Origin of the sequence: Acinetobacter halotolerans (assembly GCF_004208515.1) — a bacterium.
In the GTDB taxonomy this organism is placed as follows: Bacteria; Pseudomonadota; Gammaproteobacteria; order Pseudomonadales; family Moraxellaceae; genus Acinetobacter; species Acinetobacter halotolerans.
The window spans coordinates 1-57,671 of sequence record NZ_SGIM01000010.1 but is presented as its reverse complement, the minus strand read 5'-3'; the positions used below and the strand labels follow the sequence as shown (position 1 = coordinate 57,671).

At 41.5% G+C, this 57,671-nt stretch carries 61 protein-coding genes and 1 pseudogene (1 of these 62 running past the window's edge); 17 read left to right on the top strand and 45 right to left on the bottom strand.

Annotation, left to right across the window (positions count from 1 at the left end; all coding sequences use genetic code 11):
• On the top strand, positions 1 to 1,820 hold the 3' portion of the coding sequence (gene secD, locus EXE30_RS12075) for a protein translocase subunit SecD (RefSeq protein ID WP_130162593.1). The gene continues 82 nt to the left of window position 1, outside the view; 1,820 of the gene's 1,902 nt are visible here — the last part of the coding sequence; the start codon falls outside the window, past its left edge; it ends in the stop codon at positions 1,818 to 1,820.
• A 10-nt stretch (positions 1,821 to 1,830) separates the two neighbouring features.
• Positions 1,831 to 2,799: a protein translocase subunit SecF gene (secF, locus tag EXE30_RS12070; RefSeq protein WP_130162592.1), complete on the top strand. Its 969-nt coding sequence runs from the start codon at positions 1,831 to 1,833 to the stop codon at positions 2,797 to 2,799.
• A gap of 110 nt (positions 2,800 to 2,909) precedes the next feature.
• Here secF and EXE30_RS12065 read toward each other — a convergent pair whose 3' ends face one another.
• The 36 genes from EXE30_RS12065 to EXE30_RS11890 form a co-directional block, all read right to left on the bottom strand.
• A complete protein-coding gene (locus EXE30_RS12065; protein WP_130162591.1) occupies positions 2,910 to 3,563 on the bottom strand; it encodes a 4'-phosphopantetheinyl transferase family protein in 654 nt (217 codons plus the stop codon).
• A gap of 48 nt (positions 3,564 to 3,611) precedes the next feature.
• Positions 3,612 to 4,046 carry an excinuclease gene (locus EXE30_RS12060; RefSeq protein ID WP_130162590.1) on the bottom strand — a complete coding sequence of 145 codons (435 nt, stop codon included), beginning with the start codon at positions 4,044 to 4,046 and terminating at the stop codon, positions 3,612 to 3,614.
• A 17-nt stretch (positions 4,047 to 4,063) separates the two neighbouring features.
• Positions 4,064 to 5,287: a beta-ketoacyl-ACP synthase gene (locus tag EXE30_RS12055; protein ID WP_130162589.1), complete on the bottom strand. Its 1,224-nt coding sequence runs from the start codon at positions 5,285 to 5,287 to the stop codon at positions 4,064 to 4,066.
• Entirely contained in the window at positions 5,287 to 6,012 is a 726-nt protein-coding gene (locus EXE30_RS12050; protein WP_130162588.1) for a 3-ketoacyl-ACP reductase FabG2, read from the bottom strand. Before EXE30_RS12050 ends, EXE30_RS12055 begins: the two co-directional genes overlap by 1 nt.
• Before the next feature lie 14 nt (positions 6,013 to 6,026).
• Positions 6,027 to 6,458: an ApeP family dehydratase gene (locus EXE30_RS12045; protein WP_130162587.1), complete on the bottom strand. Its 432-nt coding sequence runs from the start codon at positions 6,456 to 6,458 to the stop codon at positions 6,027 to 6,029.
• Entirely contained in the window at positions 6,459 to 7,664 is a 1,206-nt protein-coding gene (locus tag EXE30_RS12040; RefSeq protein ID WP_407641642.1) for a beta-ketoacyl-[acyl-carrier-protein] synthase family protein, read from the bottom strand. It abuts the gene before it with no gap.
• Between the two features lie 17 nt (positions 7,665 to 7,681).
• On the bottom strand, positions 7,682 to 8,236 hold the full coding sequence (locus EXE30_RS12035) for a DUF3261 domain-containing protein (RefSeq protein ID WP_130162673.1): 555 nt from the start codon (positions 8,234 to 8,236) through the stop codon (positions 7,682 to 7,684).
• Positions 8,237 to 8,252: 16 nt separating this feature from the next.
• The gene (locus tag EXE30_RS12030; RefSeq protein ID WP_130162585.1) at positions 8,253 to 9,572 is read right to left on the bottom strand and encodes an NAD(P)/FAD-dependent oxidoreductase; all 1,320 of its coding nucleotides are present in this window, start codon (positions 9,570 to 9,572) and stop codon (positions 8,253 to 8,255) included.
• On the bottom strand, positions 9,569 to 11,902 hold the full coding sequence (locus EXE30_RS12025; protein ID WP_130162584.1) for an MMPL family transporter: 2,334 nt from the start codon (positions 11,900 to 11,902) through the stop codon (positions 9,569 to 9,571). The genes EXE30_RS12030 and EXE30_RS12025 overlap by 4 nt, the downstream gene beginning before the upstream one ends.
• A complete protein-coding gene (locus EXE30_RS12020; protein ID WP_130162672.1) occupies positions 11,877 to 12,518 on the bottom strand; it encodes a LolA family protein in 642 nt (213 codons plus the stop codon). The genes EXE30_RS12025 and EXE30_RS12020 overlap by 26 nt, the downstream gene beginning before the upstream one ends.
• Before the next feature lie 77 nt (positions 12,519 to 12,595).
• Positions 12,596 to 13,021, bottom strand: coding sequence for an acyl-CoA thioesterase (locus tag EXE30_RS12015; RefSeq protein WP_121930667.1), 426 nt, complete (start codon positions 13,019 to 13,021; stop codon positions 12,596 to 12,598).
• Between the two features lie 9 nt (positions 13,022 to 13,030).
• Positions 13,031 to 14,578 carry an HAL/PAL/TAL family ammonia-lyase gene (locus tag EXE30_RS12010; protein WP_130162671.1) on the bottom strand — a complete coding sequence of 516 codons (1,548 nt, stop codon included), beginning with the start codon at positions 14,576 to 14,578 and terminating at the stop codon, positions 13,031 to 13,033.
• 25 nt (positions 14,579 to 14,603) lie between these two features.
• Positions 14,604 to 15,539, bottom strand: coding sequence for an LpxL/LpxP family acyltransferase (locus tag EXE30_RS12005; protein WP_130162583.1), 936 nt, complete (start codon positions 15,537 to 15,539; stop codon positions 14,604 to 14,606).
• On the bottom strand, positions 15,539 to 16,306 hold the full coding sequence (locus EXE30_RS12000) for a glycosyltransferase family 2 protein (protein WP_171457367.1): 768 nt from the start codon (positions 16,304 to 16,306) through the stop codon (positions 15,539 to 15,541). Before EXE30_RS12000 ends, EXE30_RS12005 begins: the two co-directional genes overlap by 1 nt.
• 10 nt (positions 16,307 to 16,316) lie before the next feature.
• Positions 16,317 to 18,017, bottom strand: a complete 1,701-nt coding sequence (locus EXE30_RS11995) for an AMP-binding protein (RefSeq protein WP_130162582.1) — start codon at positions 18,015 to 18,017, stop codon at positions 16,317 to 16,319.
• 13 nt (positions 18,018 to 18,030) lie between these two features.
• Positions 18,031 to 18,585 (bottom strand): COG4648 family protein, encoded by a 555-nt coding sequence (locus tag EXE30_RS11990; protein ID WP_130162581.1) that lies wholly within the window; start codon positions 18,583 to 18,585, stop codon positions 18,031 to 18,033.
• Positions 18,582 to 18,830 carry an acyl carrier protein gene (locus tag EXE30_RS11985; RefSeq protein ID WP_121930671.1) on the bottom strand — a complete coding sequence of 83 codons (249 nt, stop codon included), beginning with the start codon at positions 18,828 to 18,830 and terminating at the stop codon, positions 18,582 to 18,584. Before EXE30_RS11985 ends, EXE30_RS11990 begins: the two co-directional genes overlap by 4 nt.
• 11 nt (positions 18,831 to 18,841) lie before the next feature.
• Entirely contained in the window at positions 18,842 to 19,102 is a 261-nt protein-coding gene (locus tag EXE30_RS11980) for a phosphopantetheine-binding protein (RefSeq protein WP_005195248.1), read from the bottom strand.
• Positions 19,099 to 19,908: a lysophospholipid acyltransferase family protein gene (locus tag EXE30_RS11975; RefSeq protein ID WP_130162580.1), complete on the bottom strand. Its 810-nt coding sequence runs from the start codon at positions 19,906 to 19,908 to the stop codon at positions 19,099 to 19,101. Before EXE30_RS11975 ends, EXE30_RS11980 begins: the two co-directional genes overlap by 4 nt.
• Positions 19,893 to 20,522: a beta-ketoacyl synthase chain length factor gene (locus tag EXE30_RS11970; protein WP_130162579.1), complete on the bottom strand. Its 630-nt coding sequence runs from the start codon at positions 20,520 to 20,522 to the stop codon at positions 19,893 to 19,895. The genes EXE30_RS11975 and EXE30_RS11970 overlap by 16 nt, the downstream gene beginning before the upstream one ends.
• A gap of 263 nt (positions 20,523 to 20,785) precedes the next feature.
• Entirely contained in the window at positions 20,786 to 22,195 is a 1,410-nt protein-coding gene (gene der / locus EXE30_RS11965) for a ribosome biogenesis GTPase Der (RefSeq protein ID WP_004669600.1), read from the bottom strand.
• A 177-nt stretch (positions 22,196 to 22,372) separates the two neighbouring features.
• Entirely contained in the window at positions 22,373 to 23,515 is a 1,143-nt protein-coding gene (gene bamB, locus EXE30_RS11960) for an outer membrane protein assembly factor BamB (protein ID WP_130162578.1), read from the bottom strand.
• Positions 23,515 to 24,213 carry a YfgM family protein gene (locus EXE30_RS11955; protein ID WP_130162577.1) on the bottom strand — a complete coding sequence of 233 codons (699 nt, stop codon included), beginning with the start codon at positions 24,211 to 24,213 and terminating at the stop codon, positions 23,515 to 23,517. The genes bamB and EXE30_RS11955 overlap by 1 nt, the downstream gene beginning before the upstream one ends.
• A 24-nt stretch (positions 24,214 to 24,237) precedes the next feature.
• Positions 24,238 to 25,530: a histidine--tRNA ligase gene (gene hisS, locus EXE30_RS11950; RefSeq protein WP_130162576.1), complete on the bottom strand. Its 1,293-nt coding sequence runs from the start codon at positions 25,528 to 25,530 to the stop codon at positions 24,238 to 24,240.
• Positions 25,527 to 26,642, bottom strand: a complete 1,116-nt coding sequence (gene ispG / locus EXE30_RS11945) for a flavodoxin-dependent (E)-4-hydroxy-3-methylbut-2-enyl-diphosphate synthase (protein WP_130162575.1) — start codon at positions 26,640 to 26,642, stop codon at positions 25,527 to 25,529. Before ispG ends, hisS begins: the two co-directional genes overlap by 4 nt.
• 22 nt (positions 26,643 to 26,664) lie before the next feature.
• A complete protein-coding gene (locus EXE30_RS11940; RefSeq protein WP_130162574.1) occupies positions 26,665 to 27,456 on the bottom strand; it encodes a helix-turn-helix domain-containing protein in 792 nt (263 codons plus the stop codon).
• A complete protein-coding gene (gene pilW, locus EXE30_RS11935) occupies positions 27,447 to 28,247 on the bottom strand; it encodes a type IV pilus biogenesis/stability protein PilW (protein WP_130162573.1) in 801 nt (266 codons plus the stop codon). Before pilW ends, EXE30_RS11940 begins: the two co-directional genes overlap by 10 nt.
• Positions 28,248 to 28,264: 17 nt before the next feature.
• A complete protein-coding gene (rlmN, locus tag EXE30_RS11930) occupies positions 28,265 to 29,500 on the bottom strand; it encodes a 23S rRNA (adenine(2503)-C(2))-methyltransferase RlmN (protein WP_121930679.1) in 1,236 nt (411 codons plus the stop codon).
• A gap of 121 nt (positions 29,501 to 29,621) precedes the next feature.
• Complete coding sequence (ndk, locus tag EXE30_RS11925) at positions 29,622 to 30,053, bottom strand: nucleoside-diphosphate kinase (protein ID WP_130162572.1); 432 nt, start codon at positions 30,051 to 30,053, stop codon at positions 29,622 to 29,624.
• 109 nt (positions 30,054 to 30,162) lie between these two features.
• A complete protein-coding gene (iscX, locus tag EXE30_RS11920; RefSeq protein ID WP_130162571.1) occupies positions 30,163 to 30,363 on the bottom strand; it encodes a Fe-S cluster assembly protein IscX in 201 nt (66 codons plus the stop codon).
• Positions 30,364 to 30,446: 83 nt separating this feature from the next.
• Positions 30,447 to 30,998: a phosphatase PAP2 family protein gene (locus EXE30_RS11915; RefSeq protein ID WP_130162570.1), complete on the bottom strand. Its 552-nt coding sequence runs from the start codon at positions 30,996 to 30,998 to the stop codon at positions 30,447 to 30,449.
• A gap of 21 nt (positions 30,999 to 31,019) precedes the next feature.
• Positions 31,020 to 32,306: a glycosyltransferase family 4 protein gene (locus tag EXE30_RS11910; protein WP_130162669.1), complete on the bottom strand. Its 1,287-nt coding sequence runs from the start codon at positions 32,304 to 32,306 to the stop codon at positions 31,020 to 31,022.
• A 156-nt stretch (positions 32,307 to 32,462) separates the two neighbouring features.
• Positions 32,463 to 33,302: a symmetrical bis(5'-nucleosyl)-tetraphosphatase gene (locus EXE30_RS11905; protein WP_130162569.1), complete on the bottom strand. Its 840-nt coding sequence runs from the start codon at positions 33,300 to 33,302 to the stop codon at positions 32,463 to 32,465.
• The gene (gene rsmA, locus EXE30_RS11900) at positions 33,302 to 34,114 is read right to left on the bottom strand and encodes a 16S rRNA (adenine(1518)-N(6)/adenine(1519)-N(6))-dimethyltransferase RsmA (protein WP_130162568.1); all 813 of its coding nucleotides are present in this window, start codon (positions 34,112 to 34,114) and stop codon (positions 33,302 to 33,304) included. Before rsmA ends, EXE30_RS11905 begins: the two co-directional genes overlap by 1 nt.
• A 62-nt stretch (positions 34,115 to 34,176) precedes the next feature.
• Complete coding sequence (gene pdxA / locus EXE30_RS11895; protein ID WP_130162567.1) at positions 34,177 to 35,160, bottom strand: 4-hydroxythreonine-4-phosphate dehydrogenase PdxA; 984 nt, start codon at positions 35,158 to 35,160, stop codon at positions 34,177 to 34,179.
• 86 nt (positions 35,161 to 35,246) lie between these two features.
• Positions 35,247 to 35,882, bottom strand: a complete 636-nt coding sequence (locus EXE30_RS11890; RefSeq protein ID WP_130162566.1) for a hypothetical protein — start codon at positions 35,880 to 35,882, stop codon at positions 35,247 to 35,249.
• Between the two features lie 265 nt (positions 35,883 to 36,147).
• Here EXE30_RS11890 and rplM point away from each other — a divergent pair, with 265 nt between their 5' ends.
• From rplM to EXE30_RS11830, 12 genes are all read left to right on the top strand, one after another.
• The gene (rplM, locus tag EXE30_RS11885; RefSeq protein ID WP_005056027.1) at positions 36,148 to 36,576 is read left to right on the top strand and encodes a 50S ribosomal protein L13; all 429 of its coding nucleotides are present in this window, start codon (positions 36,148 to 36,150) and stop codon (positions 36,574 to 36,576) included.
• 12 nt (positions 36,577 to 36,588) lie between these two features.
• On the top strand, positions 36,589 to 36,975 hold the full coding sequence (gene rpsI / locus EXE30_RS11880; protein ID WP_004669628.1) for a 30S ribosomal protein S9: 387 nt from the start codon (positions 36,589 to 36,591) through the stop codon (positions 36,973 to 36,975).
• A gap of 133 nt (positions 36,976 to 37,108) precedes the next feature.
• Positions 37,109 to 37,765, top strand: a complete 657-nt coding sequence (locus tag EXE30_RS11875) for a glutathione S-transferase N-terminal domain-containing protein (protein WP_130162565.1) — start codon at positions 37,109 to 37,111, stop codon at positions 37,763 to 37,765.
• A 14-nt stretch (positions 37,766 to 37,779) separates the two neighbouring features.
• Entirely contained in the window at positions 37,780 to 38,205 is a 426-nt protein-coding gene (locus EXE30_RS11870) for a ClpXP protease specificity-enhancing factor (protein WP_130162564.1), read from the top strand.
• A 15-nt stretch (positions 38,206 to 38,220) separates the two neighbouring features.
• A complete protein-coding gene (locus EXE30_RS11865) occupies positions 38,221 to 38,880 on the top strand; it encodes a hypothetical protein (protein WP_130162563.1) in 660 nt (219 codons plus the stop codon).
• Positions 38,881 to 39,252: 372 nt separating this feature from the next.
• Positions 39,253 to 39,612: a roadblock/LC7 domain-containing protein gene (locus EXE30_RS11860; protein WP_005083406.1), complete on the top strand. Its 360-nt coding sequence runs from the start codon at positions 39,253 to 39,255 to the stop codon at positions 39,610 to 39,612.
• Between the two features lie 151 nt (positions 39,613 to 39,763).
• Entirely contained in the window at positions 39,764 to 40,732 is a 969-nt protein-coding gene (locus tag EXE30_RS11855; RefSeq protein WP_130162562.1) for a hypothetical protein, read from the top strand.
• 8 nt (positions 40,733 to 40,740) lie between these two features.
• Positions 40,741 to 41,283: a GTP-binding protein gene (locus EXE30_RS11850; protein WP_130162561.1), complete on the top strand. Its 543-nt coding sequence runs from the start codon at positions 40,741 to 40,743 to the stop codon at positions 41,281 to 41,283.
• 22 nt (positions 41,284 to 41,305) lie between these two features.
• Positions 41,306 to 41,725: a roadblock/LC7 domain-containing protein gene (locus EXE30_RS11845; RefSeq protein ID WP_130162560.1), complete on the top strand. Its 420-nt coding sequence runs from the start codon at positions 41,306 to 41,308 to the stop codon at positions 41,723 to 41,725.
• Positions 41,726 to 42,105: 380 nt separating this feature from the next.
• Positions 42,106 to 43,452: a sphingomyelin phosphodiesterase gene (locus EXE30_RS11840; RefSeq protein ID WP_130162559.1), complete on the top strand. Its 1,347-nt coding sequence runs from the start codon at positions 42,106 to 42,108 to the stop codon at positions 43,450 to 43,452.
• A 15-nt stretch (positions 43,453 to 43,467) separates the two neighbouring features.
• Positions 43,468 to 44,397: a lipase secretion chaperone gene (locus EXE30_RS11835; RefSeq protein ID WP_130162558.1), complete on the top strand. Its 930-nt coding sequence runs from the start codon at positions 43,468 to 43,470 to the stop codon at positions 44,395 to 44,397.
• A gap of 124 nt (positions 44,398 to 44,521) precedes the next feature.
• Complete coding sequence (locus EXE30_RS11830; protein WP_130162557.1) at positions 44,522 to 44,989, top strand: hypothetical protein; 468 nt, start codon at positions 44,522 to 44,524, stop codon at positions 44,987 to 44,989.
• Positions 44,990 to 45,021: 32 nt separating this feature from the next.
• On the opposite strand, the gene EXE30_RS11825 is transcribed toward EXE30_RS11830, so the two are convergent.
• The 6 genes from EXE30_RS11825 to EXE30_RS11800 form a co-directional block, all read right to left on the bottom strand.
• Positions 45,022 to 46,968, bottom strand: coding sequence for an acetyl/propionyl/methylcrotonyl-CoA carboxylase subunit alpha (locus EXE30_RS11825; protein ID WP_130162556.1), 1,947 nt, complete (start codon positions 46,966 to 46,968; stop codon positions 45,022 to 45,024).
• A 67-nt stretch (positions 46,969 to 47,035) separates the two neighbouring features.
• A complete protein-coding gene (locus EXE30_RS11820) occupies positions 47,036 to 47,863 on the bottom strand; it encodes an enoyl-CoA hydratase/isomerase family protein (RefSeq protein WP_130162555.1) in 828 nt (275 codons plus the stop codon).
• Between the two features lie 10 nt (positions 47,864 to 47,873).
• Positions 47,874 to 49,034, bottom strand: coding sequence for an acyl-CoA dehydrogenase family protein (locus tag EXE30_RS11815; RefSeq protein ID WP_005195202.1), 1,161 nt, complete (start codon positions 49,032 to 49,034; stop codon positions 47,874 to 47,876).
• Between the two features lie 80 nt (positions 49,035 to 49,114).
• Complete coding sequence (locus tag EXE30_RS11810; RefSeq protein WP_130162668.1) at positions 49,115 to 50,728, bottom strand: acyl-CoA carboxylase subunit beta; 1,614 nt, start codon at positions 50,726 to 50,728, stop codon at positions 49,115 to 49,117.
• A 3-nt stretch (positions 50,729 to 50,731) separates the two neighbouring features.
• Positions 50,732 to 51,610, bottom strand: coding sequence for an SDR family oxidoreductase (locus EXE30_RS11805; RefSeq protein WP_130162554.1), 879 nt, complete (start codon positions 51,608 to 51,610; stop codon positions 50,732 to 50,734).
• A 20-nt stretch (positions 51,611 to 51,630) separates the two neighbouring features.
• Positions 51,631 to 53,436 (bottom strand): acyclic terpene utilization AtuA family protein, encoded by a 1,806-nt coding sequence (locus tag EXE30_RS11800; RefSeq protein ID WP_130162553.1) that lies wholly within the window; start codon positions 53,434 to 53,436, stop codon positions 51,631 to 51,633.
• 192 nt (positions 53,437 to 53,628) lie between these two features.
• Between EXE30_RS11800 and EXE30_RS11795 the strand changes: the two genes are divergently transcribed.
• The 3 genes and pseudogenes from EXE30_RS11795 to EXE30_RS11785 all read left to right on the top strand — a co-directional run bounded on the left by EXE30_RS11795 (position 53,629) and on the right by EXE30_RS11785 (position 55,214).
• Positions 53,629 to 54,228: a TetR/AcrR family transcriptional regulator gene (locus tag EXE30_RS11795; protein ID WP_130162552.1), complete on the top strand. Its 600-nt coding sequence runs from the start codon at positions 53,629 to 53,631 to the stop codon at positions 54,226 to 54,228.
• 62 nt (positions 54,229 to 54,290) lie between these two features.
• Entirely contained in the window at positions 54,291 to 54,737 is a 447-nt protein-coding gene (locus EXE30_RS11790) for a ribonuclease E inhibitor RraB (RefSeq protein WP_228256122.1), read from the top strand.
• A 76-nt stretch (positions 54,738 to 54,813) separates the two neighbouring features.
• Positions 54,814 to 55,214 (top strand): annotated as a pseudogene (locus tag EXE30_RS11785) (hypothetical protein).
• Positions 55,215 to 55,231: 17 nt separating this feature from the next.
• Here the strand turns inward: EXE30_RS11785 and EXE30_RS11780 are convergent.
• The 3 genes from EXE30_RS11780 to EXE30_RS11770 all read right to left on the bottom strand — a co-directional run bounded on the left by EXE30_RS11780 (position 55,232) and on the right by EXE30_RS11770 (position 57,587).
• Complete coding sequence (locus tag EXE30_RS11780) at positions 55,232 to 56,395, bottom strand: acyl-CoA dehydrogenase family protein (RefSeq protein WP_130162551.1); 1,164 nt, start codon at positions 56,393 to 56,395, stop codon at positions 55,232 to 55,234.
• Between the two features lie 167 nt (positions 56,396 to 56,562).
• Entirely contained in the window at positions 56,563 to 57,126 is a 564-nt protein-coding gene (locus tag EXE30_RS11775) for a DUF4256 domain-containing protein (protein WP_130162550.1), read from the bottom strand.
• A 65-nt stretch (positions 57,127 to 57,191) separates the two neighbouring features.
• On the bottom strand, positions 57,192 to 57,587 hold the full coding sequence (locus EXE30_RS11770; protein ID WP_130162549.1) for a putative signal transducing protein: 396 nt from the start codon (positions 57,585 to 57,587) through the stop codon (positions 57,192 to 57,194).
• Positions 57,588 to 57,671: the final 84 nt, after the last annotated feature.

Genomic DNA, 57,671 nt, shown 5'->3' with positions numbered 1-57,671 from the left:
CTGATGAGCCTGCTGTCCAAATTTCGGGCGCAAAAGCAGGTACTCAGATTGATCAGAGTGTCGTGCAAAAAGCTGAGCAGATTTTAAAAACTGCCAATATTAGCAGTCACGATAATAGTTTCTCTAATAATGCAGCTTTATTACGTTTAGACTCATCAGAAGAACAACTGAAGGCGAAAGCGATTCTGAGCCGTGATTTAGGCGAAGACTACGTGATTGCGCTCAATCTTGCGCCAACAACACCAGAATGGTTGCAAAAGATTGGGGCTAAACCGATGAAACTCGGCTTAGACTTACGTGGTGGTGTACATTTCTTGCTCGAAGTCGACATGGATAAAGCGATTAGTCAGCGTATGGAAACATCTGCGACTGATTTGCGTCGTCAATTTCGTGACAATAAAATTAAATTCAATAACCTCGCTTTAAGTAACAATACCATTACCGTCCAATTTGCAGATAATGCAGACCGCGACGCAGCGGCCGATTTCTTACGCCGTAACGGAAATGAGTTTAATCAGCAAGCAATTGCAGCGACGACAGGTGCAAGCCTGAGACTGAATTATACCGATACACGTCGTCAAGAAATTCAGTCCTACGCCGTCAATCAAAACTTAACAACCTTACGTAACCGTATTAATGAATTGGGTGTTGCTGAGGCATTGGTACAAACCCAAGGCAGTAACCGTATTGTCGTGGAGTTACCGGGAATACAAGACACTGCTGAAGCAAAACGTGTTTTAGGTCGCACAGCGAACTTAGAATTCCGCTTAGTTGCCGATAGCAATGATCAATATATTGATCCGTACACACGTCAATATAATGGACAACCCGTTCCTCCTGGAACAGAAGTCTTTGCTTTTGAATCTTTGGATAGTGGTCGTCAATTACTGCTCAATCGTAGCCGTATTTTGACTGGTGAACGCGTTCAAAATGCAAGCTCAGGCTTTAGCCAAGATTCAGGCGGCGCAGAAGTAAATATTACCTTGGATAGCGCTGGCGGCAAACTGATGGCTGACGGCACACGCAATGCTGTTGGTAAACGCATGGCAGTTTTGTTTATCGAAAATAAACAACGAATCAGCTATGTCACCGATCCTGAAACAGGTGCACAAACTGAGGTGCGCACGCCATATACCGAATCTGTGGTCATCAATGCAGCAACGGTTCAAGCTGTTCTAGGTTCACAATTCCGTATTACGGGCTTAGATTCACCACAAGAAGCGGCTGAACTTGCGCTTATGCTCCGTGCAGGTGCTTTAGCAGCACCGATGTATTTCGTTGAAGAGCGTGTAGTTGGTCCTAGTCTCGGTAAAGAGAATATTGAGAAAGGGGTTCAGTCGACCATTATCGGCTTTATCTTAGTCGCAATTTGGATGGTGGTTTTCTTCCGTCTATTTGGTTTTATCGCAAACTTTGCACTTGTGTTTAACTTGGCAATGATTTTGACTGTAATGTCATGGTTAGGCGCATCCCTTACCCTTCCAGGGATTGCAGGTATCGTCATTACCATTGGTATGGCGGTCGATGCAAACGTTCTAATTTGTGAACGTATCCGAGAAGAAATACGCTGGGGCGCCTCACCAAAACAAGCCATTGTGGCGGGCTATGATCGCGCTTATAACACGATTGTTGATTCCAACTTAACCACTTTCCTTGTTGCATTTATTTTATTTGCAATTGGTACAGGTCCGATCAAAGGCTTTGCTGTCACGTTGATGATCGGTATTATTTGTTCGATGTTTACTGCTATTACAGTCACACGTGCAATCGTACAACTCATTTATGGCAAACGCCGTAATTTGACCAAGTTGAGTATTTAAGGAGATTGATATGTCAGATCTGACTCAACGTGACTCAAAGCAATACGGTCGTCCAGATGATTTAAAAATCATCCCATTTATGAAGATTGCCAAACCAGCGGCAATTATCTCGATCTTACTGACGATTGCCAGTCTTTTCTTTATTGCAACCAAAGGTCTAAATCTCGGTTTGGACTTTACGGGTGGTGTGTCTGCTGAATTGAACTATGAACAAGCCGTTCAACCGTCACAGATTACCCAAGCATTGAGTCAAGCTGGATTTAAAGATGCTGTTGTACAGACCTTAGGTAGTAATACGGACCTGATTGTTCGTATGCCAGTACAGGACGATCTAGAAGTTGAAGATCTCAGCAACAGCATTACCAAAGCAGTTCAGTTACCGAATAATACGGTTAACGTTCATAAAGTAGATGCGGTTGGTGGTGCGGTCGGAAATGAACTCTATGTTCGTTCTACTGGTGCAGTTGCACTTGCACTGATCCTAATGCTGATCTATGTCACCATTCGTTTCGAGTTTAAGCTTGCAATGGGTGCTGTCATGTCGTTATTCCACGATATTGTCATCATTCTTGGTGCATTTGCATTGTTCCAATGGCCATTCGACTTGACCGTTTTGGCAGCATTGTTAGCGATTATTGGTTTCTCACTCAACGATAATATCGTGGTATCGGATCGTATTCGTGAAAACTTCCGTAAGATCCGTCACACCAGTTCGCAAGAGATCATTGATATTGCCTTAACCGAAACCTTGCGTCGAACTCTCCATACCTCTGCAACGTTATTATTGGTTGTGGTTGCGATGTTTATCTTGGGTGGTGAGGGCTTACATTGGTTCTCAGCAGCAATGATTGTCGGTGTGTTTGTTGGTACTTATTCATCTATTTATATTGGTACTGCATACGCATTATGGCGTGGTCTAGATCGTCAAGATTTTATCGTACAAGTGAAGCCTGAATTCGAAGAAGACGAGATTCCTTAAATCTCACCACTCTTCTTGATTCAAAGAAAATGCCAGTGTAATCACTGGCATTTTTTTGGGTATGCGATTTGAATATCTATGAAAAAGCCAACTAAAAGTTGCAAAAAAAATTAATGCTGAATCATTTGGATCTGTGGAAACTGAAAACCTCGACAAGACTGCTCTGCTCGCCATGCAACTGTCACCACGACACGATTTAAGATGAAATTCTGATAGGCGAAAGTGCCAATCAATGGATGCGTACACATTCCACCATGATTAGATGGATGAACTTGCGTATTTAAGCTATTTAAATCTAAACGAATACCTAGGCCTGAGGCTTTTAAAATCGCTTCTTTTGTGGTCCAGACTTTAAACCAATATTCCTGATCTCGAGCTTGCTGTTGCCAAATTTGATATTCTTCAGGATGGAATGCATGTTGCGCCAAAGCATCAAAACGTACTTTTCGATCCAACTCTTCGACATCAATCCCAATATCTTTTACTCGCTCGCTCATGACCAAAGCATAGTATTGTTGACTATGCGAATGGTTAAAATGCAGCGAGTGCGAGTTTAAAAAAGGTTTGCCCTGTTCATGTTTTGAAAAGCTTAAACCTGAAATGTCGCAGGCTAACTTTTTTGCGAGTAGCTGGTTGCGATAAGCTTGAATCTGACCTTTCTTATAATGGTTAAATGAACGCAAATCAGCAAAGTCAGCTTTATCCCGATCAACAAGCTGAGCCAATGCCTGAACATGTATTTCGATTTTACGTGTAGTCGTCATTGGCTTTACTCATAAAACCCCTCAGTGAAAAGAGAGGTTGGCAGGATTTTAGAACTTAACAATATCACCTTTCAAAGCAACACCTGCAACTGCCATACCCTTATGACATTCGTAAGTCGTCGAACTTTGAACTTCATTCTTTTTAAAATAACTGACGATGTTGGTCACAGCATTTGCGCCACGTGCTTTTGCTGCTTTATCCAATTGTAATAGTGCAGAACGAAGCACCCAATCACATGATTTCTCAGCAGACTTGCCAAAACCATTGGTCTTTTGATTGGTCACGATATCTTGCTCTAATACCTTACCCCCTGATTTGTTGCCTTTAAGATAGAACTTTACCGAACCATCTAAAGTACCATCAGCCACTGCACGATCAACTGCCGCTTTAAAATCAAATTGATGCACGCTATCTGCAGCCTGAACGGATGCAGTAAAAGCGGTTGTTAAAACAGTTGCTAAGAATAATTGTTTGATTGACATTATTTTGATGCCCCTTGTTATGTTATACGTTTAAAAATCAGTGAGGTATTAATGCCACCAAAGGCAAAGTTATTACTCATCATGATACTGATATCAGTCGCTCTCACTTGTTGAGTAATATAATCTAAATCACCACAAAGTGGGTCAACCATATCCAAATTTAAGGTTGGAATAAGCTCTCCACGGTTCATCATTTCGATGCCTAGCCATGCTTCAATCGCACCACAAGCACCTAAAGTATGCCCAAAATAACTTTTTAACGAACTAATTGGCTTTCGACCCAAAACGCGTGCTGAGGCCTGACTTTCGGCAATATCGCCTTGATCGGTAGACGTACCATGCGCATTGACATAGTCGATTTGACTGGCATCAAGCTGGGCATCTTTGAGCGCCATCTGCATACATTGCCCCATCCTTTCACTATCAGGCTTGGTTACATGCTGCCCATCGGTATTACTGGCATAGCCAACAATTTCAGCATAAATGGTTGCGCCACGCTGTTTGGCATGTTCATATTCTTCCAGAATTAAACAGCCAGCCCCCTCACCAATCACTAAACCATCGCGCTTGGCATCAAAAGGACGTGGTGATTTTTCGGGTTGATCATTCATGCCACTGGTTGCCAATAATACATCAAAAACCGCTGCGCCTGCTGCACTCAGTTCTTCTGCACCGCCTGCAATCATGACGGTTTGTTTGCCATATTTGATCGCTTCGTACGCCTGTCCAATTGCCATTGAACCCGAAGTACATGCACTTGAAGTGGGCAAGGTTAAACCTTTCAATCCAAAATATACCGTCATATTGACTGCACTGGTATGTGACATCATACGAATATAAGTCGTCGCATTGATCTTACTCATATCCTGATCAATTAGCATATTGCCAAACTCACGAACCGCATCGACACTACCTGCTGAAGAACCGAAGGCCACGCCTGTATCACCACTTTTCAGGATCTCGTGATCGATCAGCCCCGCATCTTGCAATGCATTTTCCGCACTAATCACCGACATTAATGCCACGCGTCCCATACCCCGCGTCACTTTACGATTAAAGTGCTTAGCCATTTGAAATGTCTTTACAGGTCCTGCCAGTTTGGTTCTTAGATCTGGATATTGTTCCCATTCAGGCATATAACAAATACCACTTTTGCCCGCATGAAACTGGGCAAAAATTTCATCTGCTGTTTCGCCCAATGAGGTAATGCCAGCCATTCCCGTTACAACCACACGTTTCATTAGATCAGCCCCCCATTGACTGAAATCACTTGTCGGGTGATATAAGATGCTTCATCTGAACATAAAAATTTCACCACACTGGCAACTTCATCCACCTGCCCCATACGTTGCATCGGAATCATTTTTAAAGCATGATCTTTGACTTCATCTGTGACCATTTCTGTTTCAATAAGACCTGGGGCGACACTGTTGACGGTAATTTTACGCTTAGCCAACTCTAATGCCAGTGCTTTGCTTGCCCCAATTAAACCAGCTTTAGCAGCACTATAGTTGACTTGTCCACGATTTCCCATCATGCCCGAAACTGAAGACAATGTGACGATACGTCCGCCTTGACGTAAATGAATCATCGGCATAATCAAAGGTTTGAGTACATTGTAAAAACCATCCAATGACGTTGAAATGACTTCATCCCAATCCTGATCAGTTAAGGCAGGAAATGCACCGTCATGGGTGAGTCCAGCATTCAGCACCACCCCATAAAATGCGCCATGTTGTTCAACATCTTGTTCAAGTAAACTTTTGACCGTTTCGCGTGCATTGACATCAAAAAGTAAATAATGGCTTTTTTGCCCTAAGTTCTGAATTTGTTCAACCACTTGAGCCGCTTCTGTCTCGCGTGAACGTGCGTGAATCGTCACATCAAAGCCTGCTTGCGCCAATTGCAACGCAATCGCTTTACCAATTCCTCGACTTGAGCCTGTGACTAATATTCTTCTACTCATTGTTTTTCCAAAACCTATAATATTAATGTTGATTGATCTGTCGGCTCATACACACTTAACATGGCACTAATCACATGTTCAGCATCGTAAATTTCGCAGGAAAACTGCCCCAACCCCTCATGTAGATATTGCTGCTCCACCCGAATTTTCAGGGTTTGACCCAGTTCAAAATATGGAATGGGTAACTGTAATTTCCGAGTCCCCAACAAAAAACCAACTTTGGGAGACTGTTGTAATTGTTGCCCCATCCAGCCTGAATAAGCACTCACTGTTTGTGCCATAATTTCAATGCTTACCCAAGTCGGTAAACCCTGTGCTTCACAAAACATCAGTCCAGGGCGAATGGTCAGTTCTGCAATGGCATAACCTTCATTTGCCTCAATCAGATGATCAATAAATACCATCGGTTGTTCATGCGGAATATAGTGAATCGCATCAAGTTTCATTTAACGCCCCTCATCTTGAGCCACACCAAATAACAAACTGATATTACTGCCACCAAAGGCAAATGAATTGCTCATGACATATTCAATGCTTTTCGTCAGTTGAGCCTCTCGTACATAGTTTTGATCTGCTAAATCAGCATCAATTTCAGTCTGTTGATGAACAGGCAACCAACGTTGATCTTTTAATAGCTGAACACAAATAAAAGCTTCAATCGCACCTGCTGCCCCCAAACAATGTCCCGTTTTGTGCTTGCTACTGCTTAATGCAACTGAATGGTTTTGAAATACATGGCGGATGGCTTTGATTTCCATCGCGTCATTTTGTGGCGTGGCTGTACCATGCAAATTGACATAGCCCAGCTGCTGCACTGTGATTGCAGCAACGTCTAAAGCACGTTGCATCGCGGTCGCGGCACCAATGCCCTCAGGATGCGGTGCAGAAATATGCCAAGCATCCATCGACTCTCCTGCACCATATAACATGATCGGCGCAGCCGCTTTAGTCAGTAAAAATAACGCTGCAGCTTCACCAATATTGATACCATCACGTTTCGAACCACAAGGTTGGCAAAGACCAGCCGATAAACTTTCAAGGCTATTAAAACCATTTAAAGTCAGTTGACATAAGGTATCCACACCACCCACCAGAACCGCATCCGCCAAACCCGATTGAATCAAACGTTGCCCTGCGGCAAAGGCTTTGGCACTGGATGAACATGCAGTTGATATGGTGTAAGCCGCGCCTTGCCAACCTAAATACTGTTTTAATGCTTTGGCAATACAGCCCATTTCCTGTGGCTGATGTGGTATGTCAACCGACTGGTCACCTGCAAAATACTGTTTCAATCGTACTTCGCTGTCAGATATGCCAGAGGTTGATGTTCCAATCACAATACTCAACCGCTTTGGATCAATCTGTGCCACATAGTCCTGAATCTCAGTCTCGATTTTTGCCAAAGCCGTCAGCGTAAAACGTAAATTTCTAGAATCAAATGCTTGCAATGACTCAGGTACACGTTCAATCAGTGGATAAGAATAACGTCCGACCCATACAGCACGATCAGCCAATAATCCATCTTCCAAGCTCAACGTATTATTTGGTTCAACCAAACTTTTACGAATGTGTTCGATATCTTGCCCTAAAGCAGAAAGCCCAACACTGAATGGAATGCCAACAGCTTGAAATTTAGGCTGCTCACATGGCATTTGTAATCGTGACTCACTCATGGCTGCACCGCTTGCTCAGGCTGATCTGCATTTAAGGTATTTTCAATTGGACTCAATGTCATGCGGTAAGGTACTTGTAGATTATCCAGTTCAATCAGCTTTTCCTGTTGCTGAATCTGTAATATGGATTTTCCACCAATGAACACACGCTGATGATTCGTTGAATGTTCAATACTGACCGCCTGTTGACCCAATTGGGAAAAATTGGGATAAGTAGCAAATAAAATATCTCGCACCACAAACTCAAAAGGCAATAACCGCATTTGTTGAATACGTTGCTGCACTTTGACCTGTTGACCATCAAATTGTAATGCAAATAAAGGCTGCCCTGTTAAACCTAAGCCAACCAAACTTAACTGCTGCCCTTGTTGCTGTTGGTAGAGTAGGAAACTATAACTTTTATCTTTCCATTGAACTTCAACTTGATCTTGGCGTTGATAGTGTTGTGCTGTCCAGTGACTGCTTTGCAGACCTTGCGCATGTGGTGTGAGCTGACATCCCACCAACAACAATGCGCTACAACACAATAGACTGAGCCAAATCCGTTGCATACCGATTCGCTGCATATTAGACCTCTAAGGCTTTTTCTTGTGCTAAACCCTCTCGGCAATATTCAGCCAAAGCGCTTAAACGACTTTTTGCATTTTTATGAATTGGATTTTGATCATCCCACGCATAACCCGCCAATAACGAAGAAATCATACGGCGAATGCTTTCATTCTGATGAGTTGAAAACACCACATCCTGAAATCCCCCCTCATACCATGACTCGACATAGGCACGAAACACTTGAATCCCTTTACGCAGTGGCAGTTCATATTCCTGCATCCAATCGACTTGTTCGCCATTCAATACTCGCTCAACCAATGGTACAGCCAAACTTGATGATTTCAGCGCAATCGTCACACCCGATGAAAAAACAGGATCTAAAAACTCACCTGCATTGCCCAATAACGCATAGTTACGACTTGCAAGTTGCTTTACATTGGCAGAATACCCCACCAATGTTCTCACGGGTGTATCAAATTTGGCATGTTGCAAGACTTGAGACAAACTTAGATCATCCGCCAAAATCCGTTTTAATAATGCTTCAGGCTCATTTTGGGTTACATCTGTAACATGACCATCGGCATCAAGAGGAACTGAGTAGTGGTTAAAGAAATCTTGTTCTGCCACCACACCAAACGATGCACGCCCATCCGCAAACGGAATCAACCAATACCAAGCACGATGATCGTTTTCATGGACGGTAATCAAGATCTTATTGCGATCAAAATCAGCACGATCTCCGATACCATCCTCAATATGCGTGAAAATGGCACGACGTACTGGGAAATTTGAAGGGCTTTCCAAGTCTAGCAGTTTCGGCAGAATGCGCCCAAAACCACTGGCGTCCAACAAAAACTTGGCTTGGATTTGATATTGCTGCTGCGACTCATCCAAGACCGTTAACATCGGCTGATCAGCATCGACATCAACTGCGGTGACTTCATGACCAAAGCGAATATCTGCACCGTATTGCTGCGCTTGTTGCGCCAGTAAATGGTCAAAGTCAGCACGGCGCACTTGCCAAGTCGTCCCTGGCCCTGCACTAAATTTCTCGGTAAAATCATAATGACTGCGTTTTTCACCACACAGGAATGCCGCGCCATTTTTAAACTGAAAACCACGTTCTGCAACATGTTCACGAATGGTGTCCAACAACCCTGCTTCTTCCAAAAACACCATACATTGTGGCAGCAGCGATTCACCAATGGAAAAGCGCGGAAAATATTGTTTTTCAATCACCGTCACCGCATAGCCTTTTTGACGGAGCAACGCCGCAGCCGAACTGCCCGAAGGCCCAGCCCCAATAATCACCACATCCGTTTGTTGTATTGTGTTCATGTTATGCTCCGATGTGGTAAGTCGACAATATGCTTTTGATCAGCAGGAGTGAATAAAGTTGCGTAAATAAATGAAAAGATCACGCCAAGTAAAACAGTTAAACCAAAACAATGAATGGCGTAAGTATCACTCAACGACAATAATCCAAAGCCCAACAGGGTCGACATCATACACAAAAACAACGCCATGCCGACCACCTGTGGATGATCATGTCCATGCCGATAAAAAATGGCATAATCCACCCCAATCCCAATAATCAAGAACGTTCCCATAATACTAAATAGGTTAATTTCCACACCGAGCCATGCTTGTACTGCAAAGGTGCTGAGCAAAGCCAAAGAGACAGGCAACACCAAAGGCAAAACTGAGCCAAGACCATAAACAGCCCCTAAACCAATCGCCAAAGCCAACAAGGCATAGATCAATAAATGCTGTGCTTGCTGGCGATGCTGAGCAAAGGCAGTTGAGAGTGTATCAACAGGTTGTTGAAAATGAATATTGGCGGATTCTAGTTGCTGTAACAATTCTGTCTGCTGCACACCATTTACGATGACCAAACGTTCGGTTGAACTCGGCTGTAAAAAAGCCAAAGGATGCTGCTGAAAAACCTGTTCAGTGAGTAAAGGCTGCTGCTGTAATTGCTGTTGCCAACGTTGTACATCCGCAAATTTCAAGCCCATCGTCGCTGCATACTTTTTCAGTGCCGTTTCAGGAATTTGTTGTAATAACTGTACATTTTGCTGTTGCTGTGCCAACGATGGAATCCATTGACCTAAAGCTTGAAAACTTTCGATTGCCCCTTGCTGTTGTAATTGCTGAAGCTTGAGTAATAATTGTGATTCTTGTTGTTCCAGTTCAGTACTTGAACTGGCCTGCACCACAAAATAATCACTGCTTTGCTGCTGTCCAAACAAAGAACGAATATATTGATCTTGCTGTTTGAGCTTGGCATCCATACTTTGCAAATTACGGATATCATCATTGGGCTGTAAAAATAAAATGCTCACGCTGCCCATGGCAATGATGCCAACAATGAAGCCATAACGCATTTTATGCTGTTGCTGAAACCATTGTCGTGCTTGCCCAATCCATCCCAAGCATTGAATTGCAGGCTGAGCATTCAGTGATGGCAATCGTGGCAATAACAAGACACTTGTGATCCATGCTGCCACCAAACCCACGATCGAAAATACCGCGATTTGCCTAAATGCTGGAAAGGGAGTAAAACTCAGAAAAATATATGCCACAACCGTCGTCATTAAGCCCATAAACAAGCTCGGCAACAAAGGCCTGAGAACGTTAAAACCATCCAGTTTACGATGCTGTGATTGCATCGCCATAAAATAGAAAGAAAAATCGACACAGACCCCGATCAAACTTGCGCCAAAGACCAAAGTCATCAGATGAATTTCACCGAAAATCAGATGGGTTATGGCAAAAGCCAATAAGCTTCCTGTTGAAACGGCAATAAACTCAGTCAGCAATGGGCGGAATGAACGAAAACCAAACCAGACCAACACAATCAAACCAAGGGTTGAACCTAAACCAATGGTTGAAATTTCTTTTTGCGCCGACTGCGTACCAAAATTGGAAAATAAAATCGTGCCTGTCCAATGCGACTGCACATTTAAGTCATTGAGCTGTGGTTGCATTTGGGCAATCCAAGCTGTCACCAGTTGCTGATAATCAATATTGTAGGGACTCTGTGTCAGTTCCAAGACCAATAAGCGTGAAACGTTCTGCTCATCGTGAATGGTTGCAAAACCATGCTCAAGTTCGACATCGCTTGAGGCTTGCGTCGCTACATTCAGCATATAACGCGGAAATAACAGCAAAGGGTCTTGTTGCAAAGATTCTGCCGTAATCGGCATCCCGACACTCATGAGCTGCATCAAACTTTGTTCAGTCAAAGCCTCAAAATCTTGCTGTTGTACCGCCTGTTGCAAAAGCTGACGATCTTGTGGACTCAACAAGCCTGCACGATGCAGATATAACTGCTTTGAAAATTGTTCTAAATCAAGTTGTGGTTTGAGCGGCTGCCACAACGCACTTTTCTTGAGTTGTGTTTCAAACAATTGTGTAGCGTGTTCTATCGCTTGCTGATCTTGGCTTTCTAATACCACAAACACTTTTTGATTGAGTTGATCACTCATATATTGCTGGGTTTTCGCCAACTCAGGATTTTGTTGCGTTTCAGGCAACAAAGAAAAAATATTGGTCTGGATATGAATATCTTTTTTTAGCCATGCAAACGCAAGTGCTAGTCCAACAACGGTTAACAGGATTAACCAGATGGCAGTAAATTTATTTTGCCAATTGGAAAAGCGCATCTTCAGCAGCCGTTAGTTTCAATGGGGTATTTTGATTACGGAATAAAATCGTGGTGCTATTATTGGCTTGTTCCTGAATCACAATTTTATCGACATACTGCTGCCCCTGTGCCTCAATACGTACAAACAATTTTTTAAATAAACCTGACTTCGGCGTTAATGCAACATTCCAACCTGTAGGGCGATAATCGGCAGAAACCACATTAAAGTTCTTCGCCAAAGCTTTTTCATCACCCGACATCAACTGCAAAAACAGTGTTGCAACAGAACTATATGGCGATTGATCAATCTGAATCTGGCTGTAGGTTCGTTGGGTTTTTTGTACAAGCTTCTTTTGCGTCACGATCAAATCGGCTTGTACAGGCCGTTTGATTTTCCAAAGCACACCATTAGATTTGGCAAAGGTCAGCGTGCCATTGGAAACAAAGGTTTTATTTAAACTAGCTAACTTTTTTTGTTGTTCAAAATCAGCACGCACCACATCACTTTTTGCAAGCTGCTGAAAAATCGTACTCACCGCCGCGCTATCGGCATAGCTGAATACACTAAATAGAGAAAGCACGATAAAGAGCGAAAGCGCCCTGCATAGACCTTTAAAAAAATGTCCTTTAAGCATCCTACATTTATATGATATTGCCGTGTAGGGGCGAACTGTGTTCGCCTTAAAACAGAAGACTTTGACTGAATCCAAATTCATTTTATCTCCTCCTTAAATTCATCCCATGCCTTTAAGCAGTCCAATAAAATGGGGGGTGACTGAAAGCACATTTCCCGTGTTTCCATATTCACTGCAACTTGCGTGGTATAACCTTTGGTTAAACGTCTGCCCGTTTCTGCATCGAGAATGAGATATTCAATTTTCAAACGGTTTTCCCATTCTTTAAGGATGGCACGCACACAAATCTTTTGTTCAAACTCAATGCCCTGCACATAGCGCACATGGCTTTCAATCACAGGCCAAGCGTAGCCTGATGCTCGCATTTGATTGTAGTTATAAGCAAACTGATCCAACAACTTACACCGTGCGATTTCAAAATACTTTAAATAATGTCCATGCCACACCACATTCATGGTATCCACATCATGAAAAGGAATTTCAATAATGACATCTGCCTGCATGTGACACTCCTAAGCTTGATCCACAAACTGATTAAACAATTCAAAATTGTCGAAACGATCAATGATCTGTTGTAATTCAGTTTGCAAAGGACGATCTTCTTCAAGCAATGCAAAGCTTTGCAACGTCCATGCGACAAAAGCCTGTAAAGTTGGACTCAACTTTGACTCCACGCCTTTCAGATGCACGGCTTGTACACTGGCACAGCACAAAGCAGCGAGCACTTGTTGCGTTAAGGTAATCACTCGGGTGGCATCTCGAGCGGCAATGGTTCCCATACTGACTTTATCTTGGTTATGACATTCAGTTGAACGAGAAAAAATAGATGCCGCTAAAGTATTTTTTAAGGCTTCTGCCGTCCAAGCCGACACACCGATTTGTACGGCTTTAAAACCATGATTCAAAGGTAAACGATCTGCACTTGAACCTGTCAAATTACGTGGCAAACCATGATTCATTTTATGATCAACTAATTGCGCCATTTGTCGATCCATCAAGTCTGCAATATTGGCAATCATGATCTTTAAGCTATCCATCGCTTGGGCAATGTGTCCACCGTAGAAATGCCCACCATGTAAAACCCGTAAGTGAATCGGGTCAATCAAAGGATTGTCATTACTGGAGTTCAATTCATTTTCTATAAACTGACGTAACCATGTTTTTGAATCTTCAAATACACCAATAATATGTGGCGCACAACGTAAGGAATAACGATCCTGCAAGCGTGGACTTTGATGCGCAGTTTGTACTTCGCTATTCAGCCATACACGTAGTTGTTGAGCAATCTGTTGCTGTCCTTGATGTGGTTTTTGTGCAAATAACACTTCATCAAAATGACTTGGATTGCCCTCCAATGCCCAAACATTCAGTGCAGTAATCAAAGTACTAGCTAAACTGATTTGCTCGGCTTTCTTATAATTTAAGCAAGCAATCGCGGTCATTACAGCTGTGCCATTCATTAACGCCAAACCTTCTTTTGGACGTAAGGTTAAGGGCTGTAAACCTTTTTCAACATAGACCTGTGCAATTGGAACAACTCGACTTTGATCTTGATCATAAACATCACGCTCGCCGACCAATGCTCCTGCGATATAGGACAGTGGGGTTAAATCTCCACTTGCGCCGACTGAACCCTCGGAGGGAATCACAGGAATCACATTTTCATTCAGCATCCACACCAAACGTTCCAGCAATGCCAAAGACACCCCTGAATAACCACGAGCCAATGAACATAACCGTGTCACCACCACGGCACGCGCTGTGATCAGATCCAAGTTTTCGCCCAAGCCACAGCCATGAAAACGCGATAAATGTAAAGGCAATTCATGGACTTGGTGCATCGGAATCTCTACCAGACACGAGTCACCATAACCTGTGGTCACGCCATAGATCACACCTTCATCGGCAAGTAATTGATCCAAAAAGTCTGCACCGCGTTGAATTAATTCACGCCAAGCATTTGTTTCTGGGAGTGCGACACGACATTCATTTCGAGCAACTGCTACCACGTCTTCAATACTGAGCGGTTGTTCTCCAACAATCACCACTGGCTTGATCATTGATCCCATTTGACTTGCATTCACGTTATTTTGTCCAAAACTGATAAAAATTAAACCATTGATACGGTGCAGCCAAGCAATGTTGTTCTAACACGGCAACGTATGCCTGAGTCACTTGTTGCATACTACTGAGTCGAGTTTTTCGAGGTAAATCGATTTGATCTGCAAGATGATGAATATGCACCTGAAACTTATGCTGTGCACGATAACAAAATACAGCGAGAACAGGCACTTTAAGTAAATTTGCCAAAATCCAAGCCCCTTGTGGGAATTGGGCAGATTCACCTAAAAATGGAACACTTTGCACCCGATCTGACTGCACAGGAATGCGATCTGCTGCCACAATCACCCATTCACCCTGCTGCATTTTTTCTTGTAACAGCATGGCGGTTTCAATGCCAAGTTCATCAACAGCAATCAAATTTACATCGGCTTTAGTATTCAACTTTTTGAGAAACTGATTAAATTGTGTCGCGTGCTTTTGATAAACCAGTACATTAATTTTTTGTGGATGTTCGGATTTCAGCGCACGTAATAACTCAATATTGCCAAAATGCGATACGATAATAATCGTACCCTTTTGATAATGTTGTTGAAAATGCTGATGGCCTATTAATTCCAGTTTTTGCTCTGGAATATGTCCCAACCAACCCTCTATTTTATCCAGAATACATTCACCAAACTGCATAAAATGAGCATAACTATTTGCCCACGTTGGCATCGTTGTAAAAGGCGACTGAGGACCTGCAAACTGATGTACACGCTGCAAATATTGCAAAGAAGCCTGCCGCGCAGCTACCGCAAATAACCAATACCACATAATAACAAAATACAGAATCACCCGACATAGCCAACGCCCGCCACAACGATAAAAGCCAAGCATGAGCATGAGCGGTAACATACCGCCGCGCTCTTTAATGTCATGCCAAGTATCATTCGGCGTGTGCTGAGGGTTTGTCATTAATCTGCCCGAGACTTACCAGAACCACGTTTTTGCCAAAGCAATTGAGGCAAGCGAATCAACATACCAGCAAATAATCGAGCATGGGCTTGACTCAAGCCGATATTGTCACGCCATACATTAAAATGGGAGATACCATGTTCAGGATAAATCACAGGCGTAGGCACATTAATAAACGGGGTATTTTCCCATTTTAAGCGTACAAGAATTTCACTATCGAAACCCATGCGTGGCTGAAATTTGGCTTTATCTAAGATAGGAATGGTTTTATTCAAAGGATAAATCCGAAAGCCACACATGCTGTCTTTAATCTCTAAAGATAGACTATTGAGCCACACCCAAAAGTGGGTCACATAACGACCATATAGGCGTTTTTTCGGGACAGAAGCATCAAAAATCGGCTGTCCAATCACCATTGCTTCGGGGTGTTGTTGCGACAATCGGAAAAATTTAGCAACATCCTCCCAGTGATGTTGTCCATCTGCATCGAGCTGCAAGAGGTGTGTCATCCCCATTTCGGTAGCATAACGCAACCCTGTAATCACAGCCTGACCTTTACCTTGATTGGTCGCATGTTCAACCAAATGTACATGTTGATTTTGTTGCGCCAATTGTCGCAAAATTTCACTACATGCGGCATGGCTACCATCATTGATCAAAATGATCGGATACTGAAATTGTTGCAAATGCTGCACCAGATCAGCGAGATAGTGCGGATGATTATAGACAGGAATCACGATGCCGTATTTCAACAGACCATCCAACATGATTGAACTCCTAAGCACGCGCTACAGAAAATAATAAACGACCTGAAGCCAGTGTATGCTGATCTGTGCTCATTTCAAAACTCACCTTGTGCTCTTTACGACTGAGTTTGAGCTGCACCACGGTATAAGGACGAATCAGATTTTGAAATTTAAGCTGCTCGAAACCCTGACACCAATCCAGATCTGCCCATACCTGTTTAGCAAACTGTTGGATAAAACTGATTTGCCCCACGCCAGGATAAATCGGTTGATTCGGAAAATGTCCTTTAAAACATGCCAATTCAGACGGAAATTCCAGACTAAAAAACTGACTGTCTTGTGCTTGCCATTGCGACAACATCACAGGCTGTAACATCATAGAAAATAATGCCTTTAAATAATTTTTATCTCGTTTCGATTGGGCATTTTGTGGAATTTGACTCAGAAAGCGCCATTGTCTTGGAATCGCTAGCGTTTCCAGTTGAAACTGGAGTTGTTGTTTGAGTGTTTTAACAAAAGCGGCTTTACCCAATTGGATCAATTGTTGCTGTGCAGTTGGTGTCAAAACCACGATAGCAGCCAAAATCTGTCGATGCTGATGCTCAATCACTAAGGCATGGCTTTGTTGAACGTCATCAAGAATATTCAGCGTCTGTTCAATCGCATCCAAACTTAAACGTTTTTCTTCGAGTTTAACAATCCGATCTAAACGTCCTAACAGGCTAAACTGTTTCTGAGCAATCACCATCCATTCAGCTGCATCTCCCGTCATGATCCAACCTTGCTCACCCGCATGATCACTTTTGACCATCAGTTGCTGACGATCAGAAATCTGAATCTCGACATTTTCAAATGCTGTCCAAGCCGCATCATCTTGTTTACGATGTGCAATACCGCCTGTTTCAGAACTGCCTAAAACTTCAATAATCGGCACATTCAAATTGGGACGAATGCCTACATCCAGTTTCCCACCTGAACTAAACACCATTTCACAGTGTTGTAATCGCAATTCACTGGTCCAACGCTTGAGTAAAGCAGGACTCGATACCACATAATTTAGGTATCCCGATTGCAGTAACCTTTGCTGCACTTGAATGACATCTTCTGGAAATGCCAATTGAGGATTGTAGAAACTACGCCCCGTAGCTAGCGGCAAGAGCAACTTAAATAATAATCCATAAATATGTTGATGGCTGACCGTAGCGATGGCGAGACACTGTTCAGCAAATGAAAAACTTGCTGCGAGCCCACGCACTTCGTTTAACAATTGCTTTAAGGTACGTTCAATCTGTTTCGGTTCCCCAGTTGAACCTGAAGTAAAAAAGCTAATCTGCGCAGCATTTAAAAATTCATCATTTTTTATTTTCGCCAAACGTTCTACAATAAAATCAACTGCACGCTCCGCCTTAGGAGATAGAGATTCGGAAAGATGTTGTTGCCGCGTTAAAAAATAGATGTCCTGCTGTGCCAGTTGTTGTTCTAAATTACGCACACGATTGGGCGGTAAAATAATTTTTTTATTTGCCAATAAGCCAGCAAAAAACAGCACCATAAAATCATAACTGTCTTGTTCCCACAATGCCCAAGTCGATTGTGCCAAATATTCAATCGCAGTCGATTGTTCAAGCACGTCCTGCCAAAAAGCGGCATAAACAATATTTTGAAACTCAGCACCAATACAAAATATTTGGGCTGAATCGGACTCATTATAAAAATGAAGGGGTGCAATCATTTCACAAAACCATTTAAGTATTGACCTGATTTAAACGCTGATGACGTTTACGTAAGATGAATTCCCCTAAAAACAATACGCCCATCAATACATAAGAAATAAAGCCATTATAAATGACCCAAAATTTCATTGGCGCAAATACGGTTCCCAAAGCAATCATGGCATTCATGCTAAAAAACCCACACCAAACCATGGTGACTTTACGCGTCCACCGCACACCTGATTCAGGCAAATCCGGCTCAACTAAACGAGCAAAACGTTCGATCATTGAGGGTGGTTTATATAAGGTCAGCGCAAAAATCAACAATGCTCCGACACTCATCCCCACAGGATAGAGTTTTAACCATGCATGATCTTTTAAAATCAAGCTCAGTCCACCACAAACAATCGCCAGCCCAGTCAAAGGCAACATCAAATCATTTTTTCTAGCACTAATCAGTCGGACAATACCCAAAACCACCAGTAACACACTGACCCAGACAAATTGTCCGTGTGACAAACTCCAACCTACAATAAAGGGATACAACACAAAAAATGTGATCAGTATGCCTCTGAGCAGATGTCTCATTCAGCCGTCATATTTTGAATGACCGTAACAACATCCAAGACCGTTCTGACTGCTTTAAAATCTTCAGGTTGTACTTGTTTACCTGTCAATTCCTTGATTTTGACCACAAGATCAATCGCATCAATGCTATCGACATCAAGATCTTCATATAAATTTGAATCGAGACGAATATCTTCAGGTTCAATTTCAAATAGATCCTGCATCCACTCTCTGAGTTTTGCCAGCACATGTTCTTGAGTTAACATTGATCTACTCCTTAAACGGCTTGCTGCGCTTCAACCAAAGCCACTAAACTTTGAATTGATTTAAAATGCTGTTTGGTTTCATCGGACTCTGCATTTAAATGAATGTTGTAACGCTTCTTCAATGCCAAACCTAACTCCAAAGCATCAATCGAATCTAAACCTAAGCCATCACCAAACAATGGTGCTTCGGTCTCAATATCACTGATGCTAATATCCTCGAGTGCGAGAACATCAATAATCATTTGCTTTAATTCATCAGCAAGATTGCTCATTTTTTCGATAACTCATCATTAAAAATTTGATAAAAACGTTGATTCAACTGACGGACTTGTTTTGGTGTTATATCTGAATCCACTAACATGTCCTTAATTTCAATTGCATCGAGCACCTTAATTTCAATATGAAAAGGCTGTGCTGGCACATGATACCACTTTTCATTTTTGGTCAAAGTTGATGGCGTGCAGCTTATCAAAACTGGACGGATCGGTACATTGGCTCGAATGGCAATATTTGCAGCACCACGCTGAAACTCATTTAAACGTTCGCCTTTTTCTGTTCTGGTTCCTTCTGGAAAGATCAGTAAAGAAGCTGCACCCTGCTCCTGTAAACGCGCTACAGAATCTTCAATAAACTGTTGCGAACCTGCATTGAGAATATAACCTGCACTTCGGACGGGACCACGCGTAAACGGATTAGACCATAGCGATTGTTTGACCACACAGTTGGCTTGCTGCATCAATCCAATCATGACCACCACATCAATTAAAGTCGGATGATTAGCGATCACCAGTTCTTGTCGACTATTTTGTAGCTTATGCAAACCCTCAACGGAATAGCTCATAATCCCGAGCTTCACCATCATTTCCGTAAAGCCTTTAAAACTATAGCGGATCACTTGTTGCGCCCGTTGCTGACGTACTTCTGGACTTGAACTACTCAATCGAACCAAGGGTGCAACAACCGTTGCAATCCCGATACCACCGACACCAAAGCTCGCAAAACTCAATCCCGTCGCAGCCACACGCCAAAGATAATTACTTTTTTGTTTGATTTCTTTGAGTTTTAACATTTTTTCCATCTCGATGCAGATGGATTGATATCTGCTGTTTGCCAGAATTGATAAAAAGCCAAACTTTCCATTGACATCGAACCTGATGATGCTGAACTAGTTAAATCAAGCACCTCTAAATTAGGCTGCGCCAAACTCACTACCGTTGAAAGTGCAAATGCAGGAAAGTCCCACGCATCACTATAAACGGTCGGTAATGCTTGATCGTACGCTACAACAAGTACTTTTTGTACATGGGGCTGTGCTTTTAGAATGGCATAAGCTTCAATCAAAGCCTCTGTCCACTCACAACTTAAACTAGTCGATGGCGTATCATCATGGCATAAAATCGAATATAAACCCGCGATTGCATTATGCACAGAAGTTGAAAATTGCGTGGGAGATGGCGTTTGCCCACTGAGTACATCTTGTAAAATACGCAGTGTTTTTTCTTCATCGCCATACTTCGAAACCCACACGATATAATCAACAGATTGATCATCTAGTGTAGTTAAAGCACTTTGCAATGCCATTTTGGCTAATAATGATAAACGACGACGCTGCATCGCTGGAATCTCATCCAGTGCAGCAAAATTTTGCTGAGCATTGCTAAGCTGAGGCTGCGTTAGATGTAGTTTTAACATGCGATACATCGTCCATGTGTTTATGTATAAACACATTCATCAATAATATTTTGTGGGCGCATTATATCACTGTCACCAAATTTAACAAAAAAATATTTTTAATATATTTCAATATCTTATATTAATATTTTTTTAGTACCAGTTAGAAATAAATAGAATATAAAGTTTTACTAAACAATAAAATAAACTATTAACTTAAATACTCTAAAATTTCCCATTAAAAAAGCCCAAAACAAAGTTTGGGCTTATCATTTTATCGTTAATTAACGCTTCATTTTTTTCTCAGCTTTTTTGAACTTCTGCACATAACGGCGTTTACGTGCAGCAACACGCTCATCAACCATCGATTTACGACCTTCAAATGGATTGTCCGAAGTTTTGAAATCAACACGAACTGGCGTTCCTTCCAACTTATACACTTTACGGAACACATTTTCGAGATAACGGCGATAATCTGCAGGGGTTTTATCAACCTTATTACCGTGAACAACGATCGTTGGTGGGTTTTGTCCCCCCATATGCGCGTAACGCATTTTAATTCGCTTACCACCAATCATTGGCGGTTGATGCGCTTCTGTAGCATCATTCAAAATCTGGGTGAGTTTTGCAGGTGAAACTTTTAAATGTGACGATTCATAAGCACGATGGATGGTTGGATACATTTCCCCCACCCCAGTACCATGCAATGCAGAGATTAAATGTACTTTTGCCCATGGAATAAAATCAAAGCGGCGATCAACATCCAACTTACATTGTTTACGGTCATATTCGGTCATGTTGTCCCATTTATTAATGGCAATCAACATGGCACGTCCAGCTTCTAGCGCATAACCAATCAGATGCAAATCTTGTTCGACCACACCTTCACGCGCATCCAGAACCACAACAATGACATGTGCATCTTTAATCGCTTGTAGCGTTTTCACAATTGAGAATTTCTCAATCATTTCATCGACTTTACCTTTACGACGCACACCTGCAGTATCAATCAAGGTGTATTTACGCCCATCACGCTCAAATGGAATATAGATAGAATCACGTGTTGTACCAGGTTCATCAAATGCAACCACACGATCTTCACCGAGCAAACGGTTGACCAGAGTCGATTTACCCACGTTTGGACGACCAATAATGGCTAAACGTAAACCTGTAGCTTTATCATGTGCTTCATCGCTTTCATCTTCAGGAACATCAACCAAGACATCCTCAAGCATTTGTTGCACACCACGCCCATGACTGGCAGCCACTTGTAAGGGTTCACCCATACCAAGCTTATAAAACTCAACCAAAGCCGCTTCAGCGTGAACACCATCCACTTTGTTGGCAACGAGGTAGATTTTTTTGCCTAATGTACGCAGTTCTCGTGCGATTTGTTCGTCCGAAGCCAATAGACCGGCACGCGCATCAACCACAAAAACGATAATGTCAGCTTCATTAATTGCAGTTTTTGACTGCTCTGCCATGTAACTATCAATACCGCCTTCATTTTCACCGATACCACCCGTATCGACGACAATGAATGATTTATTTTGAAAAACCGCATCACCATATTTGCGGTCACGAGTTAAACCAGCGAAGTCAGCAACCAAAGCATCACGACTTTTTGTGATTTGGTTAAATAGCGTTGATTTTCCGACGTTTGGACGACCAATGAGCGCAATAACGGGTTTCATAAATTAACCTTAATTCAGACGAGCCATCGTTGATGACATCGTATCAGAAACAGTATGGAAGATTTTCAGTGATCAAATGATCATAATAAAAATTCGGGGTTTTGTTTAAACAAACACCCCGAAGTATTTTTAAAAGTGCAATTCGCTAACTCGAATTTTACCACACATTAGGCAAAATTAACGATTCTGCCAAATGCTTAATGCACCTTTTTGAGTAGCGACATAAAGTTGGTTGTCGATGACACGTAATGTGCGGACATCTCCACGTGTTTTAGCGCGTCCAACCAAGCGACCAGTTGCAGGGTCAATCAGATGCAAAACACCATCCAAATCACCAACTACAAGATTCTGTCCCAACATCACAGGATTACTCAACTTACGATTCAATAAGCTTTCATTCTGCCAAACCAACTCACCTGTACTGAGATCGTAGGCATTTAACTTACCATCAACAGTTGAGATAAATACTTTATCTTCTGATACTTCTGGACGGTTGGTACTGCTCGCGTCTTCGCTCCACACCACACGTTGTGTCGCTAAATCAGTTACAGTCACTTGCCCTTGGAAGCTACTGGTCACTAAATACTGACCCGCAACCACTGGATCACCATTGATATCAATCAAACGTTGAATATCGGAACGACCTTCGCTGATAGCAACACGACGTTGAAACTGTGGAATACCGCTAATCACATCGATTGCGTAGATATACGCATTTGCTGAAGCAATCAGTACCGTGCGTTCATCCAAAGGTACAGGAGCAGCTTGGCCACGTAAGCTAAACTGAATATTTGGCAGCTTATATGCCCAAACCTGTTGTCCTGAAACAGCATCATGTGCAAAGACAGTTCCATCATTTGCCAGTGTAATCACCCGCCCCAACTGTATCGAGGAAGGAGATAAAATAGCACCAGACAACTGTGTTACCCACTTCTGCTCACCTGTAGCTTGGTCTAAAGCGAACAATTGTCCTTTCCGATTTCCAACAACAACAATCCCTTCACCTGCTTCAACACCAGCAGTTAGCTCTTGTTTGGTTATCTTACTTTTCCAAAGACGCTCTTTGCCTTTATAAGCTGAAACTTGCCCATCAGGATCAGGCGTAAAAATCACGCCATTATCCGTATCTAACTGCAAACGTAACGACTCAGCAGCATTGGTAGATGAAACACTTTGAGAAAAAACAAGGTTTAAACTTTGTTCTTGCGTAATTTTTGGCAATGGGTTTGGTTTCACTGGCTTAACTTTATTACTCGAACATCCAACGAATAAAGCTGAGGCAATGGCGATTGCCAATGGTAGTTTTAGTTTATTCTGCATTAAGACTCATCCACATTGGTATCTAAGATCGGGCGCTCAATTTCAGGATCATCTACTAAAACGCCAACACTTTCGAGTTTAATTTGTAAAAGCTGGCGCTCTTTTTTACGTTCGATCAAGCTATCCCATGCACTTTGATAAGCTTTACGTGCGGATTCAGTGTCTTTCTTCGCAACAAAAATATCACCGCGAAGTTCATCTACTGTCGCTTTAAACGTAGGCTCAGTAACATTCGCTAGTGTTTTTAAGGCTTCGTCATACTTTTTCTGTGCAAGTTGTGCATCTGCTAAACGTAGTTTAACAATTTGTACCAAACCAGCATCTTTGACTGTTGTATTTTCGACTTTCTTCAACGCTTTTTCAGCCGCCGCATAGTCATCTTTATCATAAGCCAACTTAGCTAACAAAAATTGTGTCTGGATTGCATGAACCGAATTTGCATCTTCTTTCACAATTTTATCTGCTGATTCAGATATCGTCGCAAAAGCATTCGGTTGATCCGAAATGACTTTTGCCTCATCCATCAACTTTTGTACTTTTGCTGTTTGACTCTGCGCTTCAGCAAGCGTTTTCTTTTGCCAATATTCCCATCCGAAAAAGGCAATCAAGGCAATGAGAATTCCGCTAATGATTGCAGAACCATATTTTTTGGCAAACGACTTAAATTGGTCGAATTGTTCATCATCACTTAAACTCATGTGATTGTCCTTTTCCTAAATATTTTATTGTTTAAATTTTTCGATAAAAAATGAGGTCAGCTCTGCTATGGCAACTTGTGACTGCTCTGCAGTTGCAAGCTCCTTCACCAAAAGCTGCTGTGATTCCCACTCGCGCTCACCCAAAATCACCGCATAGATCGCACCAGACTGATCGGCCTTTTTCATTTGGCTTTTCATACTACCTTTAGAGCCTGTTTTAAGGCGAATTGGGCTATTTGCAGCTTCAAGTTGATCACGAATTTGCTCAGCAAGTAACAATGCTTTGGCTTGATAGGCAGGTTCAGCCAACAAGAACACTTCACAGTCGCGTACAACACTCACTTGTTCTACTTGCTCAAGCAACAGTAACAAACGCTCCATTCCCATCGCAAAACCGACTGCTGGTACAGTTTGATCCGCTTTACCTTTTAGCTGTCCAACCAAACCGTCGTAACGTCCACCCGCACAGACAGTCCCTTGTGACCCCAACATGGTGGTGGTCCACTCGAAAACAGTCTTATTGTAGTAATCTAAACCACGCACCAATTTTTGGTTAATCACAAATTCAATGCCAGCATCGGTTAAGTATTGCTTTAATTGTTCAAAGTGATTGATGGAATCTTCTTTTAAGAAATCATGCAACTTAGGAGCATTTTCTAAAATCTTTTGAGTTGATTCACTCTTAGAGTCCAAAATACGCAATGGATTGGTGCTGAGACGGCGTTGAGAATCTTCGTCTAATGCTTCTTTGTGCTGAGTTAAAAACTCAACCAAAGCTGCACGATACTCAGCACGTTCATCTGTTTCACCCAAAGTATTGAGCTCTAAACGAACTTTGTCTGCGACACCCATACGTTTCCACAGACGTGCAGTCATTAAAATAAGTTCAGCATCAATATCAGGGGTAGCGACACCAAAGGTTTCTACACCAAACTGATGAAACTGACGATAACGACCCTTTTGTGGTTTTTCATAACGGAACATTGGCCCAACATACCAAACACGTGGTGTTGCACCACGCAATAAGTTATGTTCCAACATGGCACGTACACAGCCCGCTGTGCCTTCAGGGCGCAAAGTCAGCGATTCTGGTGGGTTTCCTTTATCGAAAAAGGTATACATTTCTTTTTCAACAATATCGGTTGCATCACCAATGGCACGTTTAAATAAACCTGTTTGCTCTACGATAGGCAAACGAATTTGTTGATAACCATAAGCATCCATTAAAGATGCAAGATGTTGTTCCAGACTTCTCCAAGCTGCAGTTTGCGTTGGAAGGGTGTCATTAAAACCTTTGATCGCGACGATTGAACTCATGATGAACTACGAATAATTTCTTTAGATTTGGCTTCTTCAAGCTCTTGAACACGTTGACGAACCATTGTCTCTATTTCATCAACCAACTGATTGGTGTCAATTAAATGACTTTTTTCACCATTTCGATAGACCAGTGAACGCGGTGACGCACCAACGATACCAATATCGGCTTCTTTGGCTTCACCAGGACCATTCACTTTACATCCGATCACAGATAAATCCATCGGTGTACGAATATCTTCTAAACGTTCTTCTAATGCTTGCATCACTTGAATCACGTTGAACTCTTGACGTGAACAACTCGGGCAAGCAATAAAGTTAATCCCATTTGAGCGCAACCCCAATGATTTTAAAATATCAAAGCCAATTTTAATTTCATCTTCGGGTTCAGCAGCCAGCGAAATTCGCATGGTATCGCCAATACCTTCCATCAGTAATCCGCCAAGTGCGATCGCTGATTTCACAGTACCTGTGCGATAAATTCCTGCCTCAGTCACGCCTAGATGCAATGGATTATCAATCTGTTGCGATAACAAACGATAAGCATCCATGGTTAAAAACACATTCGATGCTTTTACACTGATTTTAAACTCATGAAAATCTAAACGATCAAGAATATCAATATGACGCATCGCAGATTCAAGCAAAGCTTGACCTGTTGGTTCGCCATATTTCGCTTGTAGATCTTTTTCTAGCGACCCTGCATTCACCCCGATACGGATTGAAATATCATGATGTTTGGCGGCTGCAACGACTTCACGTACTTTTTGATCAGAGCCAATGTTGCCTGGATTAATCCGTAAGCAATCTGCGCCATAATCCGCCACAGCCAATGCAATACGATGATCAAAGTGAATATCTGCCACTAGGGGCACAGAAACACGTTTACGAATCGCACCAAATGCCTCTGCTGCTTCCATCGAGGGCACAGAAACACGCATAATGTCTGCACCAGCTTCTGCACACCGCTCAATTTGCGCGACAGTCGCATCAACATCACACGTTTCAGTATTGGTCATACTCTGAACACTAATCGGGGCATCACCACCGACATACACCGATCCCACACGAATTTTACGTGTTGGGCGGCGCTTAATTGGGTTCACGATCATCGTATAGCTCTACCTTTTAACATTAGCGAGACAAACGGAATTCAGCTTTACCATTTACAGTATAAGGACGCAAGGAAATCTGTTCTTGATTTAAGCTGAGTGATACAGCGGTCGCATCATCCAAACGAATTTGGAAAGGTGATTCACCGGTAAGGGTTAAAGTCGAAGCTTGACGACCTGTCGCCAAAACTTTAGCTGTTGAATCCACAATATGTACAGATGTTGGACGGCTAAAATTCAATACAAGCTGGTCACCTGATGTTGCGACGGTATTTGCCATTGGGAGAATTTCAATATTTGAATTGGTAATCTTTGGAACGTCAACATCATCTTTTGTGCTTGATGACCAGTTCTGCACAGCCATAACAGCTAACCAACCAAGCAAAATGATAATCACTAGAATCGCAATACGCTTTAACCATTGACGATTACGAACACTGTTCGAACCTGAAAGTTTACCCATGATTTTAATCGGTGAGTTATTCAAAGCATGACTTGCTTTTAACCCCGTATCATTGACATAAATTTCATCAAAACGGTGAATTATGGCGCTGGCATCTGCATTTAAATACTTTGCGTAAGCACGATAATACCCTTTGATGAAAGTTGCTTCAGGCAATGACGTATAATCATCTTGCTCTAATGCCGTCAAGGTTTTGACAGGCATATTCATTTCACGCGCAATCTCTTGCAGTTCTTTCTTTTGTGCAATACGAATTTGACGCAAATACTCACCAGGTCGTTGAATATTTCCCAAAGTTGACGAAGGAGAGTTTGAGCCAGTTGGCTGATGTGAATTTGGATTTATTTCCATACGGCCTCAGTACTGTACTGTAATTGCAAATAACGTTGATATTCTAGACTTTCTGGAAATAAAGCACGCAATTGATTGACCAACACTTGCATTCCCAATTGATCCGCATTCGCACGAGCAATGCGTATACCCAGCCAAAGCGCACGTGCACCTTGGTTTTTTTGTCCCACATTACGAACATATTGTTCATATAATTGTGACGCGTCTCTATTATTTTGTTGCAAATAGAAAATTTCCGACAACTCTAACATTGAAATGGTTGCATTTCGATTTGCTTGTAGTGCCTGTTTGAATGATTTTTCAGCATTCGCAACATCACCTACGATTAAATAGATCCGGCCTAAATTTTCCAACGCCTGAAAGCGTTGATCATAACCCAAGGTTGCACCAGCACGGGTAAATTGCTCAATCGCTTCATTATAGCGCTGCATTTGATACAAATATGTACCGTAATTATTACGAGCTTGTGCATTATTCGGTTCAGCAGAAATTGCGCGCTTAAAATATGCGTCTGCTTTTTCCATATTCAGCTTACTACCCTCTTGTTGCAGTAAAATGCCCATCATCATATTGGCATTTGCATCACGGGCATTGATTTTTAAGGCTTGGTCAAGTGAACGTTTAGCAGCATCGAGATCACCGTTACGAATATATTCTGCTGCTAACTGGCTACGAACCTGCACAGCCTTTTCGGGATTTTTGGTCGATGATGTGGTTTGGCAAGCTGTTAAACCCCACACAGTAAGTACAACTGTTGTCGCTATAATCGTTTTTAGTCGAGTTGTATTCAACGCTTTATCCCCAAGTTTTATCCTTGTGTGCGCAAAATTTCTTGTCGTTGCGCCACTTTCTTTTTCCACTGTTCAGCGCGACGAGTACGGTCAGCAACTTGTCCCACCAATTGTCCACACGCAGCATCAATATCATCACCACGTGTCTGACGAATCGTACACACAAATCCAGCATCAGACAAAGTTTTTTGGAAAGCAATGATGCGGTTACGACTTGAACGCCCATAAGGCGCATGCGGAAATGGATTGAATGGAATTAAGTTAATTTTACTCGGTAAATTTTTTAACAATTTCACCAGTTGTTGTGCATGCTCTGGATGATCATTGACCCCTTCCAACATGACATACTCAATGGTGACGTGTTTACGCGCACTTTCATTGCCATCTTTGGCCAAATATCGCTGACATGCAGCAATCAATTGTTCTAATGGATATTTTTTATTAATTGGCACCAATTCATTACGTAACTCATCATTCGGTGCATGTAATGAGATCGCCAATGCCACATCAATATCTTGTATTAACTGATCAATTTTAGGAACAACACCAGAGGTTGATAAAGTCACACGACGTTTAGACATTCCATAAGCAAAATCATCCAACATCAAGCGCATTGAGCTGAGGACTGCATCATAATTTAATAATGGCTCGCCCATGCCCATCATCACGACATTGGTTACCGTGCGCTCGCGCTCTGCTACAGGCACTTCTTCCATATAGGAATAATTGGCCATCCAAAGCTGACCAATAATTTCCGCTGGGGTTAAATCACGTTGGAAACCTTGTTTACCAGTCGAGCAAAATGAGCAATCTAATGCACAGCCCACTTGTGAAGAAATACATAAGGTCTTACGAGAGCCTGTTTTATCTTCCGCAGGAATCAATACCGTTTCAACTAAAGAACCGTCACCTTCGCCCACACGGAATACCCACTTACGTGTTCCGTCTTTTGAATAGTTACGATGAACCACTTCAGGAGCTTTAATTTCACAAATTTTTTCGAGTTTTTCACGCAATTTACCTGAGATATTGGTCATCTCAGCAAAATCAGTAACGAAGTATTGATGAATCCACTTCATGATCTGACCGGCACGAAACTTTTTTTCGCCCATGTCTTCAAAGAATTTTTCGAGTTCAACTCGCGACATGCCAAGTAAATTTACTTTATTGTCGGCAGCTTGAACGACAGGCGTAGTGAATGACTGTTGTTTTTCATCTGAATTTTCTGATGAAACGACGACTGCAGAACTCATGTGAATTTACCTAAACAATATCAGCACTAGAAAACACTGTGCATTATTTGCACAACACAATCTATAAAAAATAAAAAACCAGATAAGTAGTATACCACTTATCTGGCTTGAATACTTTGGATTAACGAGTGCGTGGGCAGATCTCGTTATCAGCAAAGAAGTAAGCGATTTCACGCTCAGCAGAAGCAACTGAGTCAGAACCGTGTGCAGCATTTTCATCGATGCTTTCAGCGAAATCAGCGCGGATTGTACCTGGCGCCGCTTCTTTAGGGTTTGTTGCACCTAAAATTTCACGGTGAGCAAGCACTGCATTTTCGCCTTCAAGAACTGAAACAACCACTGGACCAGAAGTCATGAAAGTAACTAAGTCACCAAAGAAACCACGTTCTTTGTGCTCAGCATAGAAACCTTCAGCATCAGTTTGAGAAAGCTGTTTCATTTTAGTTGCAACAATTTTTAAACCCGCTTTTTCGAAACGAGCAAAGATGTCGCCGATGTGGTTTTTAGCAACTGCATCTGGTTTTACAATAGATAACGTACGTTCAATCGCCATGGTTGGCTCCTATTATGGTCTAAACATTAAAAAATTTGCCGCATTATACCGATGTCATCACGAATAATCAGCTTGAATCTGTAAAAGTTCAACGATTTCGGATGAATTTCTAACGAACCTCATCCAGCCATGCCATTTGAATCGCTTCAAGCAAACCTTCTGTTGATTTATTCGGATCATCATTGAAATCTGGCAATGCGCAAACCCAAGCATGAAGATCGGTAAAACGGATCCATTGCGGATCCACCTCTGGATGTGCTTCGACCAATTCAATCGCGATATCCATGGTATCTGTCCAACGTAAGCCCATATAACAACCTAAGTAAATAAATATAATTAGAGCTACTTTAACAAATCATCAGATTTAAGCGGTAGTGTTCTCTTGCAAATAGGTTACAAAAGAATATTAAAACTTGGTGCGAGCAAAATGATGGCACTGGCAACAGACGCTCCAATCATCGCCCCTACAATTACATCACTCGGGTAATGTAGTCCCAGCACCATTCGTGACAAGGCGACCAGCAAGGTAAATGGCAGCATCAATAGCAGTAAAATTGGTTGGATATACCCTAAGGTAATCGTCAGCATAACCGCATGTAAGGTATGCCCTGATGGAAAGCTAAAATGATCCAATGGTCTCTCACCCAAAACAATGACTTGATGGACTTGATAAGGTCTCGGACGCGTCGTTTTGTGTTTCAAAAATTTATAAATTAAGGTGCCTAGCAAACCTGCGACGATCAAATACACAATTTGCAGACCGTAAGCCAAGCCTTGCATCGCCCAGACAGACAACAACATGACATACCAAAATGGACCATCCCCCAAACGACTAATCGTTTTAAAAAATAAGGCGATGCGTTGTGACTGTGAGAGATGGTTAAGGTATAAACACCCTTTTAAATCAAGATCTAACATTTTTATTTTTGCATTTTGAAAGTTCATCATCTTCTCCTATTTGAGAATTTAGGTAGCGGTCATGGGAGACTCCTTCGCTACCTGATAAAGTGCTTGTTCTAATTGTTGTACAGGAAATTGCCAACTGGATTGTTGGACGCTTTCACTGGCAAGTAAGCCCATTTGTCGCAACTGCGGAAGCGCAGGCAACTGACAAATGGATTGAATCAAATCGGCTGTGTTCCCTAGTGGACTCAACCATCCTGTAATCTCTTGTTTGACATGCTGATGTGCACAGACATAATCATAAGCCACGACAGGTAGACCACTGGCTATCGCTTCTAATACCACATTTCCAAAAGTATCGGCTTGGCTTGCAAAAGTAAAAACGTCTGCACTTGCATATGCAGCAGCAAGCTCACGCCCGCTTAAGCTGCCCATAAAAATTACATCTTTGGAGGTGGTTAATTTACTTAAGCGCACGCGATCAGGACCATCACCAACGATCACAAATTTAAAATTTGTGCCTTGTTGTGCTTGCAGTGCGTGGAAACTTTTAATCAATACATCCACTTCTTTCTCTGGTGACAAGCGCCCGACATACAACATCACCCGTGTATCAGCATCAACACCCCATTGCTGGCGTAATTGTGTTGAACGATGTTTTGGTGAGAATTTTGCCGTATCTACACCTCGTCCAACCACCACCAATGGACAGGTCACACCGAAACCACGTAAGGCTTGTTCGGTATATTGACTCGGCACGCAGGTAACATCAGTACTGTTGTGGAACCACGTCAAATAGCGTTGAATCGGCTTTACTAAAAAAGCCAAGTCAAAAAATCGACTAAAGTCTTGAAATGGAGAATGAAAACCACTTGAAACCGCTATCTTCTTAGAACGAGCGGCTTGCAAAGCCGTGAGCCCCAAAGGCCCTTCAGTCACGATATGCACCACATCTGGCGCAAACTTTTCAAAAGCTTTGGAAACCTTTATATATTGCGGCCAACCAAACTGAAGACTTGGATACTTAGGAATCGGTTGAGACAACACTAAACATTCTTGCTCAGGGTGGAATTCAGTACACACTTCTTTTTGCGCAGGTCGAACCAATAATATTTTATGCCCAAGGCGTTGTAGCCCCTGACATAATTGCATCATCGATAAAGCAACACCATTGATTTCTGGTGGCCAGGTTTCAGTTACAATCGCGATTCTTAGACGAGGACGAACTAAATCTTGAAGCTCAGATAATTCATTTTGTTGATCTTTAAGTTGCTTCCTTTTAAAGTAAAATTTTACACTTTCAGGAAACTGTTCTTGCTTTAATAGAGATGTCGCGTATGTGCTTTGCATATCGCCATCCATTTGTGTCGTTATTTTCATGCTTTAAGCTTATAAAAACATTTTGACACTTTAATGATCAATAGATGACAGTTTTTTGACAGTGTAAAATAAAAAAGCCCTATCCCAAACTGAGACAGAGCATAAAAATATGAAAGAGTGTCGCCATTAACCCAACGGATTATCGACCTTAAATAACTGCTGATCTTCCAAACGGTAAGCAATCAATTGCTGTCCCCAAACACAACCGCCATCAACACTTTGAATACTTGAGCCTATGGTTTTACCGTGTAAAGCCGCCCAGTGTCCAAAAAGAATGTGGTGTGTTTGTGCAGTCTGACTTTCAAAATCAAACCAAGGCTTAAACCCTTCTGGCATCGGCGCGTCTAAACCATCTTTAAAACTAAACTCAAGACGGCCATCTACATCTGTCAAACGCATACGCGTTAAATAATTGGTAATACAGCGTAAACGCGCCATACCCGTTAAGTCCTCAGACCAAACATCGGGTTGTGTACCAAACATTTCTGCCAAAAAATGATCCAGCACACTTAAGTCATCATGACCAACAACCTCTTGCACTTCACGCGCATAGCGTTCAGTTTGCTGAGCATCCCACAACAAAGGAACACCAGCATGCGTCACAATCGTGTGCTGATTTGGCAATAAACACAAAGGTTGTTTACGCAGCCAGTCAATCAGTTCATCACCATCAATCGCATCAATGATATCTTGGGTACCATCTTTGTCTTTGATTTTTTTAAAACCGCGTGCGCAAGCAATTAAGGTCAAATCATGATTGCCTAAAACAGTTGCAGCAGCACCCCGATCAGCGAGCTTTTTAACAAAGCGTAATGCGCCAACCGAGTTTTCACCACGCGCCACTAAATCACCGGCAAACCACAAAAAGTCTTGATCAGGATCAAAGCGAATTTCTTTCAACAATGCTTTAAGTGCCTCGAAACAACCTTGCACATCACCAATGACATAGTTATAACGCTTTGACATTAAGACACCATTTGATCAGATAACGCAACGAACTGAGCCAAGCTTAACGTTTCTGGACGTGCCATCGGATCAACACCAGCTTTTTCAAAACCATCCTCAGCTAACATTCCTTTCAAACTGTTTCGCAAAGTTTTACGACGTTGCGTAAAAACATGCCCCACCAGACGTGCTAAAGCTTTTTCATTATTTGCCACAATCGGTTTAGTTTCATAAGGCTCTAAACGGAATACGGCAGAAGTTACTTTTGGCGGTGGATTAAATGATCCCGGCGGCACTTCAAACAAGAATGTCGGTTTGCAAAAATACTGAATCATCACCGACAAACGACCATACTCTTTGGTATTTGGCACAGCTGTAATACGATCCACAACCTCTTTTTGCAACATAAAATGCATATCTTTGACTTTGCTACCAAACTCCAAGAGATGGAACAATAAAGGCGTTGAAATGTTATATGGCAAATTTCCCACGACACGAAGTGGACGACCTTCTTGAAACAATTGAGTGAAATCGTATTTCAATGCATCCGCTTCAATAATCGTCAAACGCTCAGGGTGTGGCACACGTGCAGGTAAGCCTGCTGCCAAGTCGCGATCTAGCTCCACGACAGTGAGAGCATCACACTCACCGATGAGTGGCGAGGTCAATGCAGCCAAACCAGGACCAATTTCGACAATATTTTCGCCTGTACGCGGATTTACAGAACGTACAATTTTGGCAATTACACGTTGATCATGCAAAAAGTTCTGACCAAACCGTTTTCGAGCCTGATGCCCTTCATCTTTAGGGTTTAGGGCATTAATTTGATACATATATTTATACTCAATATTTCAAACTTGATTCTCCCCTCGTTGATAAAGAGGGTAAGAAGTGACTAAAACTTCGCAAGGGAGCTTCGAGCTAAATCAAGGGCTAAATCGACTGCTACATGCAAACTCGATGATTTTGCTTGCCCAGTGCCTGCAAGAGAAAGAGCTGTACCATGATCGACTGAGGTTCGAATAAATGGTAAGCCTAAAGTAATATTTACCGCTTCACCAAAGCCCTGTGATTTTAACACAGGTAAACCTTGATCGTGATACATTGCCAAAACAGCATCTGCATCTTTAAGATTTTCAGGGGTGAATAAAGTATCAGCGGGCAAACTCAAACTCATATCAATGCCTTGTACACGATAGCTTTCCAGCACAGGATCGATGACTTCAATCTCCTCTCGTCCCAAATAACCATCCTCACCGGCATGAGGATTTAATCCACACACTAAAATTCGCGGTGCTGCAATTTTAAATTTTGTTTTTAAATCATGAATCAGAATATCAATCACTTGATGCAAGCGTTCTTTGGTAATTGCATCTGGAACATCTCGTAAAGGTAAATGCGTGGTGGCTAAGGCAACGCGTAATGTTTTGGTCGCAAGCATCATAACGACGCGATCAACACCTGCAAACTCTTGGTAATATTCAGTATGACCACTAAAAGCAATACCAGCATCATTAATAATAGACTTCTGCACGGGTGCTGTCGCAACACCCACACTCACGCCTGCCATTGCGTAATCTGCGGAACGGCGTAATTGCTCTAAAACATAGGCTGCATGTGCTGGATTTAATTGCCCCAATTCAACTGGCTCAGTCAAAGGCACATGCTCAACAAAGAGCTGCCCTTTTTCACTCGATTGGCGTTGTCCTTGATATGAGATTAATTCAACAGAGATTTTTAACTGATCAGCGCGCTGCTGCAACATTTCTATATCCGCAAGGACCACAATTGGACGCTCATCTACTCGCTCAGCCAAAGCTAAACAAATATCAGGTCCAATGCCTGCAGGTTCACCCGAAGTGACATATAAAGGGAGCATAGTTACCGCCAATCATTCTTGATTTCTACTTAGTGTAACCAAAATCTAAAATCAGCTATAGCATTTCCTTTTATAGTTCGGTCACATTATTGGCTTGGCGCGTTTTTAGGCAAATTTTGCGGCACTAAATTCGAAGGTGAAAAATGCGGGCTTCGTGTCCAAGGATTGATTTTTGAAGGTATTTTTTTCTCTGTTTGCACAACTACAGTTAAATCTGACCTTTTCTCACCCTCAATCACAGCACTACTTGGCTTCTCAATCAGTGGATTGGTGGTAATTTCTTTCTTTTCAACCGTCTGTACTTGCTGGACAGGCGGAGCTTCTTTTTTCTCTACTGGCGGCGTAACACCTATAACAGACGTTGAAGGAGAATAAGCTGTCGTCGGCATACCTTGCTTCACTATGGTCTGGGTTGTTGGTTGAGATTGAGTTGATGATGCGACCACACCTGTAGAGGGTGATTGAAGGTGTGTCTGATCTACTGGGATCTCGATTGCTTTCATTTCAGCAGTAACTGCCATCGCAGGGTCAACATAGCCATTGCCGCGACTTTCCAACACTTCTAGCTTACGACTGGTTCCCTCTCTAGGCTGAAATTCTGAATAATTGGTGACACTGCCTTGATCTACCCATTTATAAAGCCGTCGTGCATTTGTCTGTGCTGAACAAACGCCGATTAATATTGTGACTACAATCATTTTTGTAGAAAACGACAACTCCATCAAATCCACCCAAAGAAGAGGTTAATACTTCTATTTATTTCAATTAATTAATATAAAATCATAGGGCAAAGCCACATTTGTCACAAGGCAAATAATAGCGCTTAAAATTAAAGTCCTGTTGTTGACCAAATCAGTCACATTGCAGCAAATTCTAGTATCTGGAGTGAATTATTGTTGTGCGTGTTTATAAATTCATGTAAAATTCCGTCTCCTTTTGTTTGGACAGATTTCACCGTCCAAACCAACTATAATAGGTAGTGGTTTAATGAAAACTCTCAGCGCTAAGCCAGCTGAAGTTCAACATGACTGGTATGTTGTTGATGCTTCTGGCAAAACTTTAGGTCGCCTTGCGACTGAAATCGCTCGTCGTTTACGCGGTAAGCATAAAACGTCTTATACTCCTCACGTTGACACTGGTGATTACATCGTTGTTATCAATGCTGAGCAAGTTCAAGTGACTGGTAAAAAAGCACTTGATAAAAAATATTATCGCCATACTGGTTTCCCTGGTGGTATCCGTGAGACTAACTTCGAGAAGTTAATTGCTCACAAACCTGAAGCAGTTTTAGAAAAAGCTGTTAAAGGTATGTTACCAAAAGGTCCTCTTGGTTATGCAATGATCAAAAAAATGAAAGTGTACGCTGGTACTGAGCATCCTCATACTGCTCAACAGCCACAAGTTTTGGACATCTAAGGGATACAGCACATGGCTACTAATTATGGTACAGGTCGCCGTAAGACCGCAACTGCACGTGTTTTCTTGTCAGCTGGTACAGGCAAACTCGTAATTAACAATCGTACTCTAGAGCAATATTTCGGTCGTGAAACTGCTCGTATGGTTGTGCGTCAGCCTTTAGAGCTTTTAGAAGTAACTGAAAAATTTGACCTTTATATTACCGTTAAAGGCGGTGGTATGGGTGGTCAAGCTGGCGCAATCCGTCACGGTATTACTCGTGCATTGATTGCTGCTGATGAAGATCTAAAACCTGCTCTTCGTCAAGCTGGTTTCGTTACTCGTGATGCTCGTGAAGTTGAACGTAAGAAACTTGGTTTACGTAAAGCACGTAAACGTCCTCAGTTCTCTAAACGTTAATCGTTTTTCGAATTGGACAAAAAACCTCGGATTTCTCCGAGGTTTTTTTATTTATAGCCATGATGATATTTCATGGGTGCTTTTTCTACAGTTTTTTAGTATGCTGAACCGTTTATATCTCTAGCTTTGTAATATGTCGTCGGTTGAGAATACCCCAGTTCAGGGCATTACCCTTTATAGTCATGCAGATGATTTCCGTTCACACTGGATTCGCTTGTTATTAGCAGAAAAGCAGATTAAATATCATCTCATCATAACCGACCATGAAGATGAAGATTTAGCAGATCTAAATCCATATAATCAACTCCCGATGCTGATCGAGCAAAATCTAAAGTTATTTTCACCAAATGTCATTGCTGAATATTTAGATGATCGCTATCGTCAAAATAAACTATATGCTGACGCCCCCATGACGAGAGCTGAGCAACGCCAATATATCTGGCGTTTCGAACAGGACTGGTTCAAACTTGCCGATCAGATGTTGAGGCATAGTGATACGCTCGATCCAGACCAAAAGAAAAAAGCACAAAAAGAGCTCAGAGATACTCTTATTTCCTTAACTCCCTTGTTCCAGCATTTCCCCTTTTTTATGTCTGAAACCTTTTCCATCTTAGATTGTATGCTCGCGCCGATTTTTCTTAGATTAAAAAGTATGGGGATTGAACTACCTGCACAGCACTGCCGACCTATTTTCTTGTATTGTCATCGTATCTTTAGCCGTCCATCGTTCACTAAATCAATGACAGCCCAAGAAAAAAACAGCTACAATGAATTGATTTCTACGATTTAATAAGTTTTTCAATTATGTCTGAGCAAATAACTTTAACACCGACACGCCCATATCTTGCTCGTGCCATTTATGAATGGATTTGCGATAATCAACTGACACCTTATTTACTGGTGGATGCAACACAACCCCATACCGACGTTCCGCTACAATTTGTGAAAGATGGGCAAATTGTTTTAAATCTTGCACCCCATGCGATTCACCAGCTCAACATCAGCAATGAAATGATTCGTTTTTCCGCTCGATTTGGCGGCGTAGCAAAAGAGATTTATGTGCCCATTCAAGCCGTATTGGGTATCTATGCAAAAGAAAATGGACAAGGTTTATTTTTCGATCCTTCTGAATATACCGATATTGAAGTCACCACAACAGCTCAAACAGATGAACCAAAGCAAAAAACTGAACCAAGTAAAAAGAAACCTTCTCTTAGAATTCTAGATTAAACGAGGATATCCCTGATGGCATTTGACTTAGTTCAATATTTTTCTGAACAAATTAAAATTCAAAAACCACAACTTTTTAATCAATATTCTCAAAAAGAAAAGCAACTTTATATTGATGAGATCAATGCGCTTGCGCTTGGCCGATTGATTAGCCTTTGGAAACAAAATCATCAAAAGTTGTATCAAGAGGTTCAAAACTCTGATCCACTTTATATCCAAGAAATTACACGACACCTGACCACCTCAGCGCACAACCAATCAACGCTCAGCGCATCTGAATTAGAAACGAGTCTGACTGAGGTGTTATCGTTACAATTCGCCGAATTAAAACAATTAGACCAAACAGGTAGTTTTGGTTTAGCAGGTTTAACAGAGTTACTGTTGGGTCAAATTGAGCACTTATCTGGACAAGCAGAAGACTGGGTGTGGTCAACCAATCAGTTAACTGAGCTATTAGGCTCCAAACCAGTTGAACAAGAAGAAATCTCTCTTGAAGCAACCATGCAAGAGTTTAATCAACTGGTTCATCAAGCACAACCAAATGCCCATGATGATACAGTTTTGGAAGCTACCCCTCCGCTCACACCGACGTGGTCCTATATCGCTGCTCCGTTGGTGGCATTGGTTATTTTGATTATTTTATATTGTGCATATAGTCAATTAGTTTCTTTCTAAATAACTACACACTGATAGAGAAAGCTTAATCCCTTTCTCTATCATATATTTTAGTTTGTTTAATTATTAATTTAATAATTCTAATTAAAACACTTTTACATTTATTTACAATACAAAAACCTAATAAACACCTCTCTCAACTGTGAATAAAATCACATTTACCACAAATTATAATCCTTAATTAATATTATATTCTGTTTACTTGACAAAAATTGTCAATTCCTAACATTTATATTATTTAAATTAGGCTAAAGCATGATTGATTTAATAAATTAGTCTCCTATAATGAAATTAACTACTTTTGAAAACCAATTAAAACAAAAGTAGTGCATATAAACTTATAAACAAGAATGTATCAGTAGAGATAATATCATGGCTAAAATTTCATTAGAAAGCTTATCAAACATTGATGGTTTCGTTGCAGCAGCATTAGTAGACACAGAAAGTGGCTTGGCGCTCGCAACACAAGGTGGGGGCGCAATTGATTTAGAGCTTGCAGCTGCAGGTAATACCGAAGTTGTACGAGCAAAACGCCGTGTTGCTAACTCATTGAAACTGAATGATGATATCGAAGATATCCTCATTACACTTGGCAAGGCTTATCACTTAATCCGTCCATTGGAAAGCAATGGAAATCTGTTCCTTTATGTTGTTCTAGACCGCACTAAATCTAACCTTGCAATGGCTCGTCATGAACTCAAAACTTTTGAGAAAGAGCTAGACTTTGCTTAACGAGCAACCGCAAAACATTTAATATATTAGACTTCCTATATTTATTTTAATTTATATTAAATTAAGAAAAATATAAGAGGTCTAATATTAGTCTTTATATAAAAGACTTTTTTTGCGCAGTCCAATATTTTACCAATATTAAAGTGATACTATGAATGGGCATTGCATTAATATCGCAATTTCAGGTATAAGTTTAAAAGTTTCAGACGAATTAAAAATAGAACTTAGAAAAACCATACCTCATGAATTTGGCATTAATTGGATTAATATTGCCGATCCAAATATAGACTTATTATTAATAAATGAAAATTTTTTTGATACTGAAGGTATCCAACGTATTTTAGAACAAAAACAACTCCCTTGTTTAAAAGTTTCAAAAGGACAAGGTTCCAGTCACCTAGAGGAACACAACACACTTTTCTTACCATTCCAACATTCCGATGCTTTAAAGAATTGGATTCATCTTCGTCTTATAAGTTATTTATCTGATCAAAGATTGCAGCAACCCAAGGTCGAGGTTGTTTCAACACACAATGCAATCAACCAGAAGTTTTTAACAGAGATGTTAAACCCAGAAAATGCTCGCCTGCATCTTTTTGATGATCATGGCACTTTAGCAATTATTGATACACGCAGCCAAATTGCTTGGCTAGAACCCACACGTACCCACACCCAGACCAATCATAGTTTTAATTATGAATTTGCCACAACATCTGATTTCACCAAAGTTTCGCGAAAAGTTGAATATAACTTACAAGATTGGTTGTGGAATCTTTTTTGGCACTCTGAAGCGTTTCAATGCCTTGCCCCTAGTGAAACTGAATATTACAAAATAGATTATTGGCCGCAACCTACTCAACATACTAATCGTAAAACTATCCTTCAACTTTCAGCCTGTTTTATCCAAGGTGCTCAACTTGGTCAGGTCGCTACACAATTAAAACTACCGATTCAAACAGTTCAACAATTTATCTCAGCTTGCATCATTTCGAGCAATGGTGACATCGTCTCAGCTTCAGAAAGTCATTACTTAAAAACAGAGACTGCTGAACAAACGACAGAACAACACGGTTTTTTAAACAAATTTTTCGGAAAAATTAGACGCCGTTTTGGGCTTTAAGGAATAATATGATACTTCAACAATATAAAATTGTTTTCGCAGGAAGTATGGGTTCAGGGAAAACTGAAGCGATCAAATCTCTTTCAGAAATTCCCGTACTTGCCACGGAAGCATTCAATACAGATACCCAAGCGCATAATAAAGTAGAAACGACGGTTGGGATTGATTACGGCGAGATCACACTTGATGATGGCGTAAAAATCGGTTTGTATGGCACGCCTGGGCAAACTCGTTTCGACTTTATTTGGCCAGTGATTTGCCAAGGTGCATTGGGTGTGGTGCTACTGGTCGACCACAATAGTAAAGTTCCACTTGAAGAGCTCGAAGGCTATTTAGATAGATTTAAAGACTACACACAAAACATTTCCATAGGCATTACCCATGTGGATGAAAATAAAGGACAACCTACTTCAATCTATCGGGATTGGTTAATTCAAAATAACTATCAGTACCCATTATTTTTTATAGACGCCCGCAAACAAGAACATATATTACTGATGATTGAATCACTGATTGCCACATTAGAAGTTAATTTAAAAGCCACCAATTAATCACTTTATAAAGAGAAGAATTATGTTCAGTATTCCTAGCCAACAACGTACCGCGCCAAAAGAACTTATTCAATTCGCTAAAGCGCAGGCCAACGATATTTTGATCAATATTCGAGGCATTGACTATATTATGCTTTGCTCTACTGATGGTTTTGAACTTGCTTCAATTTATAAAAAGAACCCATATAACAGTAGTAAACTGGCAGCGGTAAGCAGTTCGATATTGGCGATGGTGAGTGCTTTTCTCAATGAAATTCAACTCACAGGATGTCAAAGCATTACCTTAGATGCAGAAAATGGCAAAGCAATCATTACTTCAATTCCTGCACCTCACCATCCTATGGTCATGGTGACGCTAAGCAATAAAGATGTGCTTTTAGGACAACTTCTTTATAGCCTCAAACAAGCCAGTGCAGCCATCAGTACTGCTGATCAAGCTTAATAGCCCTTTCGTTTCCTACATACACTCAATCTGTCAGGGCAATCATCCTGTCAGATTCCCCCTCCTCACAACAACATTCATTCTTTTCAAAGCACATTCTTCCCCCTAAATATTATTCACCCTTTTTCGAATATGCTCGCCTTCCTAAACACAAATGACTATTTCATTCTAGAAGTTACCACCCTCTTAAAAATTTAACTTTTCTCATAAAAACATCAGATAAACGGTTAAAAATTACATGATTTAGCAATATTTTTTCATTATGATAATTTGCGAACAAATAACAATCATAATTTTTTCGAAAATGAAAACTAACATCATTGTTAGATTGAATACTTTGTTCATCAATCACAATGCACGATCATCATGGAGAGTAAAAAATGGGGATAAACAACATAAAATTTGGCGTAGGAACCGCACTGTTGGTCAGTACATTTGCCATGCAAGATACACTGGCAGATTCTTACGTTTTTGTTACCAATACCACCCCTCAAACTGTATCAATACAAGTCAACCATACTGGTAGTCAAACATTAGAACAAGGAAACCAGTGGGCACAAGAAGCAACTCAAATTGCGCCTTATGAAACCAAGCGTGTGCTGCGCATGAATCGTTATTCAGGATTAAAATCTGGACAGACTTATAATTTTGATACGATTGTTTCTAGTGGAAGCTCACAAGTGACATTCAAACAATCGATGACGGGGACTTGGTCTGGAAGTACCATCAAGCACGGCATCCAAACGGCATCTACTACATCACCTTGGTATACTGATCGAAATGTTCATCGCATCAATACTACTTATTCAGGCTTATCGGCACAGGCTGCGGTTAAAGCAGTATATACAGGCGGTTATGATGATTTTCATTACACCATCCATCAAAATACTGTCCAAGAACCGATCTCAAGCAGTGCAGATGAATTAAAAGTACTGTCATACAATATTTACGCTCTGCCCATGGTTGCAAGTAAAATTAGTGAGCGTTTAGCAGAACTTCCGAATCATTTAAATGGTTATGATGTGATTTTAATGCAAGAAGCATTTGCATCCTCTCGTACAGGGATGTTGAATCAACTGGCACAACAATATCCATATCAAACACATATCCCAGTCGGTTCAGGTTATAACTTATTTGATAGTGGTCTCGTGATCGTTAGTCGTTATCCTATTGTGAAAACAGCACAACAGATTTATCCAGATTGTACAGGGACGGATTGTTTTGCGGATAAAGGCGTGTTGTATGCCGAAATTATCAAAAACGGTAAAGCCTATCATGTGACCTCAACGCATACCGCTTCGTTTGATACCACCGAAGCACGTGCGTTACGCCAAGTTCAGTTCCAGCAAATCCGTCAGTTAATCAACCAACAAAATATCCCAAGTTTTGATGCTGTGTTGATGGGCGGAGACTTTAATGTCAACAAGCTGTTATGGCCGCAAGATTATCAAGACATGCTTACCAATCTGAACGCGACTGCGCCCGTCAGCACGGGTTATACCGAATCTACATTTGATCCTCGTATCAACAAATTGGCTGGTGCCGCAGGTTCAGGTGGCACGACGGTTGAATATTTGGATTATGTGGTTTCTTCAAATACACATCGCCAACCGATTCAATCGCGTAATGATGTTCGTATTGTACGTTCTACCGCAGACCCACTATTTATGACATGGGATCTTTCTGACCATTTCCCTGTGATGGGACATTTTAACTACAATCCATAAAACGGAATACTGTGGATGAATAAAAGACTATTACTGACAATCGTTATTGTTTTACTGGTCTTGGTCGGAATTGTAGTCTGGAAGAGCAACGCCTCTTCCGCTGCAATCCAACAAAGCCAAACCATGCCATTCTCTGATGATTCAACAATGCATTCGACAGATAGGACTATGCAGAATAAAACCACAGATGAGCTTTTTCAAGAATCCTTATTGAGACAATTACAAGTGCTTCAGAAGCAACCTGGAAATATCACTCAATTTTTGAATGACTTTAAAGCGAATTGTCATGTACAAGACTGTAATGCGGCTTTAGCAAAAGCATTGGCAGATTATCCTGACCGAGAATTTGCGCATTTGGTTGAAAATTTATTAAAACGTATGCCGCAATATGAACAGCACATGCAAAGTACAGTGCTTTCAACCTCTTTATCTCCGCAAGAACGTTTCAATGCTTTATGGAAATTAAGAGAACAAACGCTGGGGAAGGCTGAAGCGATGCTTGGTTTTGGGCAAGAGCGTAATTATGCGGATTACAAATTTTCTTATGCAGAGATTAAGCAAAATAGAAATCTGAATGCAGAACAACGTTTAAAAGCTTTCGAGGAATTGCAACGTCGATATCCAGATGCAACTCAACAACAAAGCAAAATTGGACTGTATGAACAATCCATTGAATTACTCAATCAAAACCACAACAATCCTGCCGAGACTGAACGTTTAAAACAGATCTTGCAGCAACGTTATCTCACGGAACAGGAACGACAAGACATTCAACGTCGGGATCAACGTGAAATACAACAACAGCAACAAGTGAATCAATACCAGCAAGCATTACAACAATTACAACAAGACATGCAACCGTTGAAAAATCAGCTCTCCGAGGCCGAATGGCAGCAACAGTATCAACAGCGCCTAGAAACATTAAGATCAAGCATGTTCCCATAAAATAAGTACCATCCCATTGATCGGGATGGTCACTATTTCACCGCTGGGGTTTTTTACTTATACTGATCCACAGACAGACATCCACCTTGCACAATCACGCTTAATTTTTATGGAAATCAAAGGAATGACTTATCCAAATTATCAACAAGATCTCAATATTGCACTTGAATCGGAAATATTGGGTGAATTGATTTTTCTCAATGCAGCCAAGTACTCGCGTTCAGTTGACCAACAACACAAATGGCAGATATTGGCGCAACTGGAAACCCAAACACTGCAAAAACTCCAACTGTTTTTAAAAGAACAAGGGAGAACTGCCTCGATTCGACCTCATGTCAAACTACAGGCCAAAGCATCGGGTATTGCAATGGCAAAGCTCCCTTGGAAACTCGCGATGCGCTTACTCAAACAAGGGACAAAACCATTTATGGCGACCTTTGAACGAATGAATCAACATGCAGATGTCGATACCCAAGATTTTCTAAAATATTTACTGGCGCATGAACAAGCTTTAGCAGAATTTGCGACACAGGAATTAAAAGGAAATACTACAAGCTCATTAGCACCTGTATTCGCCTTATTAAAAAGCTAGGTCGACTGGCCTAGCTTTTTATTCAATATGGATTAGGCAATCGAAACATTTAACAGTAATTGCCGTTTTTTAACTTGTTGTCCGACTTGGCCAATTAACTCATCAACAACCCCATCAACATCAGACTTGATTTGTTGCTGAATCTTCATTGCTTCCAACACCAATAAGGTCTGCCCTTTGCTCACCGTATCACCGACATTGACCAAAAGATTAACGATTGCACCATCCATAGGTGCACGAATTTTGCCATCACCAATAACCTCTGCGGCTTCAGGCGCTGCATAGGTGCTATTTTCAATCACAATGTTGCCATTGCCTGCATCTAAATACAGTTGATTCTGATCCAAAACATAATTCAGCTTACGGCGTATACCATTGGCTTGATAGACAATTGTCCCGTCAACAATATCGATCAAATCAACCGTAGCATGTTGGTCGCATAGTTGAACCGTGACTTGATGATGATTTGACTGAACATGCAACATTAGTTGCTGGTCAGCATATTTCAATCTTAATGGGAACGGAACTGAAACGCCGGTTTGCCACGCTTGATTGGACTGATTTTGTTGAGTAAATAATGCGGCAGCAACAGCCAAAGTCTCAAGCTCTAACACTTGCTGATGCAGACTCACATCATCCTGAAAATGCTGCTGGATAAATGCGGTATTGGTATCCCCAGCGACAATAATCGGATGACGTAACAAATTAGACAGGAATTGTTTATTACTATTCACGCCCAAAAGCACGCAATCATCGACCGCTCTTGCCAGTAGGCGAATTGCATCCTGACGTGTTTTGCCATAGGCAATCACTTTAGCCACCATCGGGTCATAGAATGGGCTAATTTCACCTTGCTCCAACATGCCATGATCAATACGGACATTCGGCAACTCTGCAGGTTGCCAACGTAACACTTTGCCTGTTTGCGGTAAAAAATCCTGACGCGGATCTTCAGCATACAACCGTACTTCGATCGCATGACCATTTAAGGTCAGTTCATGTTGCTGTAATGGTAAAGTTTCACCATTGGCGACTCGTAATTGCCATTCAACCAAATCAAGCCCTGTAATCATTTCTGTCACGGGGTGTTCAACTTGCAAACGCGTGTTCATTTCCAAGAAATAAAACTCGCCTGATTGATCAAGTAGAAATTCTACCGTACCCGCACCGATGTAATCACAAGCTTTGGCCGCAGCAACCGCAGCCTCACCCATTTTTTGGCGTAATTCAGGGGTCATGACTGGACACGGTGCTTCTTCAACCACCTTCTGATGACGGCGTTGAATCGAACAATCACGTTCGAACAAATACACATAATGACCATGCGTATCCCCAAACACTTGTATCTCAACATGGCGAGGCGCGATGACCGCTTTTTCAATAATCAGCTCACCTGAACCAAAAGCATTTTCAGCTTCAGAACGTGCAGTTTTCAAAGCTTCCAATACGTCAACAGCTTGGTGTACCAAACGCATACCGCGCCCACCACCACCAGCCGATGCTTTCACCATTAAAGGGAAACCGATTTTTTCTGCCTGTTCAGCAAGGTATTCAATATCCTGTTGGTCACCTTCATAACCCGGTACACACGGCACACCAGCCTCAATCATGGCAATTTTGGATAATCTCTTGCTACCCATCAAATGAATTGCTGCGGCATTCGGACCAATAAAGGTAATACCATGATCACTGCAGGCTTGTGCAAAGTCAGTATTTTCTGACAAAAAACCATATCCTGGATGGACCGCATCAGCACCTGTCTTTTGGCACGCTTCAATAATATTGGCAATCGACAGATAAGATTCTGAAACTTTAGATGCACCGATATACACAGCTTCGTCTGCAACCTGAACATGTCGGGCATTGGCGTCAGCATCGGAATATACAGCAACGGTTTGATAGCCCATTGCTTTGGCCGTTTCCATCACCCGCACTGCAATTTCGCCACGGTTGGCCACTAATACTTTTGAAAATTTCATTTTATGTTCCTCAAAGCATAGCTTTTCGCTTGCACAGTGGCAAAGCGATGCTTTGCTATTTCACTGTTCACGTCCAATTTGGCAAACGTTTTTGAATAAATGCCATCGTGCCCTCTTGGCCCTCTGCACCACCAACCGCTTGTGCAAACTGCTGTGCAGCATCATCCAAAAGTACAGTTAAAGGTTCATTTAAAGTGCGATGTAATAAGGCTTTAGTTGCGCGAGAGGCCAATGGTGCAGCACGCTTAATCAGTTGGATCGTTTCAGCAAGCTGTTGTTCTAGCTCGGCATCATCTTGAGCGACTTGATGCACCACCCCGTACGTTAATGCGGCCTCACCGTTAAAACGTAAACCCAATAATGCCAAACGACGTGCTTGAGTCAAACCAATACGTTTCACCACAAAAGGTGCAATTTGCGCAGGCAATATGCCTAGCCCTGTTTCGGGCAAACCAAATTGGGCATCATTACGGCTAATCGCAATATCAGAGACACAAGCCAAACCAAAACCACCGCCCAATATTGCACCCTCAAGCACGACCACCACAGTTTGCGGTGCTTGATCCACATATTCAATCATGGCTCCAAAGCGGCGATTAAAATCAACATAAGGCTGCAAGCTACCTGCATTGGCAGCTTCTGCACGAAGTGCTGCCATATCCTTAATGTCACCTCCTGCACAGAAGTGACCGCCTTTACCGCGCAGAATCACGGCGCGAACCGAAGCATCATCAGAGATATGCGCAAAGACCTGTTGAATGGCATTGACCATATTTAAACTCATGGCATTACGACTCTCAGGACGATTCAGCCAAAGCGTTAAAATACTGCCTTCTTGTTCAAGTTGAATGCTGTCATCGACATCTAAACGCGCAAGAGAAGCTGAAAGTGTCATCATTCTTCTCCTAGTTCTTCTGTTTCTTCGGCAAGATATCCATGAGTTTACAAATGATCCCCAGCATAATCTCATCCGCACCACCACCAATCGAGCCTAAACGCCCATCACGGAACAATTGCGATGCTGGGTTATCCCACATGAAACCATTCCCTCCCCAATATTGCAGGCAGCTATCTGCGACTTCACGGCTTAAACGCCCTGCTTTGAGTTTTGCCATTGATGCCAACATGGTGACATTTTCCCCTGCAATATGTTGTTCACAGGCTTGATTCGTCAGTGCTCGCAATGCTTCAACTTCAGTCATCAGCTCTGCAAAACGAAAATGCACATATTGATTATTAATCAATGGCTGACCAAACGTCGTCCGCTCTTTCGCATAATCAATGGTTTGCTGAATCACTTTTTCCATACCACCGACCGCATTGGCACAGGCCCACATACGCTCTTCTTGGAACTGCATCATTTGCATCATAAAGCCCATGCCTTCCGCACCAACGAGATTACGCTGCGGTACGCGCACATTGTCAAAATAAACTTGGGCGGTTGTGGTCGAACGCATTCCCAACTTATTGAGTGGCTCTGAAAAACTGATCCCTGCGGTCTTGGCAGGTACAATGATCATCGATTTATTGACATGTGGTTTGTCATCAGATGTGTTGGCAAGTAGACAAAAGAAATCCGCTTGGAGCGAGTTAGTAATCCACATTTTGCTGCCATTGATCACATAGTCATCACCATCTTTTTTGGCTGTGGTTTTAATCGCAGCGACATCAGAACCTGCATGTACTTCTGAAACAGCAATCGCGGCGACATATTCACCCAGAATGGCTGGATTGAGAAACTCATCTCGAAGTTCTTTACTACCAAAGCGAGCAAGCGCAGGCGTTGCCATATCGGTTTGCACACCAATCGCAAGTGGCACACCGCCACATGCAGCACGACCTAATTCTTCTGCAACTACAAGGTTATAAGAATAATCTAAGCCCAAACCGCCATTTTCTTCAGGTTTACAGATGCCTAATAAACCCAAATTCCCCATTTTTTTAAATACATCATGAATTGGAAAACGGCCTGCTTCCTCCCACTCTGGAATAAATGGATTCAATTCATTTTCTACAAACTGGCGTGTAGTGCGACGTAAGGCATCATGCTCTGCGGTAAATTTCATTGTTTTTTTCCTTAAATTATTTATGCCCCTTCTCCTAAACCCTCTCTCTGAGGGAGAAGGCGAGGATAAGGGATTGAAAATTAAAATCTCGACACACCAAATCGGGTTGGATTCAACTCACGTTGCTGTGCTTCATATATGGTTTGCAATAAAAAGATCAGGACCTTACGCGTATCTCTTGGATCGATAATGCCATCATCATGCAGCATTGCAGTGTTGAATAAGGCAGTCGACTGCTGCTCAAGTTTCATGGCAGTACTTTGCTCAAGAAAATCTAACATTTGTGGATTTGGTTCCATGCCAGAAGCTTTTTGCTTACCCTCAGCAACGATACGCAACACCTTGCCAGCCTGTGCTGATCCCATGACCGCGACATGTGAGTTTGGCCACGCAAAAATAAAGCTCGGTGAAAGACTGCGTCCGCACATTGCATAGTTACCTGCACCATAAGAACCAGCAACAATGATCGAAATTTTAGGCACAGTGGCATTGGCAACGGCCTGAATCAACTTGGAACCATGCTTAATGATGCCGTTCTGTTCCGCATCTGTTCCAACCATAAAACCTGTAGTGTTATGCAAAAATAAAAGCGGACGTTGGGTCTGCTCACAGAGATGAATAAACTGTGCCGCTTTGACTGCACCTTGTGGTGTAATCGGACCATTATTGGTAATAATACCAATATGCACCCCACCCATTTTTGCCCAGCCACATACCGTTAAAGCATCGTATTCTTGTTTAAACTCCAGAAAGTCAGAATCATCAATAATGCGAGCCACAATTTCTTTCATATCGAAAGGTTGTTTTGGATCTTGTGGGATGATGCCTAATAGCTCTTCTGCTGAATAACGAGGTTCTTTGTATTCTTGATTGAGACGTGTGGTTTGTTCTTTCCAGTTCAAATGCTCAAAAATTTCTCGTGCCAAACGAATACCATCGGCATCATTTTCAGCAAGATATTCCGCTACCCCTGAAACTTGGGTATGCATTTCTGCACCACCCAGTTCTTCAGCTGTTGCCACTTCACCTGTTGCAGCCAGCAACAGAGGTGGACCTGCCAACAACATTTCAGTTTGTTTGCGCACCGCGATCACATAGTCAGATAGACCTGGTTGATATGCCCCGCCTGCGGTTGCATTGCCATGTACGACTGCGACTTGCGGAATGCCTGTTGCAGATAATCGAGCTTGATTGGCAAAAGTCATTCCGCCATAGGTAAATACTTCTGCGGCATAATTTAAGTTTGCCCCACCACTTTCAGTCAAAGTCACCATCGGTAACTTTTGTTCAATCGCGATTTTTTGCAAACGTAAGGTTTTCTGAACACCCATTGGCGACATGGTGCCGCCTTTGATGGCACTATTACTGGCAGACACTAAAGCGCGTACACCACTCACAAAGCCGATCCCAGCAATGATGCCACCACCAGCTTCAGAACCATCTTTATCATCATGCATGTTGTAGCCGACTAAGCCACACAGCTCGATAAATGGTGAATCAGCATCAAGCAATAAACGTACACGTTCATGCGGCAAGATTTTGCCTTTCTTGTCAAACTTCGGTTTTGCAGCATACGATTTATCAATGCTTTTTTGCTGTACAGCACGAACTTCTGCAAGCTGACTTAATAACGCTTCACGGTTTTGCTCGTATTGCTCACTACCTACAGCGATTTCAGATTGAAGAATAGTCATCATTTATTCTCCATCTGTATTTTTAAAAATATCTGGAATAAATGCACGGTGGAAACCATTAAATGCTTCATTGTTGGTGGCATCCGCCAATGGGTACATGCGCGTACCTTGTGATGCTGCACCGTCAATACGTAAAGTCACCCCTGAAACAAAAGCCGCTGCATCAGAAAGTAAATAACAAATCGCTGAAGAAATTTCTGATTCCGTCCCCATACGTTTTAACGGAACATTACCTGCCAAACTTGGAATAATGACTTTGGCAAAGTCACCGCTGTAGTTATCCATACCAGAGGAAATAATCCAACCTGGTGCAACTGCATTAACACGTACGCCTGATTTACCCCATTCCACCGAAGCCGTTTTGGTTAGATTATCTACCCCTGAACGTGCCGCCCCTGAATGCCCCATACCCGGCATACCGCCCCACATATCTGCGGTCATGTTGACGATACTGCCACCATGCTTTGCCATCCATTGATTATAAGCTTCACGCATTAAGTAGAATGTAGAGTGCAGATTGTTACGGACCACAGCATCAAAGCCATTGGCAGAAATATTTTCGAGTGCAGAAGGAAACTGACCACCAGCGTTATTCACTAGACCACTCAGCTTGCCAAATTTTTCAATCACTTCGGCTATCATGCTTTTGACTTGTTCTTCATCACGGTTATCGCAAACGATGAAATGGACTTTGCCACCGTCCTCTATGATTTCTTGGCTAACTTTTTCCAGCTTTTCAATTTTGCGCCCTGTGATCACGACTTGCGCACCCAAAGATGCCAGCTCATGTGCCGTACAGCGCCCAATACCAGAACCACCACCTGTAACGATAATCACTTTATCGGCAAATGCATCGGTTCTAAAAATTGATTGATAACTCATTTTGCTCTACATCCTTTACTTTATTTTTCTAACAACTTTGCTGGGATTTTCACTAGCATATCCAATAATTGCTGCGCAAATGCCTTACCTTGTGGATCAATACGTAAACTGGCAATTCCACCTCCACCTAGCGCATTTTCCAACATAAAATTCAATGCATTCATCGCAGGTAACTCATAACGAATCACCTTGGATTTTTCAGGATCTAAAACATGCTGCATATATTCGGCAACACTGCCCTCAGTCAATGCAGCCCGAATCCAAGGTAAATATTCCGCTTTACGTGCAATCACACCAATATTGCTATGGTTACCTTTATCACCACTACGTGCATGAGCAACATCAATTAAAGGCACCTCAATCTCATCGCCTTGATAGGTTGCGACCTCACCAACTGAATGAGAAACAAAATCTTGTGTTACTGAACCTGTTGGAATCTGTACAGGATGACGCTGGCCTGCAAAATCCACCTCAACCTTGATTTGATCTTTATCAATCAGGAAAGAGAATAATTTGACCACTGCCGATGCTTTAGGACGCCCGCCTACAATGCCTGCCAAAGCAGGTGCCATACCGGTCGATGCTTGAGCAATCTCAGATGCAAAGAACATACAAGCTTCTTTAAACATATGCTTAACTGCAATCTTCACCACGACTTCACGACTATCTTTGACTTTGGCGTGTGCGCCATAAGTACTTTCAATCCCTAGAATTTCGACAGATTTTTCACTAAATGGCGGTACTGAACGCAATGCGAGGACACGTTCACATTTATTGATGATCGCATCCGCAATCACTTGCGCTTTTTCAGGTGCTTCGCGTCCAGCAATAAGGAAACTAACCAAGACACGATAACCATCCGCATAGGTCGCACTGACTTTATATTGTGGTGTAGGCGCTCGTCCTGTCGCGCCAGTCACTTTTACGCGATGCTCGCCGACTTGCTCTAAATGAGCTTGGCTAAAATCTGTGGTCACATCAGGTAAATAGTAAGCTTGAGGATCGCCAATCTCATAAACAATCTGTTCGGCAACCGTAGCGGTCGACACTAAACCACCTGTGCCTTGTGGTTTAGTCACAATGAATGAAGCATCGGCACTGACTTCAACAATTGGAAAGCCCATGTTGTCAAAGCCATCAACCAAACGCCAATCGGTAAAATTACCGCCTGTACATTGCGCACCGCATTCAATTACATGTCCAGCTAAACAACCTTGTGCAAGCTTGTCATAATCATCCAACGCCCATTTGTACTCATGTAGCAAAGGAGCCAGAACAACAGCCGAATCCACCACACGCCCCGTAATCACGATATCCGCGCCTAAGTCCAAAGCATCACGAATCGCAACTGCACCTAGATAAGCATTACTACTAGCGACATGGGCTGGCAAAGGCTCGCCATTAAACATTTCTTGCACATTTTGTTTTAATAATTCAGCATGTTTTGGCAACACATCATCACCAAGTACCACCGCAACTTTTAGATCTAAGCCTTTCTCATCAATAATTTTTTGTAAGGCATCACGACATGCCAATGGATTGACGCCACCTGCATTGCTAATGACTTTAATTTTTTTCTCAGCAATTTTATTGATTAAAGGAGACATCACCCGACTAACAAAATCCAACGCATAACCATGACTTGGATCATTCATCATCGCTTTTGCCATAATCGACATGGTGATTTCAGACAGATAATCAAAGACTAAATAGTTAATATCACTAAGGTGCACCAATTGGAAAGCAGCGGTATTGGTATCTCCCCAAAAGCCTGAAGCACAGCCAATTTTTACTACTTTCTGGTCATCCTGTTTGACGCTTGTCATGAGCTTTCTCATTGTTATTTCAGAAACACCTTAACATTACCAAGCAAGTGCTTGGTTTGTAAAGTGCATAATGATATGCTGTATTGGCAAAAATAGACTTTTAGAAGCAAATGCTTGTTATAAAAAGATAAGACAATTCATGAAATGAATTTTGTTACAATACACTTAGATTTAACGGGATAACGAACTGGCATGATCGCAACCTCAATTGAGCAAATACCCAAAATTGTTTGTTTTGACGACAGCCCTCGTGGACGTTTGCTGCTTGGTGCCGCTTATTTGTTTTATAAACAAGGTTATGACAAAACTACCGTCCGCCAACTCGGTGAATTTATTGGTATTCAATCGGGCAGCCTATTCCATCACTTCAAAAGCAAAGACGAGATTTTAGCGACAGTGATGGAGCAAACCATCATTTATAACTTTGCTCGTCTAAAAGAAGCGGCTGAACGCTCAAATGATCCAGAACAACAATTACGTGATTTAATCAAAGCTGAGTTGATTTCAATTACAGGTGATACAGGTGCTGCAATGGCAGTATTGGTACATGAATGGTTCGCTTTATCTAAAGAAAAACAAGATTATCTTTTGAAAATGCGGAATGAGTATGAGCAAGTTTGGCTCGATGTCATCGAAAAATTATGCACTCAAGGCAAGGTCAAACATGATGCTTTTATCTGGCGTCGTTTGGTCGGCGGTTCGATTTCTTGGACAGTGACGTGGTACAGACCAGAAGGCAAAGTAAAGATTGATGAGTTGACGGAAATGGTCTGGGAAATGGCTTTGAAATAAACACTTTTCAAATTCTCATTATAGATACTCTTCACACTAATTTAATTAAGGTATCGAAAAATATGATAAGTTTTCATTATCTAAAAAATATTGTTTTAGCAATAATATTCTCGATTTCAGCAACTACCCATGGTCAAGTAAATAATATGATTACCAAGGACTCTCTCATTGAAATGTTTAATAATATTAGTATAAATACTGACTGGGATATGTCAAAACCTATGTTATGGGGCTATTTTTTTACAGACTCAAATAAAGAAAAACTAGAAAAAATAGCACCTCTATTAGAAGCTGAAGGATATAGAGTCATAGACATTTATTTGAGTGATAAAGACACTCCAAATGATATTGATTTATGGTGGTTACATATCGAAAAAATTGAGATTCATACACCTGACACTCTTTTAAAGAGTAATGCATTCTTTTATAAGTTTGCGGAAAATAATAATATTGACTCGTATGATGGTATGGATGTGGGACCAATATCTAACATACAACCTAATCATTAGAAAGCTTAATATACAAGTACACTCGAAATTATACCAATGTCCTTTAAAATTTTATTCTATTACTTGAGTACAGCTTATGAAACAGCTCCTCATATTGAGCACAATCGCAATAATTGGTTGTACAAATGATACGGTTACAACAAAATTCATAGATCTACAACATGCTCAAACAGAACATGCTTTTGAACGTGGTTGGTTACTCCAATTTTACCGCCAAGCACAAAAAATATTATTGAAATAAATAACCTTGATTTAAATATTGGTCATGGCTCCTTTACCTTCTCTCCAACCGACTTAGACTATTTTAGCGATCAAGGTGCAATTCCAATTAAAATAAGTAGTGTAAACTGAGGCACAAAAAAGGAAATGCAGGATAAAGGATTTCAATTTTTCTTATACGCTAAAGACTCATCACTTTGGTATATCGCAGTTCATCCAGAAGGGAAAGGAGACTATTGGATCGAATCAATAAAATAGTCTCCCGCATATAAAGATCAGTAACCCAACTGCTTACTAATCAAATCCTTCATAATTTCTTCCGCACCACCACCAATCATATTCACCTTCACTTCTCGATAAATACGCTCAGACTTGGTTCCACGCATAAAGCCCATGCCACCTAATGTCTGGACAGCAGCATCAGCACAGAACTGCATGGTGCGAGTTGCTACATTCTTTAACATCGAAATTTGAGCGACTAGCTCAGCACCTTGTAACTGAGGCTGCGTCATTTTCCAAGCTGTTTCTTCAAGTAAGGCGCGCGTGGTAGTCAGTTGAGTTGCCATGTCGACCAACTTATGACGAACCACTTGATGATCGATCAAACGCTTACCAAATGTTTTACGCTGTTGCGCCCAATCCAGAGCCTCTTCATAACAAACCTGTGCATAACCATAAGCAACCACGCCCAAGAAAAAACGCTCCATATTAAAGTTATTCATAATCACTTTAAAACCAGAGTTTTCCTTACCCAGCAAGTTCGATGCAGGCACACGCACTTGATCAAAATGTAAATGTGCCGTATCCGATGCCCACCACCCCATTTTCTTTAATGGTGTTTTGGTAATACCCTCGCTATGCGCATCAATCAATAGCATTGAAATGCCTTCTGCCCCAGTTTTAGATAGGTCCGTTCTCACAGCAACCGTATAGTAATCCGCACGAATACCAGAGGTGATAAAAGTCTTCTCACCAGTAACAATATAATCATCGCCGTCACGAATCGCTTTGGTCTGGAGTGCCGCTACATCAGAACCACCACCAGGCTCAGTGACTGCTAAAGCAGAAATCTTTTCTCCTGAGATAATGTCAGGCAACACTTTGGCTTTTAATTCTTCACTACCAAAATGCTGAATTGGAGGAGCACCAATGGTATGCACCATCAACGAAATATGTACACCTCCCGATCCTGCTTTCGCCATCTCGACACCAGCCAATAAAGAATAAAATGGATCAGCATCAGGAATACCACCATATTCCTCACCAAAGCCTAGACCGAGCAAGCCAATCTCTGCTGCTTTTTTATAAAGCTCTCTTGGAAAGGTTTCTGCCTCATCCCATTCATTTACAAAGGGTGCCATTTCTTTTTGTACAAATCGACGGACATTATCAGCAAATGCTTGATGTTGTTCATTATAGTACATCGGATTAAGTTGCATACTGTGCTTCCTAGCAATTATTGATCATCGTTTTCGAATATTTATATGAGCACTAAGGTATCAAAATCACCAAAACCAAGCAAGCGCTTGGCACAATTAAAAGATAAAAAATAGCCCTAACCTAAAACTTTAAGTTTCTTTATAGGAGGTATTTCACACTAAGAATTTTAGATTTTTAATAGACCACGAAATCCGCGAGTTGCATAATAAGATTGCGCTCCGTTATGGTAGGTAAATACTCGGCCATAGCGGCTATCACAAAAAATAGCACCACCCAATGCACGAATATCATCTGGTGTTTTCACCCAACTAGAGGTTTTTAAATCAAAATTTTCAATCGATTGTAGTTGTTTATATTGCTCTTCTGTCAATAATTCAATCCCTATTATTTCAGCAATATCGATCGCATTACTTTCAGGCTTGTGCTCTTTTCGAGACTCTAAAGCTTTGCGGTCATAACATAAGCTTCTACGCCCCTTCGGAGTTTCTACTGCAAAATCACAAAATACAATTTCTTTTGATTTAGTGTCCAAGATGACTACGTCAGGCTCTCCACCGGTCTCTTCCATTTGATTGAGTGACCATAACTTTTCTGGTTGTTGCTTTAATCTATTTTCTACTTCTACCCAATCGACTCCTTGATGGCGATGCATGTTTTGTTCAAAACGTTTTTTTAAGATTATCAATAAAGCAACTGTGTGCTCAGCATCTAATTGTTTTTTCTTGGTCATTTTCATTCTCTAAATGATTTATTAATGTTAGATAAATTTGCTATTAAATTATAATCGAAGATGACTTAACTCCAAAAATACTGGCAATGCTTACATTTATTTCCGTGTTTATAAAAAAATAATGGAAAACCAATCAACAAGAAAACGATATAAGCTGGTTTCTTCCCTTTTATATAAGCTTCGATATTTTTACTACCACAGTTTGGACAACATTCTTCATTTACACCAAATCTTTGCTCTAGCTCAGCACTAAAATCTTGCGCAAGAATCACTTTTGCTTCATCTGCATAAACTTCAGGTACCAATAAACGAACGCCACCTAAGGCATTTGAGTAAAGCCAATTCATATTAATCATGTGCTCATTTTCAATTTGAGCAGGAATCTCAGCCGCCTCTAACTGCGTTTTTGCAATTTGCGCTTCATAAGGAAAAGAAAATGTTTGTACCACTATCCAAACCATATTGAAAACATCTTAAATAAATAAAAGTATATAACAAAAAAACCTCCCAACATGAGTTGGGAGGTTTTCGTATTTAAAAGCTGG

What these genes read in the sequence shown, in the direction of transcription:
- secF (WP_130162592.1), top strand. Translation starts at nt 1,831, where the DNA reads ATGTCAGATCTGACTCAACGTGACTCAAAGCAATACGGTCGTCCAGAT.
- EXE30_RS12065 (WP_130162591.1), bottom strand. Translation starts at nt 3,563, where the DNA reads ATGACGACTACACGTAAAATCGAAATACATGTTCAGGCATTGGCTCAG.
- EXE30_RS12060 (WP_130162590.1), bottom strand. Translation starts at nt 4,046, where the DNA reads ATGTCAATCAAACAATTATTCTTAGCAACTGTTTTAACAACCGCTTTT.
- EXE30_RS12055 (WP_130162589.1), bottom strand. Translation starts at nt 5,287, where the DNA reads ATGAAACGTGTGGTTGTAACGGGAATGGCTGGCATTACCTCATTGGGC.
- EXE30_RS12050 (WP_130162588.1), bottom strand. Translation starts at nt 6,012, where the DNA reads ATGAGTAGAAGAATATTAGTCACAGGCTCAAGTCGAGGAATTGGTAAA.
- EXE30_RS12045 (WP_130162587.1), bottom strand. Translation starts at nt 6,458, where the DNA reads ATGAAACTTGATGCGATTCACTATATTCCGCATGAACAACCGATGGTA.
- EXE30_RS12040 (WP_407641642.1), bottom strand. Translation starts at nt 7,664, where the DNA reads ATGCCATGTGAGCAGCCTAAATTTCAAGCTGTTGGCATTCCATTCAGT.
- EXE30_RS12035 (WP_130162673.1), bottom strand. Translation starts at nt 8,236, where the DNA reads ATGCAACGGATTTGGCTCAGTCTATTGTGTTGTAGCGCATTGTTGTTG.
- EXE30_RS12030 (WP_130162585.1), bottom strand. Translation starts at nt 9,572, where the DNA reads ATGAACACAATACAACAAACGGATGTGGTGATTATTGGGGCTGGGCCT.
- EXE30_RS12025 (WP_130162584.1), bottom strand. Translation starts at nt 11,902, where the DNA reads ATGCGCTTTTCCAATTGGCAAAATAAATTTACTGCCATCTGGTTAATC.
- EXE30_RS12020 (WP_130162672.1), bottom strand. Translation starts at nt 12,518, where the DNA reads ATGCTTAAAGGACATTTTTTTAAAGGTCTATGCAGGGCGCTTTCGCTC.
- EXE30_RS12015 (WP_121930667.1), bottom strand. Translation starts at nt 13,021, where the DNA reads ATGCAGGCAGATGTCATTATTGAAATTCCTTTTCATGATGTGGATACC.
- EXE30_RS12010 (WP_130162671.1), bottom strand. Translation starts at nt 14,578, where the DNA reads ATGATCAAGCCAGTGGTGATTGTTGGAGAACAACCGCTCAGTATTGAA.
- EXE30_RS12005 (WP_130162583.1), bottom strand. Translation starts at nt 15,539, where the DNA reads ATGACAAACCCTCAGCACACGCCGAATGATACTTGGCATGACATTAAA.
- EXE30_RS12000 (WP_171457367.1), bottom strand. Translation starts at nt 16,306, where the DNA reads ATGTTGGATGGTCTGTTGAAATACGGCATCGTGATTCCTGTCTATAAT.
- EXE30_RS11995 (WP_130162582.1), bottom strand. Translation starts at nt 18,017, where the DNA reads ATGATTGCACCCCTTCATTTTTATAATGAGTCCGATTCAGCCCAAATA.
- EXE30_RS11990 (WP_130162581.1), bottom strand. Translation starts at nt 18,585, where the DNA reads ATGAGACATCTGCTCAGAGGCATACTGATCACATTTTTTGTGTTGTAT.
- EXE30_RS11985 (WP_121930671.1), bottom strand. Translation starts at nt 18,830, where the DNA reads ATGTTAACTCAAGAACATGTGCTGGCAAAACTCAGAGAGTGGATGCAG.
- EXE30_RS11980 (WP_005195248.1), bottom strand. Translation starts at nt 19,102, where the DNA reads ATGAGCAATCTTGCTGATGAATTAAAGCAAATGATTATTGATGTTCTC.
- EXE30_RS11975 (WP_130162580.1), bottom strand. Translation starts at nt 19,908, where the DNA reads ATGGAAAAAATGTTAAAACTCAAAGAAATCAAACAAAAAAGTAATTAT.
- EXE30_RS11970 (WP_130162579.1), bottom strand. Translation starts at nt 20,522, where the DNA reads ATGTTAAAACTACATCTAACGCAGCCTCAGCTTAGCAATGCTCAGCAA.
- der (WP_004669600.1), bottom strand. Translation starts at nt 22,195, where the DNA reads ATGAAACCCGTTATTGCGCTCATTGGTCGTCCAAACGTCGGAAAATCA.
- bamB (WP_130162578.1), bottom strand. Translation starts at nt 23,515, where the DNA reads ATGCAGAATAAACTAAAACTACCATTGGCAATCGCCATTGCCTCAGCT.
- EXE30_RS11955 (WP_130162577.1), bottom strand. Translation starts at nt 24,213, where the DNA reads ATGAGTTTAAGTGATGATGAACAATTCGACCAATTTAAGTCGTTTGCC.
- hisS (WP_130162576.1), bottom strand. Translation starts at nt 25,530, where the DNA reads ATGAGTTCAATCGTCGCGATCAAAGGTTTTAATGACACCCTTCCAACG.
- ispG (WP_130162575.1), bottom strand. Translation starts at nt 26,642, where the DNA reads ATGATCGTGAACCCAATTAAGCGCCGCCCAACACGTAAAATTCGTGTG.
- EXE30_RS11940 (WP_130162574.1), bottom strand. Translation starts at nt 27,456, where the DNA reads ATGGAAATAAATCCAAATTCACATCAGCCAACTGGCTCAAACTCTCCT.
- rlmN (WP_121930679.1), bottom strand. Translation starts at nt 29,500, where the DNA reads ATGAGTTCTGCAGTCGTCGTTTCATCAGAAAATTCAGATGAAAAACAA.
- ndk (WP_130162572.1), bottom strand. Translation starts at nt 30,053, where the DNA reads ATGGCGATTGAACGTACGTTATCTATTGTAAAACCAGATGCAGTTGCT.
- iscX (WP_130162571.1), bottom strand. Translation starts at nt 30,363, where the DNA reads ATGGGCTTACGTTGGACAGATACCATGGATATCGCGATTGAATTGGTC.
- EXE30_RS11915 (WP_130162570.1), bottom strand. Translation starts at nt 30,998, where the DNA reads ATGAACTTTCAAAATGCAAAAATAAAAATGTTAGATCTTGATTTAAAA.
- EXE30_RS11910 (WP_130162669.1), bottom strand. Translation starts at nt 32,306, where the DNA reads ATGCAAAGCACATACGCGACATCTCTATTAAAGCAAGAACAGTTTCCT.
- EXE30_RS11905 (WP_130162569.1), bottom strand. Translation starts at nt 33,302, where the DNA reads ATGTCAAAGCGTTATAACTATGTCATTGGTGATGTGCAAGGTTGTTTC.
- rsmA (WP_130162568.1), bottom strand. Translation starts at nt 34,114, where the DNA reads ATGTATCAAATTAATGCCCTAAACCCTAAAGATGAAGGGCATCAGGCT.
- pdxA (WP_130162567.1), bottom strand. Translation starts at nt 35,160, where the DNA reads ATGCTCCCTTTATATGTCACTTCGGGTGAACCTGCAGGCATTGGACCT.
- EXE30_RS11890 (WP_130162566.1), bottom strand. Translation starts at nt 35,882, where the DNA reads ATGGAGTTGTCGTTTTCTACAAAAATGATTGTAGTCACAATATTAATC.
- rplM (WP_005056027.1), top strand. Translation starts at nt 36,148, where the DNA reads ATGAAAACTCTCAGCGCTAAGCCAGCTGAAGTTCAACATGACTGGTAT.
- rpsI (WP_004669628.1), top strand. Translation starts at nt 36,589, where the DNA reads ATGGCTACTAATTATGGTACAGGTCGCCGTAAGACCGCAACTGCACGT.
- EXE30_RS11875 (WP_130162565.1), top strand. Translation starts at nt 37,109, where the DNA reads ATGTCGTCGGTTGAGAATACCCCAGTTCAGGGCATTACCCTTTATAGT.
- EXE30_RS11870 (WP_130162564.1), top strand. Translation starts at nt 37,780, where the DNA reads ATGTCTGAGCAAATAACTTTAACACCGACACGCCCATATCTTGCTCGT.
- EXE30_RS11865 (WP_130162563.1), top strand. Translation starts at nt 38,221, where the DNA reads ATGGCATTTGACTTAGTTCAATATTTTTCTGAACAAATTAAAATTCAA.
- EXE30_RS11860 (WP_005083406.1), top strand. Translation starts at nt 39,253, where the DNA reads ATGGCTAAAATTTCATTAGAAAGCTTATCAAACATTGATGGTTTCGTT.
- EXE30_RS11855 (WP_130162562.1), top strand. Translation starts at nt 39,764, where the DNA reads ATGAATGGGCATTGCATTAATATCGCAATTTCAGGTATAAGTTTAAAA.
- EXE30_RS11850 (WP_130162561.1), top strand. Translation starts at nt 40,741, where the DNA reads ATGATACTTCAACAATATAAAATTGTTTTCGCAGGAAGTATGGGTTCA.
- EXE30_RS11845 (WP_130162560.1), top strand. Translation starts at nt 41,306, where the DNA reads ATGTTCAGTATTCCTAGCCAACAACGTACCGCGCCAAAAGAACTTATT.
- EXE30_RS11840 (WP_130162559.1), top strand. Translation starts at nt 42,106, where the DNA reads ATGGGGATAAACAACATAAAATTTGGCGTAGGAACCGCACTGTTGGTC.
- EXE30_RS11835 (WP_130162558.1), top strand. Translation starts at nt 43,468, where the DNA reads ATGAATAAAAGACTATTACTGACAATCGTTATTGTTTTACTGGTCTTG.
- EXE30_RS11830 (WP_130162557.1), top strand. Translation starts at nt 44,522, where the DNA reads ATGACTTATCCAAATTATCAACAAGATCTCAATATTGCACTTGAATCG.
- EXE30_RS11825 (WP_130162556.1), bottom strand. Translation starts at nt 46,968, where the DNA reads ATGAAATTTTCAAAAGTATTAGTGGCCAACCGTGGCGAAATTGCAGTG.
- EXE30_RS11820 (WP_130162555.1), bottom strand. Translation starts at nt 47,863, where the DNA reads ATGACACTTTCAGCTTCTCTTGCGCGTTTAGATGTCGATGACAGCATT.
- EXE30_RS11815 (WP_005195202.1), bottom strand. Translation starts at nt 49,034, where the DNA reads ATGAAATTTACCGCAGAGCATGATGCCTTACGTCGCACTACACGCCAG.
- EXE30_RS11810 (WP_130162668.1), bottom strand. Translation starts at nt 50,728, where the DNA reads ATGACTATTCTTCAATCTGAAATCGCTGTAGGTAGTGAGCAATACGAG.
- EXE30_RS11805 (WP_130162554.1), bottom strand. Translation starts at nt 51,610, where the DNA reads ATGAGTTATCAATCAATTTTTAGAACCGATGCATTTGCCGATAAAGTG.
- EXE30_RS11800 (WP_130162553.1), bottom strand. Translation starts at nt 53,436, where the DNA reads ATGACAAGCGTCAAACAGGATGACCAGAAAGTAGTAAAAATTGGCTGT.
- EXE30_RS11795 (WP_130162552.1), top strand. Translation starts at nt 53,629, where the DNA reads ATGATCGCAACCTCAATTGAGCAAATACCCAAAATTGTTTGTTTTGAC.
- EXE30_RS11790 (WP_228256122.1), top strand. Translation starts at nt 54,291, where the DNA reads ATGATAAGTTTTCATTATCTAAAAAATATTGTTTTAGCAATAATATTC.
- EXE30_RS11780 (WP_130162551.1), bottom strand. Translation starts at nt 56,395, where the DNA reads ATGCAACTTAATCCGATGTACTATAATGAACAACATCAAGCATTTGCT.
- EXE30_RS11775 (WP_130162550.1), bottom strand. Translation starts at nt 57,126, where the DNA reads ATGACCAAGAAAAAACAATTAGATGCTGAGCACACAGTTGCTTTATTG.
- EXE30_RS11770 (WP_130162549.1), bottom strand. Translation starts at nt 57,587, where the DNA reads ATGGTTTGGATAGTGGTACAAACATTTTCTTTTCCTTATGAAGCGCAA.